Source organism: Halobellus clavatus (assembly GCF_900107195.1).
Classification (GTDB): Archaea; Halobacteriota; Halobacteria; order Halobacteriales; family Haloferacaceae; genus Haloquadratum; species Haloquadratum clavatum.
On sequence record NZ_FNPB01000020.1, the window covers coordinates 1 to 46,100 of the forward strand.

The window sequence follows — 46,100 nt, forward strand, 5'->3', positions numbered from 1 at the left end:
CAACCGTTGATAGAAGCCACCCGGTGAGATCGTCTCATCAGCCGTGGAGTTGTAACTGCGTCTGAAGCCAGCGAGTGTTCGGCTCTCGCCTGCGGCGAAGCCGAACACGAGCGCCCACACGAGGACTGGTACCTGTAGCTTGCCCTCTCGCTCGACCACGCCGAGTTCCTCGGCGTGCTCTTCGAGGAACTCGGAAGGAAACAGTGTAGTAAGCCGACGCATGATTCTCGATGAGGAGGCTTCTGTGTGCACAGCGGTTGCCTCCTCATTCCTCTCGAAAAGAAGCCTCGATAAGCCGTCACTGTCACGTGGTTCTCCTCTTAGCTAAAGACGGATAAGGCGCTAAGCCCCCACCCTCAACGGAGCGACCGAAGGGAGCGGAGTAGGGTGGGGATACAGCGTCCCCAGAAATCAAAGATTTCTGGTGTGCGAACGAGACGCAGAGCGTCTCGTCAACGCCGTCATCATCTGTTCATACAGCGATACGGTTGCAGGCCCACAGGCCCACGTAGTGGCAACGTTTTTTCATTGGGGTACCGTACAACAGTATGAACCCAATGGAATATGACCTCGATTCGGGAGCGCATTCGACGTACTCCCTGCACTACCACCTGATACTCACTACGAAGTATCGGCGTGGAGTGCTAACCGAGGAGCGAACCCAATTTATTCGCGGGATTATCAGCGGGTTCACGGATAATTACGGCGTCAAACTGACGAGCCTCGACGGAGAGGACGACCACGTTCACATCCTGTTCCGAGCGAAACCCACCACGGACCTCGTGAAGTTCATCAACACGGTCAAGGGCGCGACCGCCCGCCGTATCCGAAACGAGTACGAGGATGAACTAAAAACCGAAATGTGGGGCGACTCGTTCTGGAACGACTCGTACTGCCTCATTTCGACGGGGCAGGTGTCGCTGGATGTGCTGAAACAGTACGTCGAAGACCAGCGGGAGAGCTGATGTACTACGCCTACAAGTACCGCCTCAAGCCGTCCGACGCCCACCGAAAGGAGTTGGACCGCCACCGCGATATTTGTCGGCAACTGTACAACCACGCGCTCTACCGCCTCAACGAGTACCAAGACGAGCACGGCGAACTTCCATCCATGACCACGCTTCGGTCGGAACTCCCCGACCTCAAGCAGTGGTGGGATGGCCTCTCCGACGTGTACTCGAAGGTTCTCCAAACCGTTGTGGAACGCCTGTTCAACAACCTCAAAGGACTCTCCGCGCTCAAGGAGAACGGCTACGGTGTCGGTCAACTCAAATGGAAGCCGCCACGGGAGTTCCGCAGTTTCACGTACAGTCAGTCTGGCTTCAAGCTCGACAAGAAGGGCGGTCAGGCTGTGCTGTCCCTCTCGAAACTCGCGGACATACCGATTCGGCTTCACCGCGCCATCCCCGACGACGCGAACCTCAAACAGGTCACGGTCAAGAAGGAACCGACGGGCGAGTGGTTCGCCACGTTCGGAGTCCAAATGGACCGTGAACCGCCCGAACCGCCTGAGAATCCCGAGCGGTGCGTCGGCATTGACGTGGGGATTCTCAAGTACGCCCACGACACCGACGGGACCGCCGTCGGGTCGCTCGACCTCTCGGACGAACGGGACCGTCTGGAACGCGAACAGCGGTCCCTCTCACGGAAGGAACACGGGTCGAACAATTGGGAGAAGCAACGGCGGCGGGTCGCTGAGTGTCACGCCGATCTCCGACGGAAGCGCCGCGACTTCCTGCACAAGCTCTCGAACTATTACGCTCGGGAGTACGACCTCGTGGCGGTCGAAGACCTGAATGTGAAAGGGATGCTCGAATCACCGTCGAACAGCCGCAACACGGCGTCTGCCGCGTGGCAAACGTTCCTCTCGTTGCTCGAATACAAGTGCGAGCGTGAAGGAACGCACTTCGTCGCCGTGAATCCGAGAGGGACGACCAAGGAGTGCGCGTCGTGCGGCGTTTCGACCGACAAGCCGTTGTGGGTCCGTGAACATTCCTGTCCTGCCTGCGGGTTTGAGGCGGACAGGGACGCGAACGCGGCGTGGAACATCCGTTCTCGCGGCCTCAAGGACGTAGGAGTGGGACACTCCGAACGAACGCCTGTGGAGACTGCGTTTCCTGTGGATACCGATTCAGTATCTGCAAAGCGCGTCATAGAAGCAGGAAGCCCTACCCTCAAGGAGCGAACGGCGTCAGCCGTGAGCGAGTAGGATAGGGTAGTTCACATCGCCCGACGCGTAGTCGGCCTCGAAATCGACGGTGAACGCATCCGAGCCGTACGCGGCGTGGTAGGCACGATGTCGTTCGAGTGACCCCGTCGCCTTGAAGTGGAAGAACGCAGCTGAGGTGTAGGGCTTGCTCTGGGTCTCGACTTGCGTCTCGACAGAGGCCGGGAGCGCGATTTGTGGTGTGTCCGTGTCGATACTCGCAGCGAACTTCTTCGCTTTCTCGACGGTCGCTTGCGAATGTGCCGGTGTCTCGCCGGTGAGCAGGTTTACCGGCGTCTCGGTATCGTCGGTGAACAGGACATCGTGGAAGGTTCGTGTCCCGAGGACCGCGTCGGGATCTAACTCGCAATCGTGGAATGGATCGTCGTCTGGTTTCTCGGGCATCAAATCACGAGCCTACGGTGGGGCTCAGTCCTTTCTGCCCCAGAAAAACCACCATCTGCTTCGACACAGATCGGTCTACGAATGTATAGAGGCAAGCCATGCCACGCAAATCTACTGGCGAAGCTCTGGCTGATTTGGATAGGCTATTCGAGACAGAGCTATCTTAGAGTATACTTCCACAAATTTGGATAGGGGATTGGCCATATCGTTATCTATATCTGTGTCAGGGCGTGAATTGGATAACAATGCGGCCTGAAGACTTTGCTGAAAACCCGCCTGGCGAGGTTGAGATGGTCGATGGGATTTTTGCCTTCAGCCCGGATCCGCTCCCACCGGATCTTGGCGCGACCCATGACCTCCTTACCGAGAACGGGGATGCGATGTACGCCGTGGGCCAGCTCTCGGATTTGGACACGTGGCTCGATTCACCGGAGGTCATTCTGAGTCCGCTCATCCACCGCGAGGCTGTGGATTCCTCGAATATTGAGACGACGACGCGGCTCACACTCTCGGATATTTATCGGCGAGAAGCTGGCGAGGAGCCTGGGACGACTGCAACAGAGCGTGCTGACATCACGGAGGCCCAGAATTATGTTGAGGCGATCACAACAGGGATCGAATCGCTTCGGGAGGGTGCTGCGTTGGATCGGGAGTTACTGTGTCGGCTACACGAAATTTTGCTACAGGGGGCCCGTGGTGAGCAGAAGAACCCAGGCGAATTTCGTGAGGATCTTGTGGGTATCGATGAACCAGGGACACCACTTAGTGAGGCACGATTTGTCCCAGCACCACCGGCGAGCATTCCGTATGCTCTCCGGAGTCTGCTCCAGTACATCCGATCAGGGCCGACATACGCACCGTTAGTCGATTTGGCGCTTATCCATTATCAATTTGAGACGATCCATCCATTTCAGGACGGTAACGGACGGCTCGGTCGCCTCCTTGTGATGCTGGCGCTCTACAAGTGGGATCTGCTACCTGGCCCGTATCTCTATCCCTCGTCGTATTTCAACGCGAACCGTGATGCCTATCTCAACAGACTTCTAGCCGTGAGTCGCGACGGGGCCTGGACGGAGTGGGTGTCGTTCTTCGTGGGGGCGATTGCCGAACAGGGTCGTGAGGCGTATACTGTTGCTCGAGAACTGCTTGCTCTCCGTGATCGCTACCGGGAGCAGTACCAGAGCCAAGGTGTCGTCATTCGGGAACTCATCGATTTTATTATCGAACATCCCTATCTCACCGAACCACAGGCAGTCTCGGCGCTCGACCGGTCACAACCGGCGGTCAATCAGGCTATCCGGCGCCTCTGGGATGACGATGTGTTGCGAGAGACAACTGGTCAACAGCGCAACCGCCGATATGAAGCCCCCGCCGTACTGGAGGTCGTCGAACCGTACAATCCTTAATCAGGACGAACCGGGTTGTGAGCGGAGTTGGGGATGAGCAACTCCTGGCGCTTCCCTACCCACTCGCCGAGTTTCTGCTTGAGATACTGTCTCGCCGTCGACGGCGTGAAGACGCCCTTGTCGAGCATATCGCCGACGACGTCTTTGAGGGCCGCGAACTGGCCCTGCAGGTGGCCGTCGCCGACCGGCTCGCCGTCGTGCCATCGGACGGTCGCGAGCGCGCCGTTTCCGACCGTCTCGCCGTGGTCGACTGTCTCCGAGTCGTACTGCAGGCCAAACCACAGCGTCCGGTAGGCGGTCACCTCGAATGTCGTCGACACCACGAAGAACGCCTCGTGATGGAGATAGTCGAGATGGTCCGCGACGATCTCGTCGAGGGTAAGCCCGGTGGCGCGGGGCTTCGGCTCGACGACCGTCGATGGTCGATCCTTGTCGGCGAGGTAGCCGTCGACGGCGTCTGCCTCGAGGCCATCGGCCAACTCCGTGAAGAGCTGTTTCGCCCACTTGGAGTCGGTGTCGTCGCCACCGAACGGTGTTTCGGCCGTGATGCGGTACTTCATTTTCAGGTCTGCAGCACCCCAGTGAGTGTAGTGGAGCGTGTACTGTCCATCAGTTCGTTCGTACGCAACGAGTGCGAGGTGGCCCATTGAACAATCACCTCGTAGGACGACCCACGACTGGATGCCCCGCACCCCTCCCGGGGGACGAACAACGCTACTCGTCGATCGGGTCGGGGGAACTGAGGTCCGCGTACAGGACCTCACCGTCGCGGACGACGTACCGTTTCGCCAGCACGGGAAATCGACACTTGGTAAATCCGGCTGTCTGAATGTCGAATTCTTCGTTCGGTTCGAGATACTCCGCGAGCGACCGGAGGAACTCGTGGGTGACGATGCCACCGTCGTAGTCAGGAAGCCCGTTCTCACGAGCCTCGTACACGTCGAAGCTGTCGTAGCCCCAGATGACCAGTTCGCCGTCGTCGTCCACCTCCCAGTTGAGCGTCCCGAAGCGGTGGTTCTCACAGAGTTCGCGGACTGCCTGTGGGTCTGTTACGAGCGCGCCGGTCGATGCCGTTGCGGCTTGGAGTGTTACCATAGATTGTTCTCGGGAGCGTTCTCGCGCCCCCGCACCCCCCTTCAGGGGTAAACAACTGCTCAGGCTGTGGCGGCCACAGGACGCCCGCATTGCCGACGTGTCGTGCGGTCAGGACTCTCCGTTGATGTCGATGTCCGCTGTCGTATCCGGTCGGGTGAGGAGTTCTGCCTGCTCCAGAAGCGTCGTTGCTGTGCTGATCCGCTCTCGGTCGGCGGGCTCCAATTGCTCGCCGTCGATACTGGTGAGATTGCTGAGCGCGCGGTGCAGCCGGTAGCCGGGTGTGTCTCGTGGGTCCATATGCGCGCCTCCGCCGATTCTCGGCGTCGAAAAACACTGGTGGGCAGTCAGTAGGGCAGTCTGAGGTTGGTCGCAAGCTGGCTTCTGTTAACCAACAAAACCGAGCCGAGACCAGAGATGTTGGTTAATCCGCCGCCGTCTTTGAGCGCGGATTGGGAAAGCTAGGGCTGGGACAGCCCGAAGTACAACGCCTGCTGGAGTCTGGAGCCTCTGCGGGTAACGACCATTCCCGGTCGGTATCTGCAAGCACCGTCGTTGAAACAGGAAGTCCAACGCGAGAGCAAGGGAGCCCCGACCTCAAGGAAGCGGCGGTAGCCGCTGAGTAGGTCGAGATAGTTCACTGGCCGGCTTCGGGTTCGGGCCCGTAGCGGGGCGTCCCGCACCGCTGACAGCCCCACATCGGCTGCCCAGTCCACTCGTCGTCAGGGACGGTCTCGAACTCACGAAACCGATGTTCGGTCTCTCGACCGCACTCCTGGCACTCGAGATGAGTTCTGTTCGGCCGCTCGTGTCGTGAGTGTCCAGTACTATTCTCTGCACCGGATTGTTGGAGGGCAATCGCTGGAACCAGCCACACCGCGTCGTCGGTGTCGTCGAGGACTTCAGTAAGCCGTGACGTGTCGCGGATGCCGTCCCCACGCTGGTCGTAGAGCCGCGTCGGGGCCTGCTCCTGGCGCTCCGACGCTTCCTGCCCGTGCCACCCTGTCCGGTCACGGGCGGCTCTGAGAAGCTGCTCACCCTCTGCTGAGTCAAGTTGTACCGCAGCGGGGAGCGGAGGCCATCGGTCGGCCAGTTGGGGCGCAGGCGGTTCGTCGAGATCGTAGAGCAGCGTATAGTCGTCGACGGCGGGCTCCGCGTCGTTTGAGGTCAGGAGGTTTGCGGCGGCCCCGCCCTTCGCGACGGCGCCGTAGAACGTGGTCGACTCGACGACCAGATGGATGATGCCGAAGAGCGTCGGATCTGCCGTCTCGTCCATCCTGATGGCTTCGTTTCCGAGATGATTTGTCAGGCAGAACCGGCACTTTGCTTGGCCGGCGGGGATTGACGCGCCACAGGACTCACACTCGGTCGCAGCTGCTGTCGGGTCGTCTGGATAGCCCGCGTCGATGCTCCCAGATCGCTGCCGCCGTGGCTCGCCACCACCGGTGAGCTGGTCGTCGGGAACGTGGGTGGCTTCGCCGATCGGCCGGAGGGCTTCATAGTCAGAGTAACGCCCGGTCATAGAGTCGTCTGACCGTATCATGCTACGTCTTTAGTTTTAAACGATGGTCCTCAAATCGCTCATTCAACAGGAATACAACCCAACGGCGTGGGCGTTAGACAGCCAGTTCGTCCAGCGCGTCGCGGTGGGTCCGCACGGTGACCACCGAGACGTTCGCAACGTCAGCGACGTCCGACTGGGTGAGCCACATCCCGTCTTCGCGTCCGGCCTTGTACAGACAGGCTGCGGCGAACCCGGATGGTCGAACCCCCGTGGTTGCTCCGGTCGATTCGGATGCTTCCGCCAACTGCCGAGCCCGCTGCCGGATCTGATCGGAGACGTCGAGCTCCGAGGCCAACCGCGGAACGAACGCACTCGGCGTCACGGGTTGGGCCGGCAGGCCAAGTTCCGTATTCAGCGTCGTGTATGCGTTCGTCACCCGCGATTGCTCGACGCGCGCCGACTCGGTGATGTCGTCGAGCGTTCGCGGCCGCCCGTTACACCGACACGCTCCGTAGACACTTGCGGCGGCCATCGCCTCGATTGAGCGGCCCTGGAGGAGGTCCTCGTTCTGAGCGCTGCGGAAGAGCTGGCAGGCCTGGTCACGGATCGTCTCGGATAGTTCGAGCGCACTACTGATCCGGCGGACTTCACTAAGCCCGTGTGCGAGGTTGCGTTCAGCTTTCGAGTAAACTACCCCACCCTACTCCCTCGGCGCATACGCGCCTCGGTCCTTGAGGGTGGGGCCACCGATGGAGCAGTGCTCCATCGAGGCCTCGAAAGACGCGTCGCGTCTTTCGGTGGCTTTGATGTGGACTCCCGGCAATCAGTCACCAGCAATCTGCCGGTGACTCTTCCCGTTCAACGTCCCACCAGTTATACGCAGGTCTACTTCTGCGTCTCCGCTCCCCGACTTGGGCGAGGAACGGAGTCTGTGTGTCCGCTTCCGGGCGTACCGTAGCCCGATGTTCTTCGCGCCGTTGTAGTCAGCGTTCACCTCGTACCCGCATTTCTGGCACTCGAAGTGTTCTCCGTGGCGGTTGTCCTCGTGCGTGAATCCACAGTCCGTTCGTGAACAGCGTTGGGACGTGTGGTTCGGCTCAACTTGCTCCACGGAGACGCCCTGTTCGGGCGCTTTGTAGGAGACGTACTCGACGAGGCGTCGGAACGCCCAGACGTGGTGCCACGTCGCCTGCGGAAGTCGATCTCGAATATCAGTCAAGTCCTCGAACGCGATAACGTCGCAGTCGTGAGTGAGGGCTTCCGTGACGAGTTCGTTGGCGACCGTGTGGATGTACTGTTTCCGCCATGCTTCTTCGCGCTTCCCGAGTCGGAGCAGAGCGTTGTGCGCGGCTTGTGTGCCACGCTGTTGCATCTCACCACGCCGCTTCTCGAACTCACGACACCAGTGGTCGTAGTCGTCTCCCTGCCAGAACGTACCGGTCGATGAGACTGCCAACGAGTTGACGCCGAGGTCGATACCGAGGACCGTTTGGTCGGGGTGCCCGGCATCTGCCGAAACCTCTGCGTCACCGTCTATTCGCCGCGTCGAGAGTTGGATGTAGAACTCGTCGTCCACCACGTCGTATCGAACCGTACTTTCGCGGAACTCGTAGTCCTCAGAGAGTATGTATCGTTCGTAGGGTGTCGGGCTATCTGCCGGGAGGACGAACGACGGTTCGACCCGACCCTCAACAGTTGCCAGCGACACCTTGTTACGGTAGAAGGTCGCGCTCCGTGCGTCGTAGTCCATCGTTTCGGCGGTGAACGTGGGGCGAGAGACACGCTGTCCTTTCTTCCAGCGTTCGACACACGCTTTGACGGCTTCGACGGCGCGTTTGATGGCGGCTTGGACGAGTTGTGCCTGTAGGTCTGTCTCCTCTCGGAGGTCGGCGTAGAGCGCGTCACGAACCTCTCGCTTGTTGGTTCTGCACTCGGTGTACGAGGTGTCGGACCAACAGTAGTCGGCAGTTCGGTTCGCGCAGTACAGATATTGCTCGGCAGTTCGGTGGAGTGCATCACGTTGCTCGTCGGAAAGGTCGAGCTTCACGACGGCGGTTCGACGCACCTCCATACTTCAGAGAGAACCCTACGGTACTTATACGTTCGGGAGTCGGTCGGTCGGAGTATGCTGGTTGTGTCGTACCATGTCGGTTTTCTTTCCGGCTTACTCACTCCCTTCGCTACGCTTCGGTCGTTCCTTGAGGTCGGAGGCTCCACCTCGAAAACGCTGAAACCGTCCACGCGTCTGTTCACGGCGCATTCGGAACAGCCGGCGTCGCTTCTGTCCCGAGAGTTCGTTCCCGTTCGCATCGGTCCCGCGGCCGATTTCCGTCGACAACCCACGATCGTGCCGCGCCGCGGTCAACGGAGCGCCAGTTCGTTCGCGCTCGTCTTCGTCGAACGCCCGCCATTCTGGCCCGTGGTCGATCCGCTGCTCGTCGATGACGAGCCCACACTCCTCGCAGACGGTTTCAATCGCATTGGTGGTGACCAGGCCGTCGCACTCGGGACACTGGTTCGCACTCGATTCCGTCTGGACGTCTTCGTCGAACGCCGTCTCGTAGATGTCTCTGGTTGCCATGAATACACACGAGGGGATACACGCAAATCGCGCCTCTCGGAATGCCCCTCACCCATTAGGGGGCAAATACACACCACGGAGGACGGCGCTGATACCGATGGACTGCGGTGGCGAAAGCCCGGCCGCGCAACGGCGCTGTGCGCCGTGAGCAGCCCGGACCGTGGAGGTGGTGGGAGGTGGCGGTGACCGCGTACACACCAGCAAAAAAGGGCGCGTCGCCCCGGCTATTCCCACCAGCGGCCGCGATCTGGCAATTCGAAATGAGTCCGCTCGATCAGTACCCGAACACGGATATCTCGCTCAGTAGTCCTCGAGGGCGTGCTTTTCCTGTTGAATGAACCTGGTGGCGGCGTCGATCAGGTCGGCACCTAGGCCGGTCAACTCGTAATACGAGTACAGCCCTTTAGTATCCGGCCTGGATTGCTTTCGATTCTCGACGAGACCGGCATCGACCAGCCGATCCAGATGGTAGTGGAGTCCGTTCTCACTCCGACCGAGCGCTTCACCGAGTTCTTTGGCGCTCATCTTCTCTTCGTCTCGTAGCGTATAGAGGACGGCGAATCGGTTCCGCTCGGCGATTTCTTCGAACAGCTCCAAATACTCCTCGAGCCCGAGCAGGTTGTCTCCGTCGAACAGACCGGCGGTTACCGCTGCGATCGCGTCGGAACGTGCCTCCTCGTTGGGGTCTGGTCGTGGTGGAGAGGAGCTGTTGGCCATGCGTGCGTCAGCCTACGGTGGCCCTCCCTATCAGGTTAACGGTTATTAACCTCGGATTCGCGTTGTAGTGCAATCGCCAACCAGGTGCGTTTATACGGTGAGCAGGCGCGTATCCACCGCCTGAAGGCCGTGGATACGCGCCGTCATGCTGGGCAACAGCTGCCGTCTGACCGCTTGTGCCGAGTTTCCCACGCGGGAGTTTAAGTGACAGGCCGACCTACAAAAGAGTAGGAATCGGGTGGAACGGAGCGGATTCCGTCCCGTCCTTCGGAGGTGGCCTGTCCACCCCTGTAACGAGGTAATATCCGGAAGGGCAGGCAGTGAACGCACATGCTAGAAGCGTGTGCCCGTGCTGACTGCTCGTAGCGAACCCGAAGGTACCCCCAAATCTGCCGACGCCTGCTGGCGTCCCCGTGGCAAAAACAACACCGGGACGCCATACACGGTCGAGGATAGGGGTAACGGCGGCTTGGCACCGCCAGCAGTCCACCACACCGATGCTGTGGGACTACCCGTGCCCGAAAGGTGTGGTAGTCCAGTGATTGGACTGCGAACCTGAAACTCCCACCGCTCGGGATTCCTCCGCGTAAACGCGGAGGAGGATGTCAAACGCGGAGCGTGAGCAGTTTGACCCAATGCGAACGTACGACGGGGACCCGATGCGCGATGTCCTCCTCGATCGGCTCGACCCAACCGCGCACACCGAGTTCCTCGTCTACGTGATGGGGCCGTACACGACGATTCGACTCGACTACTTTCTCCGCGACGACGCTACTGTCGACGAAAGCGATGTCGATCTAGGGGCGTTCGGCGACGCGGAAGCCGATCTCCTCGACGAACTGCGCGAGACCGTCGAGTGGCTGCGGACGGAGCTGGGCGTGAACGCGTTTCTCGCCGTCGACCCAGCCATCCCGACGGAGACCCATCCGGAGGAGACGGATCAGGAGCGGATGAACGTAATCAGCCAGTCGAAGGCGTACGCCGAGGCGAGCAACGCCGTCGTGTTCGTCCTCCCAAAAGCGGGCGTCCGCGATGGTGTCGATATCGAAATCGGCGCTGTGCTCTCCGGCTTCGATCTTGGGCACGGGGAGGGGACTCCACAGAAGCCACCCCAGCGATTTCACGTCTTCCGCGAACACGGCGTCGCGAGTGCAACGCTCGATGCTGTCCCTCACGAGTACGAAGTCGCACTCACCGAGTACGGCACGCGCTCAGAACTCCAAGACCAACTCGCACGATTTCTCGCGGGGATACTTCGCTCGGAACGCCGTGGCGACCTACCGCCTGTTGACGACGACTCCGCGACCACTGACGGAGCGGGCGAGTAATCCGACGGCTCGACCGAAACGTCGCCGCTGGAATGTTCCCCATCCAGAGCCCCTTCTAAGGCCCTGAATAAGGATGAGTTCCTCACGGATACTGTGGTGAAAGCCCGGCAGCGCAGCGCCCGAAGGGCGTACGCAGCCCGGACCATGGAGGCGGGTGGGGCGGCGGGAAGCGGGTGAACGGGCACCAGCAAAAAAAGAAGACTACGTCGACTGGCTATGCTTCCCACCAGCGGCCGCGCTCTGGGAAGTGGATATCCGACCACCCGGTCAGCGCGATTGAGCACCGACCTTCGTACCAGTTCTTCGCTGCCGCCCGGAACCGCACTGTCTGCCCTTCTCGAACCATCGTCTGCCCGGATTTCTCCCAGCAGGTGAACTTGATCTTCCCACTGTCGTCCTCGATCAGCCCGACTTGTTGTATATTTGAACTTGAGGGGGTCCAGAGCTTGGTGATTTCACCCTGGACCGTCACTTCCCCGACGGGCACGTCCGGCACATCCGCGATGGGCACGATTGCCCCCGGCGCCGCCTTCAGTTCCTCGAGGGTCTCCAGCACCGCCTTCGTGACATCCCGCCCGCGCTGCACCTTCTCGGCCAGCTGCTTCGCGACGACTGCTCTCGCCCAGCCGCCCTGCACTTCGTCGCTGATCCGCATCGCCTGCTTGTTGACCGCCGCGAGTTCATCTTGCGTCAGCATCTCCCGGGGATCCGTACGCTCCACCGGTTCGGGCTCGTCCCGGCCACACTGCTTGGTGACGACCTCCCGCGTCCGCTTCGCGCGTCCCTCCTGCTCACTGAATTCCGCCTGGGCACTGATGTGCTCCAGCTCGGCTTCCCGGGCCTCGATGCGCTCCTCCTGTTCGAGAGTCTTCCCGAACATGTGATCCGGGCCTTCCTCGACCCGCGCGTCCGGATGGTTGGAATCGACTTTCGCCTGCACTTCCATGTCGACCGTCGCCCGGAACTCCGGGGTCTCGTCGACGACCTCGAATCCGTCCTCGTCGACCTCGACTTCATCGTGTTTCTCGAAAGCCTGTTCATCGACCGAAACTACTTCACTTGAGACGTTCTTACTTGACATTGGAACTCACAGGTTCCTGAAGGCGCTCACGCGCCCGACACCGCGATGCTCCAACATCGCGGATTTACTCGACGACAACGACCGACAGAACCATCTGCGCGCTCTCGCTCGCGCCTTCGCGAGCGCCCTGTGGGCGCGAGCGAGAGCGCGCCTGAGGCGGACGACTATCCAGCCCCGCGCGCCGACCCGCCCGGAGCGAGCAGCCAGCGGGATATGCCCGCTCGTGTCCGGCCCGATGTGCGGGTCCGTGTCCAGGGCGACTGTCGCCGAGAACGCGCGCCGCGGTGTGGCGCGCGACAGCGCAGGCGGCACAAAGCGCTGGAACGCGAAAGCCCGCAAGGGGCGCAACCGACGGGGATACCCGCTGGCGCCGAGGGCACATCCATTTTAGCCCGGAACGGGCGCGGGCGGTGCGGAGAGCGCCCGCACGCCCGGAATGGTCGGTCGCGAGCGACGCGGAGGGCGGCAGCGGCGAGCGGGGCGGGCCGTAGAGAAACACCGTTCAACCGAGCCCGCCGCTCAGTGACACAGCCGATATCCTGGTGGACTCAGAAAGGGCGAGGCCGCCTCGGTCGTCCCCCGACCCCGCTAGCACCGGAGGAACGAGGAGCGCAGCGTGGGGCGCGGGATGCCGAGCGGCCGAGGGCTTTCACGAGACGCGTCTCAGTCGTCTCCCTGCGCGTTCAACTCCCGAAGGGTCCAGACAGCGGTCGTGCCAATCCGAACACCATCGAAATTGCGCATATCGAGGTTGACCGTGGCTGTCCGAAACGGATAGTCCTCAACGAGGACACGATGGATGACGGTCCGGACGGCGTCTTCACTATATTGATCGACGACAGCAGCCATGGCCTCGTCGAAATGTGCGTTGTGGTGGTCCTCACGCGGTTTCCGTGCTCGATCAAGGACGAGTGTGATCACATCGTCGACCGATGCATGGGCTGGATTCTCCGTCCGCTCTCGAACGTCGTAGAGCGCGTCAGTCTCGGTCATGGGTAGTACCTATCCACTGTCGACGTTTCACGCGTCGGACCCGTACACCTGCTCGGACGTCTCCTCTCGTGCTTCTTCGACGGCTCGTTCGAGGTCGTCTGCATCGACTTTCTCGCCGAGTGCTGTAAGCTCGGCGGCGATCTCACTAGCAGACTCGTGGCTCTGTTCAGCTTCAGCGAGCAGCTGCTCCAGCCGGAGCGTGGCGATCGCTGTATTGTCATTAAGCTCGCGGAGATGGGCGCGGCAGGCCTCTTTGATGAACTCGCTCTTGTTGGTGTAGATCCCCGTTTCATCGAGGAACCGCTCGATCTCGGTGTCGAGCTCGACCGGGAACTTGACGCTGACACTCGCGTATTTCATTGTAGTACCATCGTACTACGAGTATTTGAATACTGGCTGCCCGTGAGGGGAGGTTCTCAGGACGAGATGTAGTCGATCAACTGGCTGGCCACATCCTTGGTGCGATCGTCGACGAGAGAGGTCAGGTAGTGCTCGGCAAGTCCTCGAACGCAGTCACTGTACGTCCTCCATCTTGTCGGTCTGGAGTTCCTCGAGACGCTCCTCACCGTAGTGTTCGTCTGCCGTCTCGTGGTGTCGGTGGAGCCGGTAGGCGGATTGGAGCCGTTCCTTGTCGTCCGTGATCGCCCAGTACGGGCGCTTGTGCCGCACGAGACCGCGTTCCTTCAATCGCGAGAGAATCGCACTGACGGCGTCTGTATCCAGCCCGAGTTGTTCGGCGATCGTTGCCGCCTTCCATGCCCGGTCGTCATTCTTGTCGAGGAACAGCACGATCCGCTCGGTATCATTCCGTTCCTCGAATTCGTCGGCATCAGCGTTCTCGAACTCGTCGATATCGATGGCACCGCTCGACATAACCTAGTGTTGGGGCTGTTGGAAAATAGCCGTTTGGGATGTTTGCTACCGTGGATGGGGTGGTTCCTTCTTGCGCTCAGATACATCCCTGGCGGGACGTGCTGCCGACTATGAGTCACTGATCACTCCAGTTTAATTTCACATTGCGTAACAGTAGCCCGAATTTCGTTTGGATCGAATTCCGGATTACTGCCTGTGGGCGGGGCTGTCTGCGCTGGATAAGGGACAATCCACTCGTCACTACCTGATGGGTGGACTGTTGTGACGAAGCATTCGAGATAGTCCCCTACTGTGAGTTGATGGGCGTCGAAGAAGGAGGGCGGGATCGGAAGTGTCCCGGCAACCTCCTCGACGAGGTCGACTGGTTCTTCGTGACGATGCTGTTCTGTCACTTCCTCCGGTGGAAAGTCCGCATACGGTTCGATTGCGGCGGAGCCGTAGGGCTCATACAGCTCCCATTTGACTTTTTCTCCGATCGCACAAGTGCGATCACCAGTGTCGTTGACTGTTTTGACGACGATCAGCCGCACCTGGTTCGGTGGGACGGCTTCATCTCGTGGGACGATCGGCAGGTTGTAGTCGATTCCCAGTCGCTTCCAGAAGCAAATGTGCGGCGCATCTGGCGTCCCACGAATCCGTTCAAGGATATGGTAGCCCATATCCGTCGATTCGCAGGTCTCGGTGTTAGTCGATGGGGCTGGCGGGCTGTACGGTATCTGGGTATCCCTCTACGAGAGTCGGAGTTGAAAAAGCATTTATTAACCAACAAGCGCGAACTAATCGAGCATCTGTTGGTTAATATTCATCTCGTATCCTCTAACTTCCTTCAGTGGCCGTGGACGGGCTTCACCCCACAGGAGCCTTCCTAGGAAGCACCGAAGCGTTTGTACACTTTGCATACGAAGTAAACAGTATGGGGACGATCTCGACACGCGTTCCCGACGAGCTGGAAGCCGAACTCGAGGCATATCTCGAGGAGGAAAAGCTCGACCGGAGCACGGCCGTTCGGAAACTCCTCTCCGAGGGGCTCGAAGAGTGGCGTCGCGAACAGGCACTCGATCAGCTTGCGGCCGGATCCATCACATTCAGCAAGGCGGCTGAGCTGGCCGGGATGTCGGTCTGGGATTTCGCCCAGCTCGCCAAAGAACGTGATATCACCTGGGTAGCGGACGACCATCTCGACGCAGATCTTGAGGCGTTGTGAATGTGAATGTTGAAACTCGCTAGCGAGGGAACGCTCAGTGTCGACGATGCCCGAACCGTAATTGATGCGATGATCGACGAGGGCAGGTACTGCGCTCCCGATGTCTACGCGAAGATCATCCAGAAACTCGACTCGCTGGCAGACTGATCTGCCCCCGCTGCAGCACAGAGGGAACAATCCATAGCGAGAGTCCGTTCTTCTTTCGGTCTGTTCGCGTGCCATCACAAATATAATATTAGTCTGATACTATCCACTCGACTATATGTGGACTTTCGCCTCGCTACCACTGCAACTGACCGAATCTATAGCACGTCGGTGACTTTCCCGAGTGTGTTAACCAACGTCACGAATTCACGACCTACATTTTGTTGGTTAATGTCTGGAGCACCATCTTGGTAGATGAACGACTGGAGTAGTCGCTGGAGACAGACGACAAGAATGTCCTCTGGCAGCTTACGAATAGGCGTCGTTGAACTCCCGTTCACGGCGCATCAGCTCCTCGGCACCGTGCTCAAGAATACCCCGCCCCATTGCCGTCGGCCGATAGTACGTGTAAAAACCCTGGCTGTCAGCGGTCCGTCGCTGGCGCTTGTCGACGAGCCCGACGTCGACGAGTTCGTCAAGATGGTAGTGGAAATTGTGGGACTCGACATCGACCGCAGTCTTGAGATCGGCAGCACTCAGTTCGTCGTTGGCGACGAGCGTGCGAAGGATTCGGAACCGCGTCGGGTGGCCGATCGCCTGTTGCATCGCGAGGTACTCCTCGAGCGTCAGCCCGCTCTCTTCGGGAAGCGGCGGGTCCGGCTGACGAACCTCCTCTGTTGGCTGGCGATCGGTTTCGAACATCTGGAGGTGGCCCAATCCGGATATGGTATGGCCATATACTTAGTCATTCTCGACTACGCTCTTGTGAAGCGGATTATATGCGGAACAGGCGCAATACCACGGCCTTCAGGCCGTGGATACGCGCCGTCACTTAGTGACACGTTCCACCGACAATTGCAGAGCCGAGTTTCTAATCCATACGTTCAAGTGGCAAAAACCGCTATACCGTGGTACGGTCAGGTCGGAACGGAGCGGATTCCGAACGACCTTCGGAGGCGGCCAGCCCGCCACCCAATGAGACAATATCCGGAACGCCGACGTGGTGAACGCGAATCCCAGACAGGTTCGTCTTGTGCCCCGTCGGTCGAGCAAGCTTCAAGATACCTCCGAGTCCGGCGACGTGTCAGCGACTCCCTGCTGGCACAAACAACAGATGGGAGTCAACGACGCCGAGGATAGGAGTACCAGCCGCTTGGCACGGCTAGACAGCCACCGACCACGACGACTGGGTTAGACGCGGACTCCCGTGAAGTGGCGGCGTCTATGGTTGCAGACCTGAAACTCCCACCGCTCGGGATTCCTCCGCGTGAACGCGGAGGAGGATGTCAATGGTGAGGCCTCTCCGGACTGAGTGAACTCGGTCGATCGCTTCTTTCAACCTGTCTCGCTCCCGCTCTGGTGAGTCCGGCCGTCGTGCAGAGCTACAACAAAATCGCCCGACAGCTCGCCACCAACAATGTTCTACGCAAGAACGTACGGGATATACCTGCATCGTGCCGCCAACGAGATCGTGGCTGAAGCCCTCGAACACGACTGTTCGCATATCGTGTTCGGGGACCTGACCGACATTCGTGAGACTATGCCAGAGGCATCGTGGCACCATCTGTGGACGTTCCGCCGCCTCTACGAGTACGTCGAAGACTAAGCTAGAGAACAAGGCGTCAAAGCCCGTGCAAGTGGGCCCACGGAACACGTCAAAACGGTGTTCGACCTGGGGTTTGCTCACGACGACAACCGCCACGGCGAGGATTTCGAATGTCAGGATTGCGGCTACCAGAACCACGCCAAATACAATGCTTCCAAGAACCTCGGTGTTCAGTCTCTTCGGTGTCAGCAAAACGCAGACGACGGAGGCGCACCCGTAGACGTGCGCTTGAATCGCGGGACGCTGAACGTGAGTGAAGAGTTCGACCTTCCTGCCTCATTCGAGGCGTAGAACGGGAGTCCACGCGAAAGCCCTACCCTCAACGAGCGAGTGGGGCCATTGCCCCCGAGCGAAGTAGGGTAGAGTAGTTTACTCACCGGCTGCGTTCAGCGCACTGTTCAACTCGAAAAGCTCCTGAACGGCATCGCTCTTGGCGACTCGATACCGGCGGGGTGACGAGTTCGCTACTTCCTCGACGATCTCGGTTTCTACCAGAAGGTCGATGTACTTGCTCACTGTCTGCCGGGTAACGCCAGCATGATCCGCGAGCTCCGTCTTGGTGAACTCTCGGCCCGGGGGGAGCGTGAGAATGGCGTCGATGAGGATTGGGACACTCTCGTGCTGAAAGAGATACAAGACACCGCTCGGATTCTCCAGGCGGGCCTCCTTGGTGTCCTTCTCCGCTGCTGGGTGTTTCTGAGGTGATTCGCTCATACTGCTGGTTTACCGGTGATAACACATAACTGTTGTCCCGGGCGTTAATGCGCATTAACACACTCTTATCAAAGAGGCATAGAAAGAGGGGAATATGCGTAAGCCGTCGGTGAAATGTGCGCTCCTCGCAGCAATGATAGCCGAGCATCGGTGGGGATCGCCTATCGTTGAAGAGAACCTCCTCTCTATTGCTGCTATCGAGACGAGTGACTACCCCACCGCCAGCGACGTCTTCGACGAGCTGCGGTCCAAGCCCTACATCACGAATCAAGGGAACCGAGGAATCGAACTCGACAACAGCGAGTTCGGTCACCTAGCCGATGTCCTCTACCACGAGTGCGACTGGGAACCGTTTGAGATCAAAAGCCGCCTGAAACACTACGAGGGCTGGGAAACCCACGACTGGGCGTGACCGTGTTCAGACTTACGTAGGCAGATCGTACCCCCTCGTTTGAGTTCCCGGTGGGACGACTATAGCCCAACTGCGCGTGATCTACAGGCGGTTCGAGGCGAGTGCTTCGGGGCTTGACCCCGAGGGTGAAGCCGACAGTGGCCGACCAGCCGCCGGGTTGTCTCTCCCGGCCCACAGGCTCACGGTATCGAAACGCTCACTTCGATCGAAACTGAATAGGTGTGTATGGATCAGACTGAGATGGAATGTTACCCGACTGTCCGTGACCGGGGACAGGTCACGATCCCCGAAGATGTGCGCGAACCACTCGGTATCGAACCGGGCGACCGAATCAAACTCACTGTCGAACGACTGGACTAACCCGCATGGACGTAACGCTTCGCTGTCGTGCATATCCCGACGAGGAAACCGCCAGCGAAGCGTGGCGTCACATCGAAATCCATCGACAGATACGGAACCACGCCATCCGCGACTACTACTCACACGACGACGGAAACAGGCCAACCGCCTACGACCAGCACCGCAAACTCACCGACTGGAAACAGCGGTGGCCGCTCTTTTCGGAAGTCTCGGCACACGCCGCTCAACAGACCGTTTCGGAGATACACAAGAACGTCGAGACGCAGAAGGGGCGGCGGAAAAACGGCCACAAAACGGGTCGATTGAAGTGGCAGGGAAGCGGCGAACGTCGGTCAGTCGCGTATCAGTCCGAAGGCTTCGACGTGAATCACACCACGGGCCAAGACGGATACGCAACACTCCGCCTCTCAAAAATCGGCTACATCCCGATTCGAGCGCACCGAGAGCTTCCCGCGACAGAGAACATCAAGCGCGTCGTGTTGAAGAAGGAGCGAACCGGCGACTGGTTCGTGTGTCTCGTCACGGAACGCCCGGACGAGGACCTTCCCGAAAAGCCCGACCCCAGTACGCTCGACCCTGTCGATTGCGTGGGCGTAGACCTCGGGATCCTCTCGTACATCCATACCAGCGACGATACGGCAGTAGATATGCTCGACCTGTCCGACGACTACGACCGCTACGGGCGCGAACAGCGGAAACTCGACCGGAAAGAACACGGGTCGAACAACTGGGAGAAACAACGCCAGACTGTCGCCGCGGCGAAGCGGCAAATCAAACGGAAAGTGCTGGACTACCAGCACAAACTCACGACGTGGCTGGTTCGAGAGTACGATCTGGTGGCCGTCGAGGATCTGGACGTGAAGTCGATGCTGGAAACTAGCCAGAACGCCAAGACCAAGCAGGACGCTGCATGGTCACGGTTTCTGGACCTCTTGGAGTACAAAGCCGACCTGCATGGCACTCACGTCGTTCGAGTCGAACCAGCCGGAACCACGAAAGAGTGTTCGGAGTGCGGTGTGGAAACATCGAAACCACTCTGGATTCGAGAACATTCCTGTCCGGCGTGCGGTCACACCGAGGACAGAGACCTGAACGCGGCAAAGAATATCCTCTCTCGCGGTCACGAGCAGATAGGGGCGGGACGCTCCGAATCAACGCCTGTGCAGACTGCGCTCTCTACGGGAACCAACTCGGTTCCTGCAAAGCGCGTCGTGGAAGCAGGAAGCCCCGAGGCTTGACCTCGGGGTGGGTTCACAATGCCGATCATAACAGTCAGTTTCACATTACGAAAAGGCGGCTGCAGCCCGTGGTCTGTCGCGGAGCTGTCGGCTTCCTCTCCGGCTCGAAACCGCTGACTCGTTTCTCGGCTTACTCAGCTGCTTATCCCGGACGTGGCGCTTGTGCATACTTATCGATCTCGGGCGTGGTGTCCAGCCGCGTATACATATCCTGCAACGTCGCTTCAGCTCGTAAGAGGCCTGCCTCCGATAGCAACGCTCGTCCCTCCTCGGTCAGCCCGTAGAAGCGCCAGGGAAGATCACGTTGTCGACGGTCGTCGGGAAGCACCCGTTCCTCGACGATACCGTCCTCGATCAAGATCTCGAGATGCTCGCGGATCGTACTCTGGCTCTTGCTGGGGTTCACGTAGCTGAGTTCCTTGAGCGAGGGAAGCTGCTTCGGATGGGATAGGATATTCTGAATCAAAACGAAGCGGGTCTCCTGAGTGACGGTGTTGAGACGCTGGCGCTGAGTTTCAACGGTACTGTCTATCCCGGAGAGCGTCCGTGGCGTATCCGAGTTCGAGGGATCAGATGGCATAGTAGGCGTTCATAATCATAGGCCGACCGTCGATTCACCCCAAGCTATGGCCGCTTGAACATTAACTACTTTGGCGAGCACCAAATTGGTATAGACCGAGCCGAAGAGAGACGATCATTCCGTGACCGCTCCTTTGTACTCCCAGTCGAGACTATCCCCTTGTCGGCGGACGATGTACTTGTAGGGGCCATGGAGCTCGCCAGATTGGCACTTGCAGTTGTCTTTGCCACAGCTGACTTTCTTGATCACCACAGTCCCCCCGCTCGATTCTTCGACGGCTTCGATCGTCTCGCCTTCGCCGGCGTCGATATCTTCGGCAGCGACGTCCTGGCGGTACTCGAGGAGATCGTCGATCCAGTCCCGGAGGGTGCGTAAGTCTGCGTCGTCTTGCTTCGGGACGCCCTCAGCGAGATACTGCGGGAGCGAATCGGGAGCCGGTGGTCGAGGGGTCATTGTCTTACCAAACAACACGGACTACTAGAGAATAAATGTTTGGTAAGATTTGAGAGCAACCCTCCAGCATTTCCGGAGCAATCACTATCGAGAGTCGCTGAATCGGCTGATTATCGAGAATTCAGTAGCTCGGGAGGTTTGGTATCCACCCTTCCGCCAGTTCCGGATCTTTACGTTTCCATGATACTAGAGACTGAAACGGTGGTGGGTGTGACCGCTCGAACCAACCACGATGATCGAAGGAGGAGTTCGGGACATAGAAACCAGACCGGGCCGCGATTGAGACTACCACGGGATGTGGTAGGAAGACAGAGACACACCACTCTTGCAAGTGAAGCCCAGAATTCGAGACAGGGGAGAAAGTAGTACAGAGAAGCAATTGGGGGATACAAACGTCGGTACCAGCACAAAGAGAGCCTCTAGGACGTGAATTCTTACAACACCACCACCCAGATATGTCAGCGCTTTAGTTGAAATTGTGGACTGTTGCTCTAGTCACTACTACTAGTCTAGTGCTTCACTTGTAACAGTGGTGTGTCTGTGTCCTTCACTTGAAACAGATGTAGGGGTGGTTTTATATAGGGGACGTGAGAAAGCGGTGACATGCGTCGATTCGAGCGGAAGCAGAACATCTTCCGCAACAAAGACGCCCTTGGAGAATCCTACCAACCCGACCAAATCGAGGAGCGAGATGAGGAGATCGAGGAGTATATCGACGCCCTCCAACCCGTCGTTGACGGTTGGGAACCAAACAACATTTTCCTCTACGGGAATACCGGCGTCGGGAAGACCGCCGTCACCGACTACCTTCTCGACAGACTCCAGGACGATGTCGCTGACTACGATGACGTTGACCTGTCGGTTATATCGGTGAATTGCAAGACACTGAATTCCTCTTATCAAGTCGCCGTAGAACTCGTGAACAAGCTTCGTCCTGCTGGCGGTGAAATCAGTTCTACTGGTTATCCCCAACAAACTGTCTTCAAGAAATTGTACGAGGAACTCGAGGCAATCGGTGGGACGATTCTGATCGTCTTGGACGAGGTCGACTCGATTGGTGATCGAGACGAATTGCTGTACGAACTTCCACGAGCTCGGGCGAACAACAACCTCGACTCGACGAAAGTCGGTGTAATCGGAATCAGTAACGACTTCAAATTCCGCGATCAGCTGGATCCTCGCGTTCAAGACACACTCTGTGAACGGGAACTGCAGTTCCCACCATATGATGCGCCTGAGCTGGAGAACATTCTCGAGTCCCGTGCCGAAATCGCAATCGCCGAGGGTGCCGTTGAGCAGGGTGTGTTGAACTTCTGTGCGGCTCTCGCTGCTCGCGACAGTGGAAGTGCCCGACAAGCGCTTGACCTCCTTCGATTAGCGGGCGAGATTGCGGAAAATCGCGAAGCGGACCTCATCGAGCGTGACCACGTTGAGGCAGCACGATCTCGTCTGGAACAGGAACGTGTGGAGGAAGGAATGCGAGAACTGACGACGCACGGGCGTCTCGCACTGTTAGCCGTTATCTCGAAAGCCGCCAAGGACGAGACGCCATCCCGAACGCGGGAGATCTACGAGGAATACACCGCACTCTGTGATTCCTCTGGGACCGACTCGCTCGCCCAACGATCCGTGCATAATCATCTGTCCGATCTTCGGATGCTCGGGATTCTGTCGGCCTACGAGAACCGGAGCGGTTCTCGTGGGAACTACTACAGCTATGAACTGGACGTTCCGTTCACAAGTGCGATTGAAGCGATGTCCGACGTTCTGCGGTTAGAAAGCGAAATAGAGACGATCCGAGAAATCGCGTCGATGAACAACGTCGCATAGACACACCACTCTTGCAAGTGAAGTCGCTGCTGTCGAGTGATTTTGCCTGTTCACTTGCAATAGTGGTGTGGTCAGTTCTGACTGTGTTCACTCGCAGCTGTGGTGTGCTTCACTTGTAACCGTGGTGTGTGTCTTTGGGATGATCAGTGCTGGTGATTTTGTTCCGTCAGAAGGTAATGTCACTTGATTCAGGCTCTTACCTAACACCGGTGGAATACCTATACATCTGTTTGGTAAGATACAAAGACATAGCGACAGAGGTGTTTATCCGCAACATCGTCGAAAAAAGGATGATCACGACATCAGCGCGTTACCGATCTGCCTGTGAATCGGCATAGAATTCTTTTGCTGAATCGAAGCCGGTGAGATCCTCAATCCGCGCTTCGAGAGCTTCAATTTCGTCGCGCAGTTCCGCAGCTTCCTCACTCTCACTCGCTGCCAGCTGCTCTTTGAGCCCTTGCAGGCGCGTCTCTTTCACGTCTTCGTCAACCTCGGCTTTCCGGACGTAGGCCCGCTCGTCAACGTCGTAGACGTCCTCCTCCCGAAGATTGGTCACGTCGAGAGCGTCATTGACCTTGTCCGGCTCAATACCGAGGACCCGCTCGCGATCGATGCCCGCATCCTCGAGGACAGCGAGAACCTCCTCGTCGTCTTTCAGTGACTTCGAACGCCGGCTCGTGCGCTGGATCGAGCCGTACTGAGCGTGTACCGGCTGGCCGTGTTGTACCCGGTCGAGTAAGACGTCCGCGACGTCTTGTCGGAGATCATCCGCGCCACGCTGAACGTCCGACAGCAGCGTATAGAGGTCGATGAGTCCATCCGTCTCGAGATCCGCCATCGCGGTGGGATCGTGGCGTTCTAGGGCGTCGATCAGCAGGAGCGCATCCGCATAAACATCGATGTCGGGTTCGGCTCTGTCTGTCTGCTCCGATGGCTCGTCGTTGAGACCGTGTGTTGTGGTCGGAGCGTCGGTTTCGCGGAGCACGCCGGCGTCTACATCGATCTCGATGCGAGGATGGAGCGTGAGGACGGCCGCGTACGGCTCGGCGTCCGGTGGGAGCCGATCAAGGTCGAAGCCACCGGCTGTATCTTGGAGCCGTCGATAGAGCGTTTCGAACTGCTCACGCTGGAGTGGTTGGGAATCGCCCGACTCCAGGAATTCGATGATGATGCGGTGCTCTTGGGTATCGGTGATGTGAAATCGCGTGTCCGAGAGTGGCGTGACGAGGGTGGCAGTTGAGGCGAGTTCCTCGGCTTCTTCGAGAAGGGTATGCCACCTCGCACTGTACGTCATATCCCTCATATGATTCTGAGGCCACAAAACTCCGTGTCTTCTTCGGAACCGTTGGTATGACTGACGAGTGGACTGCCGCTCTGTATGGATACTTATCTTACCAAATTATACATTCGACATTCTAAGACTCTGTTTGGTAAGAAAGCGACACAACGGAACAAGCACGGTCATCTGTGGGTGTTCAGGAGTCTCTGGATCTCCAGTCTTGCTCTTGGAGCAGTCTACTCGAAGACATCTCGGAGACCCTCTGGAAGCAACGAGCCCGGTTTCTGCGCGTGAAAGGCGACGTTCTCGCGAGCTTGATTGATGTGCTTCTGGACGCTCTCGTCGTTGTGGTTCTCGGCCAGCGTCTCTAGCTCAGCCAGCATCGTCTGTAGTTCGTCCTCAGCGCCGATCAGTTCAGCTGCGACTGCCAATTCCTTGAGGCCCTTGGCTGCGGCGCGTCGCACCCGTCCATCGTCGTCGACGAGCGCGTCGAGGTAGAACTCGCGAAGTCGGTGACGATGCGTCGCGATCTCATCGAGCGTCCAGTCGTCCGGTAATACTGCGTCGGTGCGATCAGCTCCGACCGTTCGAAACGCAAGCCCCGGATACAGGGCGGCCGCAAAGCGAACGACAGACTGACGCTGATAGCCATTGTCACTCGCGTAGAGGTCACGACACCGCTCGAAGCAGTCATCGAACAGGGCCGCTCGCTCTTCAAGTTCCATGTCGTCGACAGAGTCGATTGCACGGTTCACGCGGTCGGTGTCACCCGAAGACAGCGCAGCGGCGAACGCGTCGGCTGTTTGGTCCATGGTCGTCTGTTTGCTGGCGACCTGTGTAACTCCTCGGACTACGAGGTGTAGCGGATACGGCAGTGCCTGTGGGCGTGAAATCCATCGTCGCTGATGAGAACTATACACGTCGGTTGTTTAGCCGTCACGGCGTCCGGATATACTTGTACAAACGGGTAGTAGCGGCTACTATGACGGACGACGAAGCGCCGGTGTAGCAGTGTACGCTGGATACGGCGCTGGATATCCCGAAGGCGCTTGAGGCAGCTGCGATCGAGTATCTCGATGTCGACGAGCATCGGACGATCGTGATCTACCAGAGTGCCATTCTTATGATCACGGCTACTGAAGGCCAGACAACGGCCGCACGGGCGTTCGATGTTGCACTCTGGGAGCCGCCAGTAGAGGATTTCGATCGTGACCCTGTCGACCTTCTCACGACGTTCATCGACGAACTTGTAGCAACGACAGGCGCGTCTCGCCGGTGATCAGTCCTTCTTGAGCGGCGTGGGAATCCCGCCTACAGTAAAGCGAGCGACCGCTCCACATCTTGTACACTCGTCGACGAACGCACAGACTCGAAGCGGGGTTTCTACCTCACGAATGCCACTGCACACGGAGCACTCGAACGTGGTACGATACCGGACTGACGGACGGTGGTGTTGTCGCCGTGGGTGTGGGTTTGACGCTGCTGTCGACGTCGATGTGTCTTCTCGGGGTGTCTCGGACTGGTCGTGATCGAGCTGCCAGGCCGAATCGGGAAGCGTGTCGTAGATACGATCCGGCTTACTGATGCCCATATCGAGAGCACCAGGCTCGGCTGGCTCGCGTGCGTCGTCTGAACGGGATCCATCGACTGAGCTCCCGTCGACGTGTGACGCATCTCGGTGCCCCAGAGGATCCGTCTGTGCCCACGCACCGAGTTCGACGGCCTCTGCCTCCTCGTAGAGCACGCCGTCGATGGCAGCCGCCAGTTCCGCGAGTGGCTCGGAAATCTCGGACTCCCCGTGTTTCTCGACAGCGTTCTCGAACAACCATTCTCGGAGCGTCGCTGCAGCCTCTCTATCGACTGTGTACGATGGAACAGCGTTCATTCGTCTCTCACTCCGTTCCTCTTGGATGCGACAAACCACACACCGTCTCCACCGACGTGAACGAGACTCTATTCTGGTGTTAGTGAGGTTGTGGCTGCGCGCGCAGCGACCGCAGGGAGCGAGCACGGAGCGGTGGGTGGGGTGGAGGGGCGTCCACGGGCGGAGGTCGCCATAAAAAACGGGGGTAGCGCCCCGCTCAGCGCAGGGTGTCCCGTTCCTCTTCGAGGCCGACACCCGGGTCGTCGGTGCCGTGTTCGGCTTCGTAGGCGTCGACGAGCTCCCGACTGTACCGCGCGATCCGGTTTCGGGACGTCGGCACGATCGTACTCGCCGCCGCGGCGACCTGTGCCTGGGTGAGGTGCTTACGCGACAGCAGCCGATCCGCCGCATACAGCGCCGACGCCGCGACGGTGCACCGTGGCGTTCCCGGCCCGACCGGCACCTGATCGCCGAGTTTCATCAGGTGTTGGGCCAGCCGCCACGTCCGCACCGCTCGCGCCCCGGGGATGGCGTCTTCATCGAGCGCGTCGACGACCGCCATCACGGCGTTGGGCCTGACGAGCGGCGCGTCGAACCCGCATTCACACCGGATCTTCCGCGCCGCAGCGCACACCCGCTCGTGGGGCGCTTTGGTGTGCGTCGCGACCGCGACGTCGATCTCGTCCCTGTCGACCGATGAGGCTCGCGCGGCCAGGAGGACGGCGCCGCCGGCGAGTGCCTCCCAGGCCATCCGCCCGCCCGGCAGCCGCGCTTCCGAGGCGCTTCGGAGGAACTGTGCTGCCATCTTGACGACGTGGTCCGGCAAGCTCAGGTTGCCGCCGATCATCTCGACGTCCCGCAGCCCCTCGTTGAGTCGCTTCGTTCGCTTGCGCTTCTCGCCGAACTGCATCCGCTTGTGCCACTTCCGGAGGCGCTGGACCTTCTCCCACTGCTCGTTGCTCAGGGGATTACCCCGACCGTCGGTGTTCCGCCCGATCTTCGTGTGTAGGCCCTTGTCCGTCCGCAGCGGGTCCACCGTCTCGATGCTCTGGTCGGCGTCTCCGACCAGGCCCAGGTCGTTCAGCGTTGGGCTCAGGTCGACCCACTCGTCGGCGACGATCAGCCCGCAGTCCGTGCAGAACGACTGCTCGTCTTCGGTGATCACCTGACCCTCACACTCCGGACAGGCCGACCGCCCCGACGGTTCGTGTTCGACCGTTGGCTCGTGATCGCGCTTTTCGGTGGTCGTATGCTGTCCGTCCGAAACCGTCTTTTCGCTCGCGTTGTTACTCAACATTGGTCTTAGTCAGACCTGAAGGCGCTCACCACAGCGCCCGACGCCCCGTGTTCCAGCACGGGGTTTCCTCGATGTCACGACCGACAGAGCCGTCTGCGCGCTCTCGCTCGCGCCTTCGCGAGCGCCCTCCTGGGCGCGAGCGAGAGCGCGCCCGCACGGAGGGAACAACCAGCGCCGCGCGCCGACCCGCCCGGAGCGAGCGACCAGCGGAGAAAGCGTGGGGGGTGAGCAGCCACGCCGCGCAACCCCTCGCGCTTTCCCGCTGGCGTCGAGGGCACATGCATTTTAGCCCGGAACGGGCGCGGGCGGTGCGGAGAGCGCCCGCACGCCCGGAATGGTCGGTCGCGAGCGACGCGGAGGGCGGAACGCGGCGAGCGGGGCGGGCCGTAGAGAACCACTGGTCAACCGGGACCGACGGTTAGTGACACAGCCGACATCCTGGCGGACTCAGAAAGGGCGAGGCCGTCTCGGTCACCGGGAGACGATGTGTCCCGAGCACACGGCGCGAAGCGCCGTGAACGTCCCCCGACCCCGCAAGCACCATAGGCGCGAAGAGCGCAGCGGAGACTGAAAACGAGAGGGGACAGCCTCGGTAACGATGCCGAGACTCACGAGGGCGGAGGTGTCTGCGATAAGCCGCGACATCTACGCGTCGGCGACCTCGTCGATGAGGTCCTCGTCCAACTGCTGTTTCAACAGGCGGAGGTTTGCCGCCTCCTCGGCGCCGACGAGCGCTTTGAGTTGCTCGAAGGTGATCTCATCGTCGTAATAGGCGGCAGCGATCTCCTGGGTGAGTGCGTCGTCGTGAGCGGCGTCTTGGAGGTACTCCCGAAGCGCGGTCACGAGAACGTCGGTCCGGTCTTCCCCGAGGACTGTGGCCAGTGCGTCGGCCCGGTCGATGAGCCGATCAGGAGCCCGAAACTGCACGCGCTTCTTATCGGTGCTCATAATGTGTACATTGTGACCCAACGCAGTTATCCGTTTTCGTGTGTACGATGTGAGCCTCACAGCGGTAACAGCGCGGAAGCCCACCCTTCAGGGGTGGGAGGAAGCGCGTAAGCTCCGAGCGGCAATCCACCGACTACGGCAGGGCTGACTCCCCAACACCATTCAAAAATATGAATAAAGAGTAGCTACTACTGTGAGGTATGGCGTGGGAGGTAACTCGAACGGTACGGGTTCGCCTTGACGTACCCGACGACCGCAAGAGCGACCTCCACGCCACCAACAGCAAGTTTCAGTACTGTGCCAACCGCACCGCAGACTGGGCGTGGCGCTATCCCGACGAGGACTGTGTCACCAGCAAGAGCGAAGCCGAAGCCGCCATCTACGATGAACTTCGCCACGAGACGGACCGCCTCCACGCCAACCTCGTCCAAAAAGCCATCAAACGCGCCACCGACGATATTAGCAATTGCGTTGACCGACTTGCCGAGGGTGAGAACACCAGCAAGCCCCACTACGACACGTTCAGCATCGTCTACGACAAGCGAGCCGCCACCTACTACCGCGACAAGGTGAGCCTCGCCACCGTCAACGGTAGAGTCGAGTGTGAGTACGACCTACCGGAGAATCCCGAAGGCACACCACACGGCCAGTACCTGCTGAACGAGGATTACTCGTTTTCGACCAGTACCATCCACTACGACGGCGAATCCGACAAGTTCTACCTGCACGCGGCGATGGAACGGGAACTCGACGTTGCCAGTCCTGAGAAAGCCGAGGATTCGAGCGTCCTTGGCGTGGACTGTAACGTTGACGACCATATTGCCGTGACCAGTACAGGACGGTTCGTCGGCAACGCCGACTACCTCAACCACCAGCGCCGTGAGTTCGAGAAACGCCGTGCCAGCCTGCAACAGACGGGCACGCGAAGCGCCCACCTGACCTACCACCGAATTGGGGACCGGTTCGGGCGCTGGAGCGAGGACTACCTGCATCGGTGTTCCAAACAACTCGTCGCGGAAGCCAAGCGTCACGGCTGCACCCACATCGCGTTCGAGGACCTGGAACAGATTCGAGAGCGCATCAGCGACGGCAAGAAGTTCCAACAGTGGGCCTTCCGTGCGTTGCAGGAGCAAGTCGCATACAAAGCCGAGGAACACGGCATCGTGGTTGAGACAGTCGAACCGTCCTACACGAGCCAGCAATGCTCGAAGTGTGGGTGTACGCTCGAGGAAAACCGTGACGGGCAACATTTCGCCTGCTTGGACTGTTCGTACTCGGTGAACGCCGACTACAACGCGGCGAAAAACGTGGCCCGAAAACTCGCGGTGAAACTCCAGCGGGGGCAGAAGTCCCCCGCTGGAGGGGCGTTCTGTCAGTACGCCCTGAAGTCAGGGATCATGACCGTGAACGCGACTGACGTGGCGTCCGACACTCCCGTGTCGGCAGAACGGGAGTCCACCGACAAGCCAAAGACTTCAGCCGTTGGTAGCTGACAAGATGTTCTTCGAGGTCACGCGTCCAGTGCGTGGCGGGCCCACCGGAGCTACAGCGAGCACACAGTTGGAGCGGGCCCTCGAGATGGCCGAGTTCTACGCGGAACCGGGTAAGTGCCGTGAGCGCGTCGACGACGAGCCCACAGCCGTCGCAGGCGTGGTGGTCGCGCTCGTCGGGATCCGACCACGTCTGGGTGGCGCAGTCGACACAGATTGGGTGCGTCACCCGTTCGTCTTTCCCCCACGTATGCGCCTCGCCCATCTCTGCACCGGGCGGCGCATCGCAGAACGCACACCCGGAGAGTGTCTGTTGCATCAGTTGTCCTCCGCGTCGGCGTCGGTGGCGGCCTGCCAGCCACGATGGAACACGGCGAGCTGGGTTATCGACTCGAAGGGCTTGCTACTGGGCTCGTGGACGAGAATGCGTTGGTCAGGGATCGGCGCCACCACATCGTCCTCGACGAGGTCGCCAACGAGATGGCGGGCAGTCGCCTCGTCGATGTCCGCCGTCGCGACTCGGGACGCATCCTGGTCCTGTGCAACGAGTTCGGTTTCGAGCCGGTCGTAGTCGCCTGTCGTGTCGTCGATGGTATCTTGACCAGACATAGGAACTCACTCTTTTGCACGCGCTTCGAGCGCGCCTCACGCCTCCTGGCGCCGATAAACACGCCTGCGGTGTGGGCACGATGTCCTACGTCAGCGATCTGCCTTCAGCTAGCCTCGTTCCTGGTTGGAAGAGAGCATGACGCTACTCCAACACCTACTGTGAGCCACCCCTTGCTGTCGGTCCCTGTCGGTCTGTTAGAGTGCGATCACGAGCCCGGTCACGAGTGTAACAAATCCGAGTGCCAGCCACGTCGTCCGCGCTGCAAGGCGCTGCCAAACCCGCCTCCCCAGCTGGCGGAGTTGATCATGGAGGGCTGCCCGCCGTTCCGTTTCGAGGACCGCAACTTCGTCGTAGTAGTCGCGGCGATCTGCGGGAAGCGTCCGGAGTGTCGTCTGGCACTCACTGCAGGTGTATTGGCCGTGGTGAATCGCCAGACGTAGCGTGATTTCATGGTTTCATCGCTTGCTTGATGTTGTGAACCGCACACATCAGGACGAGTTCACGAAACTCACCGTACCAAGTTCGCGCACGCACGGCGTCGCCGAGCGTGCGCTTGATCGCCGAGAAGACGGTTTCACACATCGCTCTCTGGCGGTATCGAGGCCCATCGATCCGCGCGTTGTGCGCGTGATCGATGGACCGGTACTCACGATGTTTGATCAGCGGTCTCACGCCCTCTTCGCGGAGTTTCTCGCGTAAATCCATCCAATCGTAGCCTTTGTCCGCAGCGAGGCTGGCGAGGTCGCCCGCGTTGCGGAGGGCGACCTGCCAGCCGAGTTGTGTGTCGTGACGTTTCTCGGTCGTACAGTGAACGTCCAGAATCGCGTGGCTTTCTGTGTCCACGAGAGCAGTTGTTTTGAGCGTCTGGACGCGGTAATTCGTCCGACGGCAGTAGTGCTTGCTCGCGTTTTCGCGGTCAAAGAATGTCGCGTCGATAGCGGCGTGACCGCTCGGGTCGTGCAGCTGCGCCGAGAGGCGCAGCAGCACTCGCCAGAGTGCTGTCTTGATCCTGTCAAACCACTTTACTAGCGTGGAGTGATGCGGGAGATCGGCCGGTTCGAGGCCGATCTCCCCGAGAATATGTGGCATTTCGCTCAGCAGATCCAACGCCTCTCGGTAGGACTTCTCCAAGTAAACCCGAAGACAATGGAGCGACACAACAGCGTAATCGGCGAAGCCGCCACCCCCCTCGGGGGCGGCGACTTCGCCTCGGCCACCGACAGCATTTTTAGCTAACTGAACCGCTTTCTTCGTGAAGCGGGAAATCTTCGACATAGGCATCGGCGGTTTCCCGCTTCATTCCACTAGTTCTGACGGTCGAAGACGACGCTGTCCAGCGATTCACCAGAGCCGGTGTATTCGAACTCTGCCCGGACGTGCTGGCGGCGGAATTCTTGCTCGCCGCCCTCGTCGTAGCCTGTGATCTCGTACACGAGGAGTTTTGAGACGAAGCGACGGGCCCCGCACTCCGGACATTGGTTCATTCTGAGCGGTGGCGTTCCATCCTCGCTGCTCGTATCGTCTGGCCAGGATGTCTGTGGCTCTGTGTCCTCGGTCTCTCGGGGTGGCCTCGTGTGGTTTTCTGACGGCGATGCACTCGTTGTCTCGGAGTTACTGAACGTGAACCGCCTCGGGGTCAAGCCCCGAGACTTCCCGTGGATTAGTCGGACACTCCCATCCGACCATCGGCAAGGTTTCCTCGAACGGTCGGGTGGGTCACGGTCGGGGCGTCCACGGCCCCCGATGCCTGCCGTCGCACCTTCCGCACTTGGGGAAGGCTGTTGAGAGCAGGCACATTCCAGTCCTGATGCTTCTCGATGCCTTTCACGGCGATGTTGACGCTTGCACCACGGTCGCTGTGGTCTTGATGCCCGCACGAGCGACACTTGAACCGCTTCTTGTTGCGATTACCACGCTCCGTGTGTCCGCACATCGGACACCGCTGACTCGTGTACGCAGGGTCAATCCACGCGGTCGGGATTCCTTCGAATGACGCCTTGTACGACGTATAGAACTGGAGGGCGCGGAATGGAAGGTGGTGCAAACGCCGATTCATCCGCGTACCGTAGTCGATACTGTCGCGCATCTCTTTGAGGTCTTCAAAGACGATGCACGGCGTCTCGAACTGACGGCTCCACTCCACGATATGACGGCTCACCTTGTGGAGTCGGTCGCGGACAAACCGTTCTTCCCGCCCTTCCAGAGTATCGTGAATACTGTTCTTCCCCGCGTTCTGCACGCGCTTCCGCATCGTGAAGTAGCGATGGCGCTCGAACTTGATTTCGGGAAAGTCGATGACTAGCGTGTCCTCGACGCCATTCTCGGAGAAAGCGGTGAGAGCCACATTATCCTCGTTCACATCGATGCCGATGACAGTTCGTGAGTCCTGCTTGTCTCGGACGGTCTGCTCGGTGTTGCGGATGTTGACGTGGAGTTCAGGGTCACCGTCCCGCCAGAGGGTTTCGCTGGTCGTGACCTTCCACTCGTCGCCTGTGAGCGCGGACTTCAGGAGGTCAAGATGGGCGTCACTTCCTTCGAGGATGCCCTTAATGTGATTGTAGGGCTTCGCGCTGATACGGAACGCCACGTCGCCGTCGCTGGTGAGTGACAGGGTGTATCCCTCCGTGAAGTTCGCCCGAAGCGGGTACGGGCCGTTCTTAGTGTGGCTGGGTTTGCCGAAGTCGTCGTACTCGTAGTAGTTATCCATCGCGTCGAGTGCTTTGACGACGATGCGTTGAGTCGTGTTCTTCACGAGGTCGGCATCGTCTTCGAGGCGCGGAGAAATCGCGTCCCAGTCCACGTCTTCCTTAGCGAGGCGGATGGTTTCGTTATACACTCGGCGGGCTTCAAGGGTGGCGTCATACAGCAGTCCCTCGTTGTCACTCTGGATATCTAATTGGAAATCCAGTGTCTTCACGAGGGTCTTGTTGTCCATTTTCTGGGGCATTCTTTGTCAGAGTTGTATCGATCATAAGCCCATGCCATACAGGGTGAAAGTGAAACCCAGTGTCGGCTTCACCCTCGGGGTCAAGTCCCGAGGCACTCGCCTTGAGTTATCTGTAGACATGGATTCACCTGTGACTGCACTCAGCTGACACCAGATTGGACACCACGGCGACTCTCGTGGTGGTGCCCATCGTGCTGAGCGCCGTCACCCTTGGTCGGCGCGAAAAACGCTACTGCGGGGGCAGTCGTCCCACCTAAGTAAGCGAGGGAGTCCCGCCCTTCCCGTGAGCGGGAGTGTTCCGAAACCTGCTGTCGGAACCGAGCGCCGAACAGGGTGGGCGAGAATCGCATAAGTTCTCGTGATTATCTGCCACATCACTGCCCGGCCAACTCCCTGACTTGTATATGTAGACAGTGCCACTTGTGGAGTGTAGATGGAGATTCAGCGTACCGCCGTCGTCAAACTTTCCGTCCCCGACGAGCGCCGCGACGACCTGAAACGCACCATGAACACGTTTCGGGACGCCGCACAGCGGTTTGCCGATCGGGGATGGGACGGAGACGACGAGAAATCCTCGCGAGAACTGGTCGCGTTGGCCCACGAGGAGTTCGAGTCGTACGATCCATCATACTATGAAACGCAACTGGTCAGAGCTGTCGAGAGCGTATTGTCACCTCTCGGCTGGGATCGGAACGACATCCGACGAGAGCTCAACGGAACACGTGTAGTCGGTATCACGGACTGGACCTGACGAACCTCCCCCCCTTTTTCGAGTTGTAAACTCGTGGCGTCGGGGAGGGCGGAAAACATCCGTCTCAACATCAATAGCGACGACGATAGTGAAAGTAACTCCGAGTCTTCGCCTGTTTTGGGTGGGGATAGGAGTACCGGCTGGTTGGCACAGCCATCGGTCTACTTTCATGACCTCTCCCGAGGATTCCAACCTCGGGCAGAGGTGGTGGACTGCAAACCTTAATATCCCAACTGCGGTCGGGATTCCTTCGCCTTCAGGCGGAGGAGGATGTCAAGCGCTTTGACGCCGACTGGATGTCTCGCGCTGATGACCGAATTCTGGAGCATCTTGCTGAAGGCGGCCCTGAAACCCCGAAGGAAATGGCGGACAGCGATCGCGTGCGCTTTTCCCGCCAACACATCAACGCCCGCTGCAAGACGCTGGTCACCTATGGCCTCCTCGTCCACCTTGGCAACGGCGTACGATATCACGCGAGAGGGCAAGCAGTATCTTGCTGGCGAGCTCGACGCTCGTGATCTGAAGGGCGAATGAACCCAGCTGACGATAGCCTGTGATCGAAAACTAGCTAGTCGCCCGTTTCGCCCGACTCCGAAACGGGAACGCATAAAAAGGACCGCTCACTCGTCTTTGAGCGCTGCGTAGATCTTCGCGTGGCGGTGTCCGTCGATCTTTCCCATCTCGAGGGCGATCTCGCGCCGCTCGGCGTCGCTCTCGGCCGCCTGATACCGCTCATACAGCTGGCGGACCTCGTCGTCGACCGTCCTTGCGGCATCCTCGGGGACATCACCGTTGGCGGGGGGCAGCGATATCAAGTGGCTCGTCCTTGACATCCGCTTTGAGCAGACGCAGTCGCTGGGCAGTTTCAGCGCCCAACAACTGCTTAACTGACTCGTACTTGAGTTGGTCGTCGTAGTATGTCGTCGCAACGAACTCCTGGAAGGTCTCGCTGTCGACGGTGATTTCATCATCGTAGTAAGCGGCCGCGATCTCCTGCGAAAGCGCATCCTCGTCGGTCATCGGTCGCGCAGCCGATCGCGAACGGCCGCGAACCGAACGGGATCTGTGTCGCCGGCCGCAGCCATCTCGTTAGCCGACTGGAGCTGCGAGTCGATGAGCCGATTCTGTTGGCGTGACCACTCACTATCGTCGTGCGTCCGAACGTACTCGGCCCACTGTTTGATCATCGCACGCCGTTGCTCGGTATTCCGCCGATGATCGTCTTCAAACTCGTTTGAGTTCAACATAGTAGTCCTCCACTCCAAGCTCGTTGACATACGTTTCGAGCTGCTCCGTGTTAAATCGTTCCTCGAAAGTCAGGTATAGGTGAAGTGCATCCTCGAAGTCCTTCCCGCTGAGGCTGTCTGCAGCTTGTGCAAGCCGGAGTTTGTACGCGATTTGGAGTTCAAGCGGACTGATCTCGATCTGCCCCTCATCGAATGTCACCGTAAGGGGGTTCGAGATGGCCTCACGCTCAACGTCGTTTGAAACAAACCACGTCTCGAAGTTTGGGTACATCTCCCCTTCCTCAGCAATTCGGATTCGGCTGCCCTCGCTCAACATCGAATACATTTCATCAAGGGGCATCGCCATCCCCCAGTACCCTCGATCTTTGAGTTCCGTTACTAACTGCTCAGTCTCCGCTTCGGATAATGACTCCAGAATGACGTCGATATCTTCTGTTGACCGAGATCGCCCAGTGAGGATCGCGACGTACCCACTAACGATGACGTAGTTAACATCGCAAGCGTCGAGGATCTGTGTGAACTCAAGTACATCTTTGTCGAGCTCTGAAAGCTCCCGTGAAACCGTGAGTGTGCCGTCACTGAGTTCCATCAGTTCTCTCCATGGAACGCCGATAAACTACACACTGCGTCATTTGTGTCGGGACGCCCGTTTCGATGCTCATACGTTGGCTCCTTCTTCGGTATCATGACGTACATCCTCACCGATTCCGTAGTGCTCGAGGACGACGGGCCGCAACGCCTGCAGAATCATCTCCGCGGCCAGCGGCGAAATATCGAGGTCCTCGGCCATCAGGCGGTGGGTCACCTCGCCGCGCTCCCGAGCAACCGCGTAGGTGAGCGCGGTCGCGAGGCCGGCGACGCCGTGGCGGTCGATGTAGGTATCGATGTCCGAATTCGTCTCGCGACGGCCGACGGCGTCGATGAGCGCCGGCGAGATCGTGTACTCGCGGTCGCCGGCAGCCGTCGTCACGGTGAGGTCGATCTCCCGTGCGGTATACTTGCGTGGCTGCTCGTCGTCGGTGACGTCGAGGACGCCGGCGTCGACGAGCCGGTTGACGTAGCTGTAGGCGGTTCCCTGGGCGAGTTCGAGGTCGTCCATCACGTTCTGGACGGTCGCCTCGCCCTCCCGAGCGAGGTATGCGTACAGCTGAGCCAGCTGAGGCTCCTCGAGGAGGTCCGCGACCGAGAGGAAGTCCTGGACGATGTCGCCGTCGGCGCGATTTGAGGTGCGTGACACGGGTGCTCTTGATTACAGTTTACAGCGAATCAGTATAGAGTGTTTGGGTCACCCTGCCGGCGCCGTGACGAGATGGTCTTCGAGGTCGCGTGTCCAGTACGTCGCGAGCCCGCCCGGACTACAGCGGGCGCACAGCTGTACCGGGCCTTCGAGATGACCCAGTTCCACGCGGAAGCGCGTCAGCGCCGCGAGCGCGTCGACGACGAGCCCACACTGTCGCAGACGTAGTGATCACGTTCGTCGGGATCCGGCTCCGTCTGGATCGTGCAGTCGACGCGGATTGGGTGGGTGACCCGCTCGTCTTCGCCCCAGGTATGCGCCTCGCCAGTCTTGGTACCGGGTGGCGCGTCGCAGAACGCACACCCTGTGAGCGTCTGCTGCATCACTCGCCCTCCGCGTCGGCGTCGCGACCGGCCGTCCAGCCACGGTGGAAGACGGCCAGCTGCGTCGCCGAGTCGAAGGTAGTGCCACTCGGTTGATGAACGAGGACGCGATCCTCGGGAACGGGTGTGACGACGTCCGCGTCGATGAGGTCGTCGACCAGGCTGCGGGCCATCGCGTCGTCGACGTCCGCCGTGTCGACGCCGTCGGCGTCTCGGTCCTGGGCGAGCTGTTCCTTCTCGAACTGTTCGTAGTCGGCACTCGTGTCGTCGTGCGAATCAGGACCAGACATGGTGAATCACGCCGCGAACGCTGTCGCGCGCTGCACGCCTTTCCGCGCGGACAAACACTCCACGTGAGACCGTAGCCCTTACTAGCTCCAGAGGGTCGCGATCCGGTCTTCGATCTCGTCGAGGACGAGCGCAACAACATCACGGTGGTCGTCTGGCCACGATGCGTCCTCGCCGGGCGTCGGGGCGGTGGGTGGGAGGTGGAAATGGTCCCGTGTATTGTGTGGATTCCGGTGACGGTCCCACCGACACTCCCAGGCGTGGTCCGCGTACTGCTCTCGATAGTGGAGTTTGAAGTCGTCGTTCGTGTACCAACGGACCGTCAACTGCGCCTCCTCGACGGTTGTCGGGTAGTACGACGGGGCAAAGACGGCGTGGAGTTCCAGATGGCCGCTGGCGTCGGTGACGGTCGCTCGGGAGATCTGCCTCGTCGCTTGGAGCCGCGTCTGGAGGAACTCGAGGATGGGACGATCGATGGGGGCAGGGCTCCCGCCATCGCCTGTCGGTGGCACCATCGAGCGGGCTACCCGGACGCCTGTTCGCGCTCGCCACCCGTGCGTTGCTGGCGTGCGCGTTCGTAGCGCTCTCGCTCCTCGCGGGCGGTCGCCCAATCGGCGAGGTCGCTGTACACGTCGTCGATGGTTCGCTCGTCGCTGTCCTCCACGGCGTCGACGGCGTCGACGGCGGCCGGTGACGCGGCGTCGTATGCCTCTTCATACTCGGTGATGCGCGTCGTCAGCTCACGAACGCGATCCTGCAGGTCCTCGACGGAATGGTCGGCTGCGAGCTGGTTGATGCGTCGCCACTCGAAGTACGCGTCGTTGCGCTCGTAGGTGGCTGGATGGCCGTCGTGCCGGGTGACGATGCCGAGGTCGTCGAACCACCCCAGATACTTCCGGGCGGTCTTGGGGTCACAGTCGGCGCTGTCGGCGATCGCGCTCGCCGTCGTCGGCTCGCGGGTCTGCAGGATGGTGCCGTAGATGCGCTGTTCGACGTCGTCGCTGCTGAACGGCTCCTCGAACGGGGGCGGCCCATCGGCGGCGTCTGTCTCGGACATACGTGGGATTGCAGAGCGAAGGATATAGTTCTTACTTCGAGGAATAGTTTCCTGAACTACCGGATCCTGCGGTAGTCCCCGGTTTGTGGCGGGATTGAGCGTAGTTAACCAACAAATAGCGCGATATTGGGCGTCTGTTGGTTAATTTTCTTGGAGTGCGGAACCAGAACGCTTGAGGGAGGGCTTCTCGGATGGTGGTGAAGTGGCATCACTACTCGGACTGGCCACCGAAGAATCGATGCAACAGCGAGGCTGGCTCTGAGTCATCACCGGTCTCGCCCGCAGTACCGGAGTCTTCTTTGTGGGACTGCACAGTTTCCCCGTCACGGGCTGTGAGTTCATCGGTGAGTCGTTCGATTTCTGCTTCGAGGGTCTCGATCCGCTCAGTCTTCTGTTCAAGTGTTGCCTCGAGTTCGTCGACGCGCTCGCTCAATAGCCGGTTTTTCTCCGCCAGATACGCACGACTCCGGTCTGCGTCGCCAGGCGTCCCGCCAGTTGCGACCCCGTCAGGTACGCCGTGGGGATCTGCGGCGTCGTCGCCGGCGTCCGGGTCGTAGAACTCCGACGTGGTCGCAATCGCTCGCTCGATGGTCTTCTCGCCGTACGTCGACCCGTCAGCGTAGTGGACCTCGTCCCACTTCTCCCGCATCAATCCCGACTGGCGGAACAGCTGCTCCATTTGGGTCCGGTCACCACCGGTCCAGAACGCCAGCAAACAGCACAGCGCCATGTCGGCCTCGGACTGACTGTCGTAGCCGACCGTATTCCCGTTCCAGAGCCGCTCGAACTTCTCGCCGTTCGATGCGTTTCGCGCTTTCTCGAGGAGGTCCTCGTCTTCGAGGTCGACGTCGACGTTGACGTCGACCGCATCGGTCGTCGGTGACTCGTCGTCGACGCCACCACGCTGCTCAAACTCGGAGGCTGTGTCACGCTCTGTGTCCTGGACGTACTCGCGGTGAATCGCTGTGAGCGCGTCCTGCCGGCGTGCAACGCGCGTTGGTGTCCACTCGACGTGATCGCCAGTGACGGTGAAAAAGCGTGCTGTGTCGTACAATTCGACGCTCCCGCGCCGGTTCCGCCCCTCGGGGAGTGCGCCAGTGATCAGGACGTGATAGCCGGTACCGGACGGTGACACCTCGGTGTAGGAGTCGAGTCGCTCAATGATGTCCAGCGCTGCGTCGTCGACGTCGCCGGTTTCCGGGTCGCGGCAGTCGTCCAGATCGACGCCGACGATGGGATCGTCGTCAGTAAACACGAACCCAATACCATCGGCGTGCTCTGTCTCGCTGTAGTCGAGTGCTGCCTCAAAACTCGCCCAGGTCTCCGACGCTGTTGCTGACGCGAACCCCCCAGCCCCTGGCGTCACCGGAATCTTCGTCGGTTTGCCGTCTCGCTTCTCTTCTCGCCAGCACACCCATTGGTCGCGGTCGCGCAATGTCTCCGGAATTACCTCGGGCGAATCGATCATAGGTTCACTCATCCTCACATAGCACCTCGCGTGACATCCTCCCCGGCGCAACGCCGGGGTTCCCCTACGAGGGGAATCCGGGCTAACAGGTTTCAGTCCGAGTACGCCGAGAGCGTCATCTGTCCGGTTCTCGGACTCGTCTCTCGGTGGACTGTGGCGCTGTCACAGGCGCTCCCATCCTGTGGCGAGTCATCGCGTCCGGGTTCCCAACGGACGCTCTCTCCCCACGGGTCTACGCGACCGGCGATGTTCGCCGCTGCGTTGATATCTGCCTGGAACTCCGAGATATGGCAGTCGTCGTACGGACACACAAACTCCGCTTGTTGACTCCGCTGACCGAGACGACCACAAGCGTGGCACGTCTGCGAGGTGTACGCCGCGTTGACGTATGCGACTGGAATGCCTTCTTCCGTCGCTTTGTCTTCGATGCGACCCTGCAACCGAGCGAACGCCCAGTTGTGGAGCCGGCGGTTCATCCACTTACTGTAGTCGAGATGCTCACGGATGTACGACAGGTCTTCGAGAACGATAACAGGATTCTCGAAGGACTCGGCGTATTCGACGGCTTGCCGAGACGCTTTCTCGACAATATCGGTGAGGGCGTTCTGGTAGTAGTGGAAGCGTCCGTCCACGCGCCACTCGGCGACGTCTCTCGACTGTAGTCGCCGTAGTGTGGTGAACATCTCTTTGCGGAGGCGTCGCGCTCGACTGCCATTGACGAGCATCGGTTTCCGTGGCACGTCGCATTTGAGGGCACAGCCCGTAATCAATGCGCTCTCACCGACGTCGAAACCGATGTACGTCGGATCGTCCGATTCGGTCGGTTCTTCGACCGAATATTCGACGGTGACATGCAACTCCCACGACGTACGACATTGCTGTAATCGAAGTTCGCCCGCTGTCGCGCCCTCGTCAAGCAGGTCGAACCACAGGGATTCCTGCTCGGGATTAATCCGAAGTGGAATCCAGAAGTTCGTCCCGCGTCCCGATTGCGGAACCTGCCACACGAATCCGTATTCGCGCTCCTCCGAGTAGTCGAACTTGGCCGCTCGGTTTACCAGCCGAACCGGGTGTTCGTCGTCCAACTCCTCAGCGTTGTACGTATCGCGAAGTTTCGGAACGTAGGATTTGAGCGCGTCTTTGGCTTGGTACGGCAGGTCGTAGGGTGTCACGATGTCGTTGACAGCGGACATCGTGCTTGCCCCGGCGTCGAAGGCGTCTTGGAGTGCGTCGTGGTAGGTGTCCAAGAGACGCTGTAGGCGTTGCTCTTTACCCGTTGTAGGTGTGGCGAGCGTGGCCTGTAGCGTTTTTGTCACCGTCTTGGACACAGTGTTCGATAGTCAACCGACACACATAAACGTAACGTTAATGTAACTCTCTGTATGAAGTACGTCAAGATAGAGTTTGAGGACGAATCGCAGTACGAGAGTTTGAAAAAGACAAAGAAACACCACGGTCTAACATGGAAAGGAATGCTACTCCAAGCTCAGAAGCAGTTAGATTCTGCCCCGGACACCGAGTAGAGGTTGGTCAGCATCATATCGCAATCCTTCCCCCCGTGAACGACCGAATTTCTTGTTCGGAAAATTGACTCTGAGCCAGCACAGAATTCACGCTGCTGTACGTCGCGATCCAATCCCTTGGTCCCAACGGGGACCCCCCGTTCTATCTTAGTTGGTTGTTGGGTGGAACACCCGCTATAGCAGGTTAAAAATCGCTGGACGTGAGCGTGTTCCACCCATTTCGGCCGTTTCGTAGCTGTTCCACCCATTGAAGATTTGGGTGGAACATGCCGCAGTCGGGTGATTTCCGACCTTCGAGTTTGATTGGATGAGGTCATGATTCAGCTTGGGTGGAACAACTCCCGAGAACTCGCGATGAAACAGGGAATTGGACCGTGTACGTCCATTTCATGGCTGAAAGTCCTCTTCAGACCGGATGCGGACACCAGTGTAATGCCGGACGGGTTCCCCGTCGATTCGCTTCTTCGTGGAGTCCACCTTGATGTGGGTGTTGAGCTTCCGTGTGAACCAGCTCTTGTTCAGCGGATCCTCGATGTCATGAGTCTCTGCCCAGTCGTTGTAGAGGCCGAATACGTCATCTTTCGGCACGGCTCCATCTGCGTCTTCGATAAGATATTCGTCGACGAACGATTCGAACGACGGTGGCGATGAGATTTCCTGCTGTTCCTCGACCGTGCTATCTGGTTGAGGAGTCTGGTCAGGTTCTTCAGCGGCCGCTGAACCAGATGATACTGGGTGGAGCGACCCATCGGTGATTGCCGAGAGTGGCCGCTTCTCACCGTCTTCATACACGACCGATTCCGCCTCATCGTGAAGGATAACGATGCCGTAGGTCGAACGTGTGTAGTCTGGTACGGGGAGTTCGGCTTCGGGGACGAATGGCTTCTTGATACGCACCCAGTCGTCCTCAAACGCCGATTTCGTCTCGTAGATCTGTTGCTCACCGTGCTCGTATACGACGTACTCGTCGGCAGCGTGGTCGTAGCTGTAGATGGCTGGCACACGATCCTTCGAGAGGTTTCCAAGCGACGGGAGGCGGATGTGTTCCGTCCCGCTGGTATCACGGAGGACGATCTCGTCGCCATCACGCTGCCAGATATTGTGAGTCCCGTTCTCGTCGTCGGTTGCCGGTCGCACGGCCGTCACTCCACCTTCTTCGGTCGCCCCGCCGTTGAATGTGAGATTCGAGTCAGTCGTGTAGAACCGCGTCTCGTCATTCTGGAGGGTGCGAACGGGTGGTGTGAGAATGCCGTCAACGCGCTTGGCCCACTCAATTTCGTCGTTTCCAGGTTGAACGACAAACAGCGGGATATCCCCTGCTGCTTGGGCCTTCCGGAGGTTCGTGAGTACCTTTGCGGGATTCTCGGGCGTCGTCGTCTCGACCTCGATAGCGAATCGGTCGTCAACCTCGGGATGGCTCGCCCTCGCGTCAGGTTTCTCGCTGCCATCCTGGGCGAGGATTGAGACGGTGCAGCCGAGTTCGGTGAGTTCTTCTTCGATCTGGAGGAGTGCCGTATCGTGGTCATGTCCGCCGGCAGCCTGCACGCCCCCAGTCTCGGGTGTCGCGATGTCTTCGCCAGCGTCGGTCAATCGAATCCGTATTTCGTCTGCTTCAATATCGACGGTCGTATCGAGATGGCGTGATCGCTCGCGGATATCTGCTAGTTCCTCATACGACGGTGGTTCGGCATCAACCTCCTCGAAGAGCCGTCTGAGGTCCTCGTCAACCGATTCGACATCTACCCAGCCGTTCTCTTCCCGACAGCCGTCTCGAAGCTGGCGGCTTCGAACTACCTTCGCTAGCGCGACGTCTAGGTCGTCGCTTTCGATGCTGAGTACCTCGTGTAATTCGGCAGGTGCGCTCGCTGTGGACACATCTGATTCCGCTGGCACCCCGTAGTCGTCACTGATGTCTTCGTGCATCGAGGCGAGCGTCTCAGTGAACTGTTCTTCTTCACGCTGTGTCAGCGGGTACTCGCTCTCGGGATGGCCCGGTGGGATTTCGAGCGGTGTGAGACTGAACGGATACGGCCCGGTTTCTCCGAATACTGGGCTCGGGACGCTGCCGATCCACTCGCCACGGGGTAACGAGCGAATCCGGTTGGCGAAATCTTCCGGGTCCATCTCCTCGTGGGCCATCGCCCGAGCCAGTTCTCGGTCGACGTTGATCTTGCTGACGAGTGAGGTCCCGATGTTGTTCAGGGCGTTCAGGTAGACTTTCCGCCCACCTTCAGCTTCCAGTTGCTCGGGGAACTGCATTGAGAGGCCCACTGAAAGCCGGAATCCTCGTCCTTTCTCGAGGAGGTCGTTCATGATATCGGAGACCACGACTGAGGCCGCTTCGTCGACGAGAAGGTTCACGACGTAGTCATCGGAGTACTGGGTGAGGTCGCGCTTGCGGTCTTTGAGCGCGTCGTCGAGATTGGTGAGGATCATGCCCGTCATAATCCGGGCGGCCTCGTCGCGAAGATCGCCGAGGTCGAACAGGATGACTTGGTTATCGTCGAGCACTTCTCGGAAGTCGAACTGGTTCTCGGTGTTGTTGAAGATGCGGCGCAGGTGGGGGTTCTGTGAGATGTAGTTGAGGCGGTGTGTGACCCCACCCATCACGTTGTCGAAGGTGGTCGAATCGTGTTGGAATTGCCGCCGGATCATGCGGGAGACCTCCTCGTCGCTCGATCGGGGTGCGTCTGCGAGATTCGGCTGTGGCGGGCCGGCTTCCCACAGCTGGTCGATGACGTGTTCGAGCTGTCGGTGGGCGAAGTAATCGGTTGACTCCCGGTACTGGCCGTTTTCACGGCCGTATTCCTCGTCGAACAGCGCGGTGATGAGCGTCTTGATGAGAGTTGGAGCGACCGTCGCCCGCTTGTATCGGTCCTCATCCATGACGAGCTTCAGGATCTCTTCGTAGTGGTCGGCTTTCCGCCGGACTGCATCCTCACGGCGGCGGCCACTCTCCAGCGAGGGTTCGAGATCGAAAAAGGAGAATCCGGGAAGCACGTCCGGGATCGGGAAGTAGACGACGTTCTCCTTGAGGTCGGTCATCCCGAATCGGCGCGCGTGGGCCCGCATGTAATTCTGCGCCATCTCGTCGTTTTTCGGAAGGACGAGGATGGTCGGTCCCTCAGTGTTGTCGTACAACGAGAGCATATCGTTGAGGAGCGCCTTTGACTTGCCTGAGCCGGTGGTACCGAATCGTCCGTAATGCATCGGCAGTAAGCGGGGCGGAATGCGTGTCGGGACATCTTCGGGGTCGCCAGTGTCGTCGAGGGCATACCCGATAGCCATCCCGTCACGGAACTCGCTCATAATGTCCTGGTGAGGCCGGGCGAGCGGATTCCGACTCTGTTGTTCCGCACGCGTTCCACGTTCGCCTTCCACGGAGAGTTGGTCCGAAGAGGGAACGACGAGGAAGTTCGCGAGTTCGCGGCCGCTCAGGACGAATTCGGATCGAGTCTTGCCACGGCCGGTCGTAAGCTCGCGGTCCAAAAGCCGTTGCAGCGCGGTTCGTGCGTGCTGCTCTTTCTTCGCCTGCCGCAAGCCGTTGTCGCGCACCCGTTCGGCCTCCACTTCGTAGCACGGCCCATCGAGTGTATCGAAGACGGGGGCAAGTGACTCCAACCGCTCGTCGAGTTCCTCACGCTCGTCGTCACTGGATGGAACGCCAAGGGCGCGAATATTTGCGGTAAACGAGCGCTTCGCGTTTTTCGCCTCGATAGCTCCGACACGATCTGCTTGTGTGTCACTCAACTCCTCCCGGCTTCGGCGGTCAGAGCCGTCGTCAAACTCCAGGAGTGGCCCCAAAAACCGCTGCGCCCAGGTATCCCGCCCCTCGATGATGTCTTCCGTACGAACTTCAGCATCGCTCTGCCAGCTCGCCCGTCGCTGGAAGACGACGTGGAACGCCAGTGGCGCACTCGCCTCCGTCAAGTCATCGACGAGCGACGCGAGCGCGCCACCAGGCTGGTCGACGGCATCGGGACTCTCGTCTACATCGTCGCCAGTGAACGGCGAGAGCGAAGACATCCAGTCCTGTTTCCGAATCGCCGAGCCCTGCCACCGGACGCCGAGTGGGGAGACGGTATCAGTCGCTGGCCGGGCAAGTACTGTTCCCTCTGACGTCATCGTTGGTTTCGCCAGCGTTGTGACCGGCTCATCTCTGGGAATCGCATCTGGTGGGGCGAGTTCGAGGGCAGTATCCCCAATCTCGATGATGTGGTCGACAGATGGGTCAGCGACCGTCTCTCCATCCGCGGCTGATTCGGCTTCTACTAGCTCGGATTGATTGTTGTCGTCAGTCGCCAGCTCGTATTGCTCGTCAGGACCGAATTCGTACTGGAGGTCGTCCGACTCATACTGCTCGACGAATGTCTCCTGGTCGAATTCGACGGGCTGCACGAGTCGCGATGCAACGTCGACCTCGGTGCGTTCGATGTCGAATGTCTCGGGATAGATCGACCGGAGACGCTTCTCGAGAGTGTCCAGATGCTCGTTGGCCCCGTAGTAGAATTCGACGGGCTCATCCGCACCGTCACTGAGTGCGAGGAATTCGAACCGGGGCGGTGTCTCGCTATGTAGTGGATTCAGTTTGTCGACCAGCCCTGTCGAGTCCCTTGCGGTCAGTTTGTGGAGGCTTTCCAGTGCCTGGGGCACACGCTCCGGCGTGAGCTGTTCAGATGTCGGCGTCACGCGAAGGTACTCACGCATCGTCATCACCTTCCTCTGAGTCCCCATCGGTCTCCGCTGGCGTCCGCTCGGGTGCAGTTTCTCCATTCCCGGTTGCTCGGGCTTCGAGGTCATCCTGGAATGTCTGGATATCCGGATTCACAGCGTCTTCACCAGCACCGGGGAGTGAGGTTCGCCGTTGCTCGGTCGGCTCGAAGTCGATGACCTGCTTCTCCTTGGGCATCGCTTTGACCTGGATGCCGCGCCACTCGCCGTCGACGCCCACGAGTGCCTCGGAGAAGCCGGCGTCCTCGTTGCC

General features: G+C 59.6%; 48 protein-coding genes and 10 pseudogenes. 16 read left to right on the plus strand and 42 right to left on the minus strand.

All coding sequences use genetic code 11. The features are described from left to right. Window positions 1–222: pseudogene (locus BLU74_RS17465) on the minus strand (IS4 family transposase); the annotation flags it as partial. Window positions 223–557: 335 nt separating this feature from the next. Between BLU74_RS17465 and tnpA the strand changes: the two are divergent. Both tnpA and BLU74_RS17475 read left to right on the plus strand, forming a co-directional pair. Then, entirely contained in the window at window positions 558–965 is a 408-nt protein-coding gene (gene tnpA / locus BLU74_RS17470) for an IS200/IS605 family transposase (protein ID WP_089769684.1), read from the plus strand. Then, complete coding sequence (locus BLU74_RS17475) at window positions 965–2,209, plus strand: RNA-guided endonuclease InsQ/TnpB family protein (protein ID WP_089769686.1); 1,245 nt, start codon at window positions 965–967, stop codon at window positions 2,207–2,209. The genes tnpA and BLU74_RS17475 overlap by 1 nt, the downstream gene beginning before the upstream one ends. Here the strand turns inward: BLU74_RS17475 and BLU74_RS17480 are convergent. Then, entirely contained in the window at window positions 2,192–2,611 is a 420-nt protein-coding gene (locus BLU74_RS17480; protein WP_089769688.1) for a DUF8025 family protein, read from the minus strand. The genes BLU74_RS17475 and BLU74_RS17480 overlap by 18 nt on opposite strands. Before the next feature lie 245 nt (window positions 2,612–2,856). Between BLU74_RS17480 and BLU74_RS17485 the strand changes: the two genes are divergently transcribed. Beyond that, on the plus strand, window positions 2,857–4,017 hold the full coding sequence (locus BLU74_RS17485) for a Fic family protein (protein ID WP_089769768.1): 1,161 nt from the start codon (window positions 2,857–2,859) through the stop codon (window positions 4,015–4,017). On the opposite strand, the gene BLU74_RS17490 is transcribed toward BLU74_RS17485, so the two are convergent. The 8 genes and pseudogenes from BLU74_RS17490 to BLU74_RS17525 all read right to left on the minus strand — a co-directional run bounded on the left by BLU74_RS17490 (window position 4,014) and on the right by BLU74_RS17525 (window position 9,911). After that, window positions 4,014–4,664: a DUF6735 family protein gene (locus BLU74_RS17490; RefSeq protein WP_089769690.1), complete on the minus strand. Its 651-nt coding sequence runs from the start codon at window positions 4,662–4,664 to the stop codon at window positions 4,014–4,016. The two genes, BLU74_RS17485 and BLU74_RS17490, sit on opposite strands and share 4 nt — an antisense overlap. A gap of 67 nt (window positions 4,665–4,731) precedes the next feature. Beyond that, window positions 4,732–5,112 (minus strand): hypothetical protein, encoded by a 381-nt coding sequence (locus BLU74_RS17495; RefSeq protein ID WP_089769692.1) that lies wholly within the window; start codon window positions 5,110–5,112, stop codon window positions 4,732–4,734. A 108-nt stretch (window positions 5,113–5,220) separates the two neighbouring features. Beyond that, window positions 5,221–5,409 (minus strand): DUF8012 family protein, encoded by a 189-nt coding sequence (locus tag BLU74_RS17500; RefSeq protein ID WP_089769695.1) that lies wholly within the window; start codon window positions 5,407–5,409, stop codon window positions 5,221–5,223. A 337-nt stretch (window positions 5,410–5,746) separates the two neighbouring features. After that, window positions 5,747–6,631, minus strand: a complete 885-nt coding sequence (locus tag BLU74_RS17505; RefSeq protein ID WP_089769697.1) for a biosurfactant protein 1 — start codon at window positions 6,629–6,631, stop codon at window positions 5,747–5,749. Window positions 6,632–6,725: 94 nt separating this feature from the next. Further along, window positions 6,726–7,310 (minus strand): annotated as a pseudogene (locus tag BLU74_RS17510) (transcription initiation factor IIB); the annotation flags it as partial. Between the two features lie 126 nt (window positions 7,311–7,436). Next, window positions 7,437–8,684, minus strand: a complete 1,248-nt coding sequence (locus BLU74_RS17515) for an RNA-guided endonuclease InsQ/TnpB family protein (protein ID WP_089769699.1) — start codon at window positions 8,682–8,684, stop codon at window positions 7,437–7,439. 156 nt (window positions 8,685–8,840) lie between these two features. Continuing rightward, window positions 8,841–9,194 (minus strand): annotated as a pseudogene (locus BLU74_RS17520) (TFIIB-type zinc ribbon-containing protein); the annotation flags it as partial. 300 nt (window positions 9,195–9,494) lie between these two features. Continuing rightward, window positions 9,495–9,911 carry a winged helix-turn-helix domain-containing protein gene (locus BLU74_RS17525; RefSeq protein ID WP_089769701.1) on the minus strand — a complete coding sequence of 139 codons (417 nt, stop codon included), beginning with the start codon at window positions 9,909–9,911 and terminating at the stop codon, window positions 9,495–9,497. Window positions 9,912–10,546: 635 nt separating this feature from the next. On the opposite strand from BLU74_RS17525, the gene BLU74_RS17530 reads away from it, so the two are divergent. Next, on the plus strand, window positions 10,547–11,239 hold the full coding sequence (locus tag BLU74_RS17530) for a DUF7509 family protein (RefSeq protein WP_089769703.1): 693 nt from the start codon (window positions 10,547–10,549) through the stop codon (window positions 11,237–11,239). 214 nt (window positions 11,240–11,453) lie between these two features. Here the strand turns inward: BLU74_RS17530 and BLU74_RS17535 are convergent, their stop codons facing one another. From BLU74_RS17535 to BLU74_RS18680, 5 genes are all read right to left on the minus strand, one after another. After that, entirely contained in the window at window positions 11,454–12,320 is an 867-nt protein-coding gene (locus BLU74_RS17535; RefSeq protein WP_089769705.1) for a DNA-binding protein, read from the minus strand. A gap of 663 nt (window positions 12,321–12,983) precedes the next feature. Next, window positions 12,984–13,313, minus strand: a complete 330-nt coding sequence (locus BLU74_RS17550; protein ID WP_089769707.1) for a DUF8158 family protein — start codon at window positions 13,311–13,313, stop codon at window positions 12,984–12,986. A gap of 27 nt (window positions 13,314–13,340) precedes the next feature. Beyond that, window positions 13,341–13,673, minus strand: coding sequence for a ribbon-helix-helix domain-containing protein (locus BLU74_RS17555; RefSeq protein WP_089769709.1), 333 nt, complete (start codon window positions 13,671–13,673; stop codon window positions 13,341–13,343). A gap of 153 nt (window positions 13,674–13,826) precedes the next feature. Next, window positions 13,827–14,186, minus strand: coding sequence for a MarR family transcriptional regulator (locus BLU74_RS17560; protein ID WP_089769711.1), 360 nt, complete (start codon window positions 14,184–14,186; stop codon window positions 13,827–13,829). A 122-nt stretch (window positions 14,187–14,308) separates the two neighbouring features. After that, window positions 14,309–14,845 carry a hypothetical protein gene (locus BLU74_RS18680; RefSeq protein WP_139175891.1) on the minus strand — a complete coding sequence of 179 codons (537 nt, stop codon included), beginning with the start codon at window positions 14,843–14,845 and terminating at the stop codon, window positions 14,309–14,311. A 254-nt stretch (window positions 14,846–15,099) separates the two neighbouring features. Between BLU74_RS18680 and BLU74_RS17570 the strand changes: the two genes are divergently transcribed. After that, entirely contained in the window at window positions 15,100–15,390 is a 291-nt protein-coding gene (locus BLU74_RS17570; protein WP_089769715.1) for a UPF0175 family protein, read from the plus strand. 6 nt (window positions 15,391–15,396) lie between these two features. Next, window positions 15,397–15,537 carry a PIN domain-containing protein gene (locus tag BLU74_RS17575; RefSeq protein WP_245705831.1) on the plus strand — a complete coding sequence of 47 codons (141 nt, stop codon included), beginning with the start codon at window positions 15,397–15,399 and terminating at the stop codon, window positions 15,535–15,537. 306 nt (window positions 15,538–15,843) lie between these two features. Here the strand turns inward: BLU74_RS17575 and BLU74_RS17580 are convergent, their stop codons facing one another. Next, the gene (locus tag BLU74_RS17580; RefSeq protein WP_089769717.1) at window positions 15,844–16,236 is read right to left on the minus strand and encodes a winged helix-turn-helix domain-containing protein; all 393 of its coding nucleotides are present in this window, start codon (window positions 16,234–16,236) and stop codon (window positions 15,844–15,846) included. A gap of 715 nt (window positions 16,237–16,951) precedes the next feature. Here BLU74_RS17580 and BLU74_RS19415 point away from each other — a divergent pair. Next, window positions 16,952–17,140: a hypothetical protein gene (locus BLU74_RS19415; RefSeq protein ID WP_245705832.1), complete on the plus strand. Its 189-nt coding sequence runs from the start codon at window positions 16,952–16,954 to the stop codon at window positions 17,138–17,140. Window positions 17,141–17,509: 369 nt separating this feature from the next. Here the strand turns inward: BLU74_RS19415 and BLU74_RS17590 are convergent, their stop codons facing one another. Next, on the minus strand, window positions 17,510–17,854 hold the full coding sequence (locus BLU74_RS17590) for a winged helix-turn-helix domain-containing protein (protein WP_089769719.1): 345 nt from the start codon (window positions 17,852–17,854) through the stop codon (window positions 17,510–17,512). A 94-nt stretch (window positions 17,855–17,948) separates the two neighbouring features. On the opposite strand from BLU74_RS17590, the gene BLU74_RS17595 reads away from it, so the two are divergent. The 3 genes from BLU74_RS17595 (at window position 17,949) to BLU74_RS17605 (ending at window position 19,864) form a co-directional block, all read left to right on the plus strand. Next, window positions 17,949–18,266 carry a hypothetical protein gene (locus BLU74_RS17595; RefSeq protein ID WP_015310324.1) on the plus strand — a complete coding sequence of 106 codons (318 nt, stop codon included), beginning with the start codon at window positions 17,949–17,951 and terminating at the stop codon, window positions 18,264–18,266. Between the two features lie 225 nt (window positions 18,267–18,491). Further along, a complete protein-coding gene (locus BLU74_RS17600) occupies window positions 18,492–18,626 on the plus strand; it encodes an AbrB/MazE/SpoVT family DNA-binding domain-containing protein (RefSeq protein WP_089769721.1) in 135 nt (44 codons plus the stop codon). Between the two features lie 5 nt (window positions 18,627–18,631). Continuing rightward, window positions 18,632–19,864 carry an RNA-guided endonuclease InsQ/TnpB family protein gene (locus BLU74_RS17605; RefSeq protein ID WP_089769723.1) on the plus strand — a complete coding sequence of 411 codons (1,233 nt, stop codon included), beginning with the start codon at window positions 18,632–18,634 and terminating at the stop codon, window positions 19,862–19,864. 142 nt (window positions 19,865–20,006) lie between these two features. Here BLU74_RS17605 and BLU74_RS17610 read toward each other — a convergent pair whose 3' ends face one another. Further along, complete coding sequence (locus tag BLU74_RS17610) at window positions 20,007–20,444, minus strand: winged helix-turn-helix domain-containing protein (protein ID WP_089769725.1); 438 nt, start codon at window positions 20,442–20,444, stop codon at window positions 20,007–20,009. A gap of 114 nt (window positions 20,445–20,558) precedes the next feature. Then, window positions 20,559–20,897, minus strand: coding sequence for a DUF6788 family protein (locus BLU74_RS17615; RefSeq protein WP_006183538.1), 339 nt, complete (start codon window positions 20,895–20,897; stop codon window positions 20,559–20,561). A gap of 603 nt (window positions 20,898–21,500) precedes the next feature. On the opposite strand from BLU74_RS17615, the gene BLU74_RS17620 reads away from it, so the two are divergent. After that, complete coding sequence (locus BLU74_RS17620) at window positions 21,501–22,727, plus strand: orc1/cdc6 family replication initiation protein (RefSeq protein ID WP_089769727.1); 1,227 nt, start codon at window positions 21,501–21,503, stop codon at window positions 22,725–22,727. Between the two features lie 310 nt (window positions 22,728–23,037). Here the strand turns inward: BLU74_RS17620 and BLU74_RS17625 are convergent, their stop codons facing one another. The 5 genes from BLU74_RS17625 to BLU74_RS17655 all read right to left on the minus strand — a co-directional run bounded on the left by BLU74_RS17625 (window position 23,038) and on the right by BLU74_RS17655 (window position 28,115). Continuing rightward, a complete protein-coding gene (locus tag BLU74_RS17625; RefSeq protein ID WP_089769770.1) occupies window positions 23,038–24,021 on the minus strand; it encodes a DUF7983 family protein in 984 nt (327 codons plus the stop codon). Window positions 24,022–24,242: 221 nt separating this feature from the next. After that, complete coding sequence (locus BLU74_RS17630) at window positions 24,243–24,818, minus strand: hypothetical protein (RefSeq protein ID WP_089769728.1); 576 nt, start codon at window positions 24,816–24,818, stop codon at window positions 24,243–24,245. A 467-nt stretch (window positions 24,819–25,285) separates the two neighbouring features. Then, the gene (locus tag BLU74_RS17640; RefSeq protein WP_217635400.1) at window positions 25,286–25,891 is read right to left on the minus strand and encodes a hypothetical protein; all 606 of its coding nucleotides are present in this window, start codon (window positions 25,889–25,891) and stop codon (window positions 25,286–25,288) included. Window positions 25,892–26,087: 196 nt separating this feature from the next. Further along, complete coding sequence (locus BLU74_RS17645) at window positions 26,088–27,167, minus strand: transcription initiation factor IIB (RefSeq protein ID WP_175454698.1); 1,080 nt, start codon at window positions 27,165–27,167, stop codon at window positions 26,088–26,090. A 645-nt stretch (window positions 27,168–27,812) separates the two neighbouring features. Further along, window positions 27,813–28,115 carry a hypothetical protein gene (locus BLU74_RS17655; RefSeq protein ID WP_089769731.1) on the minus strand — a complete coding sequence of 101 codons (303 nt, stop codon included), beginning with the start codon at window positions 28,113–28,115 and terminating at the stop codon, window positions 27,813–27,815. A 200-nt stretch (window positions 28,116–28,315) separates the two neighbouring features. Between BLU74_RS17655 and BLU74_RS17660 the strand changes: the two genes are divergently transcribed. Further along, window positions 28,316–29,608 (plus strand): RNA-guided endonuclease InsQ/TnpB family protein, encoded by a 1,293-nt coding sequence (locus BLU74_RS17660; RefSeq protein ID WP_089769733.1) that lies wholly within the window; start codon window positions 28,316–28,318, stop codon window positions 29,606–29,608. On the opposite strand, the pseudogene BLU74_RS19420 reads toward BLU74_RS17660, so the two are convergent. From BLU74_RS19420 to BLU74_RS17690, 5 genes and pseudogenes are all read right to left on the minus strand, one after another. Then, a pseudogene (locus BLU74_RS19420) lies at window positions 29,604–29,924 on the minus strand (DUF7558 family protein); the annotation flags it as partial. The gene BLU74_RS17660 and the pseudogene BLU74_RS19420 sit on opposite strands and share 5 nt — an antisense overlap. Then, a complete protein-coding gene (locus tag BLU74_RS17670) occupies window positions 29,924–30,214 on the minus strand; it encodes a DUF8069 family protein (protein ID WP_089769736.1) in 291 nt (96 codons plus the stop codon). The gene BLU74_RS17670 and the pseudogene BLU74_RS19420, both read right to left, overlap by 1 nt. A gap of 448 nt (window positions 30,215–30,662) precedes the next feature. Beyond that, entirely contained in the window at window positions 30,663–31,490 is an 828-nt protein-coding gene (locus BLU74_RS17680) for an IS5-like element ISHcl1 family transposase (RefSeq protein ID WP_089769738.1), read from the minus strand. A gap of 29 nt (window positions 31,491–31,519) precedes the next feature. Then, the gene (locus BLU74_RS17685; protein ID WP_089769740.1) at window positions 31,520–31,699 is read right to left on the minus strand and encodes a hypothetical protein; all 180 of its coding nucleotides are present in this window, start codon (window positions 31,697–31,699) and stop codon (window positions 31,520–31,522) included. A 176-nt stretch (window positions 31,700–31,875) separates the two neighbouring features. After that, window positions 31,876–33,150 (minus strand): RNA-guided endonuclease TnpB family protein, encoded by a 1,275-nt coding sequence (locus BLU74_RS17690; protein ID WP_089769776.1) that lies wholly within the window; start codon window positions 33,148–33,150, stop codon window positions 31,876–31,878. Between the two features lie 571 nt (window positions 33,151–33,721). Between BLU74_RS17690 and BLU74_RS19135 the strand changes: the two are divergent. The 3 pseudogenes from BLU74_RS19135 to BLU74_RS19650 all read left to right on the plus strand — a co-directional run. Further along, a pseudogene (locus tag BLU74_RS19135) lies at window positions 33,722–33,913 on the plus strand (hypothetical protein); the annotation flags it as partial. Between the two features lie 48 nt (window positions 33,914–33,961). Further along, window positions 33,962–34,138, plus strand: a pseudogene (locus BLU74_RS19425) (RNA-guided endonuclease InsQ/TnpB family protein); the annotation flags it as partial. A 71-nt stretch (window positions 34,139–34,209) separates the two neighbouring features. Then, window positions 34,210–34,447: pseudogene (locus BLU74_RS19650) on the plus strand (MarR family transcriptional regulator). An 86-nt stretch (window positions 34,448–34,533) separates the two neighbouring features. Here BLU74_RS19650 and BLU74_RS17710 read toward each other — a convergent pair. The 11 genes and pseudogenes from BLU74_RS17710 to BLU74_RS17755 form a co-directional block, all read right to left on the minus strand. Next, on the minus strand, window positions 34,534–34,719 hold the full coding sequence (locus BLU74_RS17710; protein WP_245705833.1) for a hypothetical protein: 186 nt from the start codon (window positions 34,717–34,719) through the stop codon (window positions 34,534–34,536). Continuing rightward, a pseudogene (locus BLU74_RS17715) lies at window positions 34,700–34,879 on the minus strand (hypothetical protein); the annotation flags it as partial. The gene BLU74_RS17710 and the pseudogene BLU74_RS17715, both read right to left, overlap by 20 nt. A gap of 50 nt (window positions 34,880–34,929) precedes the next feature. Next, window positions 34,930–35,160: a DUF8150 family protein gene (locus BLU74_RS18685; protein ID WP_139175892.1), complete on the minus strand. Its 231-nt coding sequence runs from the start codon at window positions 35,158–35,160 to the stop codon at window positions 34,930–34,932. Further along, window positions 35,138–35,749 (minus strand): hypothetical protein, encoded by a 612-nt coding sequence (locus tag BLU74_RS17720; protein WP_089769750.1) that lies wholly within the window; start codon window positions 35,747–35,749, stop codon window positions 35,138–35,140. Before BLU74_RS17720 ends, BLU74_RS18685 begins: the two co-directional genes overlap by 23 nt. A gap of 69 nt (window positions 35,750–35,818) precedes the next feature. After that, window positions 35,819–36,397, minus strand: a complete 579-nt coding sequence (locus BLU74_RS17725) for a DUF7437 domain-containing protein (RefSeq protein WP_089769753.1) — start codon at window positions 36,395–36,397, stop codon at window positions 35,819–35,821. 48 nt (window positions 36,398–36,445) lie between these two features. Continuing rightward, a pseudogene (locus tag BLU74_RS17730) lies at window positions 36,446–36,780 on the minus strand (DUF7558 family protein). Further along, window positions 36,780–37,070, minus strand: coding sequence for a DUF8069 family protein (locus BLU74_RS17735; protein WP_089769755.1), 291 nt, complete (start codon window positions 37,068–37,070; stop codon window positions 36,780–36,782). The pseudogene BLU74_RS17730 and the gene BLU74_RS17735 overlap by 1 nt, the downstream one beginning before the upstream one ends. An 81-nt stretch (window positions 37,071–37,151) precedes the next feature. Then, window positions 37,152–37,583, minus strand: a complete 432-nt coding sequence (locus BLU74_RS17740) for a toxin-antitoxin system TumE family protein (RefSeq protein WP_089769757.1) — start codon at window positions 37,581–37,583, stop codon at window positions 37,152–37,154. 8 nt (window positions 37,584–37,591) lie between these two features. Beyond that, complete coding sequence (locus BLU74_RS17745) at window positions 37,592–38,125, minus strand: DUF7342 family protein (RefSeq protein WP_089769759.1); 534 nt, start codon at window positions 38,123–38,125, stop codon at window positions 37,592–37,594. Window positions 38,126–38,336: 211 nt separating this feature from the next. Next, on the minus strand, window positions 38,337–39,605 hold the full coding sequence (locus tag BLU74_RS19145; protein ID WP_175454700.1) for a phage NrS-1 polymerase family protein: 1,269 nt from the start codon (window positions 39,603–39,605) through the stop codon (window positions 38,337–38,339). A gap of 80 nt (window positions 39,606–39,685) precedes the next feature. Next, window positions 39,686–40,921, minus strand: a complete 1,236-nt coding sequence (locus BLU74_RS17755) for an RNA-guided endonuclease TnpB family protein (protein ID WP_089769763.1) — start codon at window positions 40,919–40,921, stop codon at window positions 39,686–39,688. A gap of 54 nt (window positions 40,922–40,975) precedes the next feature. On the opposite strand from BLU74_RS17755, the gene BLU74_RS19150 reads away from it, so the two are divergent. Beyond that, window positions 40,976–41,116, plus strand: coding sequence for a hypothetical protein (locus BLU74_RS19150; protein ID WP_175454701.1), 141 nt, complete (start codon window positions 40,976–40,978; stop codon window positions 41,114–41,116). 387 nt (window positions 41,117–41,503) lie between these two features. Here the strand turns inward: BLU74_RS19150 and BLU74_RS17760 are convergent, their stop codons facing one another. Both BLU74_RS17760 and BLU74_RS17765 read right to left on the minus strand, forming a co-directional pair. Beyond that, window positions 41,504–45,829: a conjugal transfer protein gene (locus BLU74_RS17760; RefSeq protein WP_089769766.1), complete on the minus strand. Its 4,326-nt coding sequence runs from the start codon at window positions 45,827–45,829 to the stop codon at window positions 41,504–41,506. Next, a pseudogene (locus BLU74_RS17765) lies at window positions 45,816–46,100 on the minus strand (VirB4 family type IV secretion system protein); the annotation flags it as partial. The gene BLU74_RS17760 and the pseudogene BLU74_RS17765, both read right to left, overlap by 14 nt.

Bases quoted from the DNA above. Each gene is read 5' to 3' on its own strand.
- tnpA (WP_089769684.1), top strand. From the start codon at position 558: ATGGAATATGACCTCGATTCGGGAGCGCATTCGACGTACTCCCTGCAC.
- BLU74_RS17475 (WP_089769686.1), top strand. From the start codon at position 965: ATGTACTACGCCTACAAGTACCGCCTCAAGCCGTCCGACGCCCACCGA.
- BLU74_RS17480 (WP_089769688.1), bottom strand. From the start codon at position 2,611: ATGCCCGAGAAACCAGACGACGATCCATTCCACGATTGCGAGTTAGAT.
- BLU74_RS17485 (WP_089769768.1), top strand. From the start codon at position 2,857: ATGCGGCCTGAAGACTTTGCTGAAAACCCGCCTGGCGAGGTTGAGATG.
- BLU74_RS17490 (WP_089769690.1), bottom strand. From the start codon at position 4,664: ATGGGCCACCTCGCACTCGTTGCGTACGAACGAACTGATGGACAGTAC.
- BLU74_RS17495 (WP_089769692.1), bottom strand. From the start codon at position 5,112: ATGGTAACACTCCAAGCCGCAACGGCATCGACCGGCGCGCTCGTAACA.
- BLU74_RS17500 (WP_089769695.1), bottom strand. From the start codon at position 5,409: ATGGACCCACGAGACACACCCGGCTACCGGCTGCACCGCGCGCTCAGC.
- BLU74_RS17505 (WP_089769697.1), bottom strand. From the start codon at position 6,631: ATGACCGGGCGTTACTCTGACTATGAAGCCCTCCGGCCGATCGGCGAA.
- BLU74_RS17515 (WP_089769699.1), bottom strand. From the start codon at position 8,684: ATGGAGGTGCGTCGAACCGCCGTCGTGAAGCTCGACCTTTCCGACGAG.
- BLU74_RS17525 (WP_089769701.1), bottom strand. From the start codon at position 9,911: ATGGCCAACAGCTCCTCTCCACCACGACCAGACCCCAACGAGGAGGCA.
- BLU74_RS17530 (WP_089769703.1), top strand. From the start codon at position 10,547: ATGCGAACGTACGACGGGGACCCGATGCGCGATGTCCTCCTCGATCGG.
- BLU74_RS17535 (WP_089769705.1), bottom strand. From the start codon at position 12,320: ATGTCAAGTAAGAACGTCTCAAGTGAAGTAGTTTCGGTCGATGAACAG.
- BLU74_RS17550 (WP_089769707.1), bottom strand. From the start codon at position 13,313: ATGACCGAGACTGACGCGCTCTACGACGTTCGAGAGCGGACGGAGAAT.
- BLU74_RS17555 (WP_089769709.1), bottom strand. From the start codon at position 13,673: ATGAAATACGCGAGTGTCAGCGTCAAGTTCCCGGTCGAGCTCGACACC.
- BLU74_RS17560 (WP_089769711.1), bottom strand. From the start codon at position 14,186: ATGTCGAGCGGTGCCATCGATATCGACGAGTTCGAGAACGCTGATGCC.
- BLU74_RS18680 (WP_139175891.1), bottom strand. From the start codon at position 14,845: ATGGGCTACCATATCCTTGAACGGATTCGTGGGACGCCAGATGCGCCG.
- BLU74_RS17570 (WP_089769715.1), top strand. From the start codon at position 15,100: ATGGGGACGATCTCGACACGCGTTCCCGACGAGCTGGAAGCCGAACTC.
- BLU74_RS17575 (WP_245705831.1), top strand. From the start codon at position 15,397: ATGTTGAAACTCGCTAGCGAGGGAACGCTCAGTGTCGACGATGCCCGA.
- BLU74_RS17580 (WP_089769717.1), bottom strand. From the start codon at position 16,236: ATGTTCGAAACCGATCGCCAGCCAACAGAGGAGGTTCGTCAGCCGGAC.
- BLU74_RS19415 (WP_245705832.1), top strand. From the start codon at position 16,952: ATGTTCTACGCAAGAACGTACGGGATATACCTGCATCGTGCCGCCAAC.
- BLU74_RS17590 (WP_089769719.1), bottom strand. From the start codon at position 17,854: ATGAGCGAATCACCTCAGAAACACCCAGCAGCGGAGAAGGACACCAAG.
- BLU74_RS17595 (WP_015310324.1), top strand. From the start codon at position 17,949: ATGCGTAAGCCGTCGGTGAAATGTGCGCTCCTCGCAGCAATGATAGCC.
- BLU74_RS17600 (WP_089769721.1), top strand. From the start codon at position 18,492: ATGGATCAGACTGAGATGGAATGTTACCCGACTGTCCGTGACCGGGGA.
- BLU74_RS17605 (WP_089769723.1), top strand. From the start codon at position 18,632: ATGGACGTAACGCTTCGCTGTCGTGCATATCCCGACGAGGAAACCGCC.
- BLU74_RS17610 (WP_089769725.1), bottom strand. From the start codon at position 20,444: ATGCCATCTGATCCCTCGAACTCGGATACGCCACGGACGCTCTCCGGG.
- BLU74_RS17615 (WP_006183538.1), bottom strand. From the start codon at position 20,897: ATGACCCCTCGACCACCGGCTCCCGATTCGCTCCCGCAGTATCTCGCT.
- BLU74_RS17620 (WP_089769727.1), top strand. From the start codon at position 21,501: ATGCGTCGATTCGAGCGGAAGCAGAACATCTTCCGCAACAAAGACGCC.
- BLU74_RS17625 (WP_089769770.1), bottom strand. From the start codon at position 24,021: ATGACGTACAGTGCGAGGTGGCATACCCTTCTCGAAGAAGCCGAGGAA.
- BLU74_RS17630 (WP_089769728.1), bottom strand. From the start codon at position 24,818: ATGGACCAAACAGCCGACGCGTTCGCCGCTGCGCTGTCTTCGGGTGAC.
- BLU74_RS17640 (WP_217635400.1), bottom strand. From the start codon at position 25,891: ATGAACGCTGTTCCATCGTACACAGTCGATAGAGAGGCTGCAGCGACG.
- BLU74_RS17645 (WP_175454698.1), bottom strand. From the start codon at position 27,167: ATGTTGAGTAACAACGCGAGCGAAAAGACGGTTTCGGACGGACAGCAT.
- BLU74_RS17655 (WP_089769731.1), bottom strand. From the start codon at position 28,115: ATGAGCACCGATAAGAAGCGCGTGCAGTTTCGGGCTCCTGATCGGCTC.
- BLU74_RS17660 (WP_089769733.1), top strand. From the start codon at position 28,316: ATGGCGTGGGAGGTAACTCGAACGGTACGGGTTCGCCTTGACGTACCC.
- BLU74_RS17670 (WP_089769736.1), bottom strand. From the start codon at position 30,214: ATGTCTGGTCAAGATACCATCGACGACACGACAGGCGACTACGACCGG.
- BLU74_RS17680 (WP_089769738.1), bottom strand. From the start codon at position 31,490: ATGTCGAAGATTTCCCGCTTCACGAAGAAAGCGGTTCAGTTAGCTAAA.
- BLU74_RS17685 (WP_089769740.1), bottom strand. From the start codon at position 31,699: ATGAACCAATGTCCGGAGTGCGGGGCCCGTCGCTTCGTCTCAAAACTC.
- BLU74_RS17690 (WP_089769776.1), bottom strand. From the start codon at position 33,150: ATGGACAACAAGACCCTCGTGAAGACACTGGATTTCCAATTAGATATC.
- BLU74_RS18685 (WP_139175892.1), bottom strand. From the start codon at position 35,160: ATGTTGAACTCAAACGAGTTTGAAGACGATCATCGGCGGAATACCGAG.
- BLU74_RS17720 (WP_089769750.1), bottom strand. From the start codon at position 35,749: ATGGAACTCAGTGACGGCACACTCACGGTTTCACGGGAGCTTTCAGAG.
- BLU74_RS17735 (WP_089769755.1), bottom strand. From the start codon at position 37,070: ATGTCTGGTCCTGATTCGCACGACGACACGAGTGCCGACTACGAACAG.
- BLU74_RS17740 (WP_089769757.1), bottom strand. From the start codon at position 37,583: ATGGTGCCACCGACAGGCGATGGCGGGAGCCCTGCCCCCATCGATCGT.
- BLU74_RS17745 (WP_089769759.1), bottom strand. From the start codon at position 38,125: ATGTCCGAGACAGACGCCGCCGATGGGCCGCCCCCGTTCGAGGAGCCG.
- BLU74_RS19145 (WP_175454700.1), bottom strand. From the start codon at position 39,605: ATGAGTGAACCTATGATCGATTCGCCCGAGGTAATTCCGGAGACATTG.
- BLU74_RS19150 (WP_175454701.1), top strand. From the start codon at position 40,976: ATGAAGTACGTCAAGATAGAGTTTGAGGACGAATCGCAGTACGAGAGT.
- BLU74_RS17760 (WP_089769766.1), bottom strand. From the start codon at position 45,829: ATGACGATGCGTGAGTACCTTCGCGTGACGCCGACATCTGAACAGCTC.